Source organism: Chryseobacterium sp. FP211-J200 (assembly GCF_001643375.1).
GTDB classification, from domain to species: Bacteria; Bacteroidota; Bacteroidia; order Flavobacteriales; family Weeksellaceae; genus Epilithonimonas; species Epilithonimonas ginsengisoli.
In genome coordinates, this window is record NZ_LSHB01000014.1 from 1 (window position 1) to 57,671 (window position 57,671).

A 57,671-nucleotide genomic window follows, 5' to 3' on the forward strand; every position below is an offset into this window, starting at 1 on the left:
TATCCCGAACTCAGGTTAAAATATTAGTTCAAAAAAGCCTTATCAAAATCTGATAAGGCTTCATTTTTTATAAATCTCGAAGATTACTTGAACTCAATAGGGAATTTAACTTGTGTATTGTCCCAACCAGCGTACAAATCTGCTCCAGTTTTTGTCTGTACAAATGTGATAGAAAAGTTTTCCACTACAGAAGTCGTTTTCTCAGCCGCAACATTGAATCTCACCACATCTTTGCTTTTGTCATAAGCGTATGCGCCCCATCTGTCAACATCAGAGTTCAGAACGATGGTCCATTCTTTTTCGTTTGGAACTGCGAATAAACTATAAGTTCCAGCCGGAATTTCTTTTCCAGCAATTTTAACTGGCGTATAGAATTTGATTTCCGTATTTTCATTCGCTCCCATTCTCCAGATCTCTCCGTATTTGATGAGGTTACCAAAAACCACTCTGTTTTTTTTCTGAGGTCTTGAATAAACAACTTTAACTTTCGGCGTTTCTGATTTTGAAGAAAGAACCTGAAGTGGATAATATGTTGCATCCATCGGGCTTGCATCTGCTGGCAAATAATTCAGTTTTGTAGCATCTAATTTTGTTTGAGAAAAAGTGCTAACTCCTATTAATAAAGAAGCAGCTAAGACTAAATTTTTCATTTATTTATTTTAATTTTATTAATTGTTCAATAGCTTTGTCCAAAGTTTCCTGTTTTTTGGCGAAACAAAACCGAATGACTTTTTCATCAGTTTTATCCTTATAAAATGCTGAAAATGGAATCGTTGCAACTTTGTATTCCTTTGTCAACCAGTAGCAAAAATCCTTGTCTTGCATATCAGAAATCGAACCAAAATTGGCGGACAGAAAATAAGTGCCTTCACAATCCAACAATTCAAATGGTGTTTCAGATAAAGCACTCCTCAAATAATTCCTTTTCTCTTCGAAGAACGTTGAGATTTCAGAAAAATTTTGAATGTTTTGAAGATATTTTGCAATCGAATATTGTGCAGGTGTATTCACACAGAAAACATTGTATTGATGGACTTTCCTGAACTCATTCATTAATTCAGAAGGCGCGAGAATATAGCCAATTTTCCAACCTGTGATATGTAATAATTTTCCAAAAGAACCAACGACAAATGTTCGCTCTTTCAATTCAGAATATTTGGCTAAAGTTAAATGTGATTTGCTATCAAATGTGATATTCTCATAAACTTCATCACTCAGAATAATGATGTTGGTATCTTTGACAATCTTGATTAATTCATCAATATCGTTTTGTTTCAAGATTTTACCAGAAGGATTATTTGGATTGTTGATGACAATCATTTTGGTCTTTTCGGAAACCAGATTTTTCACTTCATTCCAATTTATTTTGTAATCTGGATAAAGCATTTTGACATTTTTCACGATTCCACCATTCAGAATAATTGCAGGTTCGTAGCAATCGTAAGCTGGCTCGAAAATAATGATTTCATCATCTTTTTCCACAAAAGCAGAAATCACGGTGAAAATTCCCTGAGTTGCGCCAGCAGTGATATTGATTTCAGAATCTGGATGATAATCAACCTGATATTGAGAACTGAACTTCCTCGAAATCTCTTCCCGAAGTTCCTTAATTCCAAACAAAGGCGCATATTGATTGTAACCTTCTTTGGCAAAATCGCCCAAGTATTTCAGAAGATTTTCGTCGGCTTGATAATCAGGAAATCCTTGCGAAAGATTGACCGCATTTTCCTGTTGCGCCAACAATGACATTTCTGTGAAAATCGTGGTTTTCACGTCCGGAAGTTTGGATGGAGATAATCTTAAAGCCATAATGATGGTAAAATTAAGTAATAATTGAGAAACTCTCTAACAATTTTCTGATGTTTTCGCAGCCACAAAAGTCACAAAGTTTTTATCAATAATATTCAAAAGTTCAAAAAAGAATAATGGAAACTTTTTTACATATATGTCCTTTGTGGTTACTGAAAAATGTGATTCTCATTTTGTAAATTTGCAAAAATAATTTTTTGAAACGTCTTATCTCCATCGTCGGAACTACAGGAATCGGAAAAACCAGATTGGCTATCGATTTGGCAAATCAACTCGGTACGGAAATTATTTCCTGCGATTCTCGTCAGTTTTATCAAGAGATGAAAATCGGAACTGCGATGCCGACCGAATCCGAATTGGCTGAAGCAAAACACCATTTTGTGGGTAATCTTAGTATCAATGATTACTATTCGATTGGTTTGTATGAGCACGAAGCGTTGGAAAAGTTGGACGAAATTTTCGCAAAGAAAGATGTCGCCATAATGGTTGGCGGAAGTGGAATGTACGAAAAAGCCGTTGTGGAAGGATTGAACGATTTACCCGAAGCTGACGATGAAAATCAGAAAAAATTAATAGATATTTTTGAAAACGAAGGCATTGAACCTTTACAAAAATTACTTGCTGAACTTGACCCTGAATATTTTTCAGTTGTTGATAAAGATAATTCAAGACGTTTATTAAGAGCAATCGACATCATTTGGCAAACTGGAAAAACCTACACCGAAAATCTTAGTTTACCAAAACCTCAGCGTAATTTTGAGACATTTAGAATTGGAATTCAGGCGCCAAGAGAAATTATTTATGAAAGAATCAACCGACGCGTTGACATTATGATGGAAAATGGTTTACAGGAAGAAGCCAAAGGATTGATTTCTGACAGAGATAAAGTGGCGCTTCAAACGGTTGGTTATTCAGAATTGTTCAAATATTTTGATGGCGAATGGGATTTGGACTTTGCGGTTTCGGAAATCAAGAAAAATTCCCGCCGATACGCCAAACGTCAAATTACCTGGAACCGGAAACTGGGAAATGTGAATTGGGTCAATTATGATAATTCTGTGGAAGAAGCATTATCTTTGCTGGAAATATTAAAAAATTAAAGGATTCAAAGATTAAAAAATTATTTTATTTTAAATAAATATATTCGGAGTTTGAGTCACTAATCTTTTAATAATTAATTTTTTAATCATTTAATTAATAATAAATATGTCAAATACACAATCCAATATGTTGGCTTTGGGAACGAAAGCACCTGATTTCGGTCTTCCAAATCCTGTGAGAAATAACGAAATCCAAAATCTGGAATCTCTAAAAGGAAAGAAAGGAACTTTGGTGGTTTTTATGTGCAATCATTGTCCGTTTGTGCTTCACATTATCGATACTTTGGAGGAATTATACGAAGATTACAAAGCTCAAGGCATCGAATTTATCGGAATTAATTCCAACGATGTGGACAGATATCCAGCTGATTCTCCCGAAATGATGGTAGAATTTGCTGAAGAAAAAGCTTTGAAATTCCCTTATCTTTACGATGAAAGTCAAGAGGTTGCAAAAGCTTTTGATGCTGCTTGTACACCAGATTTTTATTTCTTCGATGAGAATTTAAAATTAATTTACCGTGGACAAATGGATGACTCAAGACCAGGAAATCAAAAAGAAATTACAGGTGAAGATTTAGTCATTGCTTTTGAAAATCATTTGGCTGGACAGGCTCAGGAAGATTTCCAAAGACCAAGTTTAGGTTGTAATATCAAATGGAAACAAATCTAGAAGTCAGATATTAGACTTTAGTCAGATAAAATAAAAACCGTCTCGTATTAAGCGAAACGGTTTTTTAGTTTAAATTTTACTGATGTTATTTTTAATGAAATCCTTCTGAGATTCAAAGGCGATTTCATCTATTTTAATCTCTGAAATTGGAATCCAAATGCCTTCAGAGATTTCAGATTCTTCTATTTTAATTTCAAATTTTTCAGCTACTTCATATTCGTAAAACAAATCCATCGTGTTGTAACTGATGTTTTTATATGGATAAATGTTCGGTAGGCTTCCCAGATATTTTAGTTTTTGAATGTCTATTTTCAATTCTAATTCTTCCTTCAATTCTCTGGCGCAGGTTTCTTCGGCGCTTTCTTTTGGGTCACAAAAACCACCTGGTAAATCCAATTTTCCTTTTCCAGGTTCCTGATTTCTGACTGTGAAGAATAATTCGTTTTCGTGTTTGATGATGACTGCCACTGCAGCAGCCGTATTGTGATACAAAACAAAATCACAGTTGCTACAACTGAACTTGACGGTGTTATTCCATTTCAAGGTTTCGTGTCCGCATTTTGGGCAGAATTTCAAATTTTCCATAGGATAAAATTAAGGAAACAACAATCAGTTTACAAAATAAAAAACCACATAAAATCAATTTCTATGTGGCTATTGTTTAATTTAAATTTTCTTGGAAATCTAAACTGCTTTTCTATTTCTCGGATGAAACTGAATAATGACATCTCTCAATTCCTCCGTTTTCAAGTGTGTGTAAACCTGAGTCGTCGTAATGCTACTGTGACCCAACATTTCCTGAATAAATCTCAAATCTGCACCGTTCTGCAACAAATGCGTCGCAAAAGAATGACGGAAAGTGTGCGGCGAAATACTTTTGTTGATTCCAGCCTTTTGTGTCAGTTCCTTGATGATGATGAATACAATTACTCGGGACATATTTGTTCCTCTTGTATTCAGGAAAAGAATATCTTCGAATTTTTTATTGACTTTACCCGCGGCTCTTACATTTTTGATGTAATCCAAGATACATTCTGCTGTAGATTGGGCCAAAGGAACCAATCTAACCTTTTCACCTTTTCCTTCTACGATGATAAAGTTTTCCTTGAAATTGATGTTAGAGATTTTCAAATCCACCAATTCCGAGACGCGCAGTCCACAACCATAGAGAACCTCCAGAATACACTGGTTTCTTTTGCCGATGTCTGTGTGTTTTTCGATGTTTTCGATGATTCTGTCGATGTCATCGATACTCAAAGTATCAGGAAGATAAAGTCCCAGTTTCGGGCCTTCTAATAATGATGCAGGATTATCCTCTCTATAATCCTCTTCCAAAAGGAATTTGAAAAACGCCTTAATGGAAGAGATTCCTCTCGCCTGCGAGCGCTCACTTATCTTGTTCTTGGATAATTGGTAGATGTATTCCTGTAGGTTTTCGTAGCTTATCACTTGCGGAGAGATTTCTCCCAAATCAGTGATAGCAAAGCTTTCTAGCTTTTTGATGTCTCTCACGTACGCATCAAGTGTGTTGTCGGAGAAACTTTTCTCAAATTTTAGAAAATTTGAGAAGTCTGTAATTTTTTCGGACCAGTTCATATTTGTGTTTTTAAAATTGTTTCTTAGTATGTACTATTCTGTCATAAAGTGTATAGTTCTTGTTCAGTTATGTTTAAAGTTTCAATTCCTGCGTTTTTCAAAAATTCCAGTCCACTATCATCAGAATAGACTGTCATATATACTACTTTTTGAATTCCTGCCTGTAAGATCAGTTTGCTACATTCTTTACAGGGTGACATGGTGATATACAATGTTGCGCCTTTGCAGGATTGCGTGCTACTAGCTATCTTTAATATTGCATTGGCTTCTGCGTGGAGCACAAACCAATTGGTTTTCCCTTCATCGTCTTCGCAGTTGTTTTCAAAACCGGAAGGCGTTCCGTTGTACCCGTCGGAGATTATCATTCTGTCCTTCACGATAAGTGCTCCCACTTTTTTCCGCTTACAGTAAGACAGGTTTGCCCATTCGGACGCCATCTTAAGATAAGCTATATCGAATTTGTTATGATCCATTCTTTATATTTAATCGAAAGCGGGTTTTCTTTTTTCAAGAAAAGCCGACACACCTTCTTTAAAATCCCCTTGAGCAAATAATTCTCCAAAAGAATTGATTTCGCTTTCCATTCCATTTTCTTTGTCACTCGCATTGACTGCTTTTATCGCTTGGGAAATACCTTGTGGCGAATTTTTTACAATTTGCTCGGCCAATTCCTGCGTTTTTGGAAGCAATTCTTCAAGAGAAAAAACTTCATTCACCAAACCAATCAATTTGGCTTTTTCCGCAGAGATCATTTTGGCAGAGAAAATCATTTCGTTTGCAATTCCCTTTCCTACTAACTTTGGCAATCTCTGTGTTCCGCCGTAACCTGGAATCAATCCCAAAGTTACTTCTGGCAGACCTAGTTTTGCATTTTCAGAAGCGTATCTTAGATGACAAGCCATTGCCAATTCCAGTCCGCCGCCTAGGGCAAAACCATTGACTGCTGCAATGACCGGTTTGCTGAGATTTTCGATTTTATTGAAAACAAAATGTCCTCTTTTTGATAGCTCGGTTGCCTTTTCCTGACTGAAATTTGAAAATTCCTTGATGTCTGCACCTGCGACGAAGGATTTTTCCCCGCTTCCGGTTACGATGACACAGTTCACGGTTTTTTCATTTTCAAGAAAATCAAACACGTTTTCCAAATCGTTAAAAACCTGAGTGTTCAAGGCGTTTAAGCTTTCTGGTCGGTTGATTGTTACAACAGCGATTTTTCTGTCTATCGTTAATTTTATACTTTCGTAATTCATTTAAAAAGGAGATTATGTTTCAATCTCTAAACTTATTAGAGAACTAATTTAGAAATTTATGCAATATAAACAAAATATTAATGAACAATTAACATTTTAAATAATCAATTATTAACCTTTGTAAATTATAACGATGAAAACTTTTTATAAAATAGCGCAATATGCGTTCAAATTATACATATTCCTACTTGTGCTGTTTGTGATTTCTTGTGGAAGTAGAAACGCCTCCAATGGCTCTTACAGGTCAACCACGGTGTCCTATTACGCCAATAAATTCAATGGAAAGAAAACTTCGAGCGGAGAAACGTACCGGCATTCCAAAATGACGGGCGCGCACAAATCACTTTCATTCGGCACAAGGGTAGAGGTCGTGAATGTGGAGAATGACAGGTCGGTCATCATCACTGTGAATGACCGAGGGCCTTTGAAGCCGTCAAGGGAATTTGACCTTAGTCAAGGTGCTTTCAAAAAAATTGCTGACCTGAATGAAGGTGTCGTAAAAGTGAAATACAGGATTTTGAAATAATCCTTAAGATAATCGTAATCGAAACTATAAACTGATTCGATACATAATATATTTAAAATGTTTAAATTTGCAATGCTTTTGAAAAAGCCAACAAATAAAAATCTTAAAAAAATAACATCAAGACAATGAGTTACATTTCATTTATCGAAGCAAGACAAATATTAGATTCCAGAGGGAATCCAACAATTGAAGTAGATGTTTTCACAGAAAGTGGAGCAATGGGACGTGCAGCAGTACCTTCTGGTGCTTCTACAGGTGAGCACGAAGCAGTTGAACTAAGAGACGGCGCGCCGGAATATCTTGGAAAAGGTGTTTTGAAAGCGGTTGAGAACGTGAAAGAGATCATCGCTCCAGAATTAATTGGGCTTCCGGTTTTCGAACAAAATCTTATCGATGCGGTAATGATCGACCTTGATGGAACTTCTAACAAAGGGAAATTAGGCGCAAACGCAATTCTTGGTGTTTCTTTGGCTGTTGCGAAAGCGGCTGCTAACGAACTTAGAATGCCTCTTTATAAATATGTAGGTGGTGTGAACGCCAACACACTTCCTGTTCCAATGATGAATGTCATCAACGGTGGTTCTCACTCCGATGCGCCGATCGCTTTCCAGGAATTTATGGTAATGCCGGTAAAAGCAGACTCTTTCTCTCACGCATTGAGAAAAGGAACAGAGATCTTCCACAGCCTGAAATCTATTCTTCACGGAAGAGGTTTATCTACAGCTGTTGGGGACGAAGGTGGATTTGCACCAACTTTCAAAGGAACTGAAGATGCTTTGGATACTTTATTACAAGCAATCGAAAAAGCAGGTTACAAGCCAGGAGACGATATTATGGTCGCTTTGGATTGCGCGGCTTCAGAATTCTACAAAGATGGCGTTTACGATTACAGAAAATTCCAGACGCCAGATGCGCCTGTATTCTCTAGCAGCGAGCAGGTTTCTTACTTGGCTGATCTTGCAAACAAATATCCAATCATCTCTATCGAGGACGGGATGCAGGAAAATGACTGGACTGGTTGGAAAGAATTGACAGATAAGATCGGTGACAGAGTACAATTGGTTGGAGATGATTTGTTCGTAACAAACGTTGAAAGACTATCCAGAGGTATCAAAGAAAATACAGCTAACTCCATCCTTGTAAAAGTAAACCAAATTGGTTCTCTTTCCGAAACTATGGCTGCGGTACAAATGGCTCAACAAAACAGATATACAACCGTAATGTCTCACAGGTCTGGTGAAACAGAAGATTCTACAATTGCAGATCTTGCAGTGGCTCAAAACTGTGGACAGATCAAAACTGGTTCTGCATCAAGATCAGACAGAATGGCGAAGTACAATCAACTTTTGAGAATCGAAGAAGCTTTAGGTGAAACTGCGGTTTTCCCAGGTTTGGACGCTTTCAAGATCAAAAGATAATTAATTTTTAAATTAATAATAAAGGCATTTGGAGAAATCTAGATGCCTTTTTGTTTTTATGTAATTGTAAATCAATATTTTATTTTGATAAATTATTAATAAAGAATTATTTCATTTGTTCAATTATCGACATCAATAGAATCAATTAGAAGATATGACTTTTGTCAGTTGACCATTTCCGAGTAAAGTGTTATATTTAACACATAAATATTTTTATAATGTCAGATAACAAAGTTATATTAAATTACGACGGGAAAAGTTTCGAGTATCCGATCGTAGATAGTACTATCGGAGACAGAGGAATTGATATTTCCAAATTGAGAGACCAAACGGGATTGATCACTTTGGATCTTGGTTACAAAAACACAGGTGCTACCATTAGTGAAATTACTTACCTAGACGGTGATAAAGGAGAATTGTTATACAGAGGTTATCCTATCGAGCAGATCGCAGAGAAATCTAATTTTACGGAAGTAATGTACCTATTGCTTCACGGAGAATTACCTAAAACAGAGCAGTTCAATAATTTTGAAAGTAGCATCAAAAAATATAATTTTGTTGCAGATGAGCTTAAAAAACTGATCGATGTTTTCCCTCGTTCTGCGCATCCAATGGGCGTTTTGTCTTCTTTGACTTCCGCATTGACAGCTTTCAACCCGAAAGCGGTAGATGTAAAATCTAAAGAAGAATTGGACTATGCATCAGAATTGATGATCGCAAAATTCTCGCACCTTTGCGCTTGGACTTACAGAAAAACTCAAGGCTTACCAATTAACCATGGAGATAATAGTCTTAACTATGTTGAGAACTTCTACAAGATGGCATTCAGATTACCTAATGAAGAGTTCAATATGGATCCTGTAGTAGTTGCTGCTTTGGATAAATTGTTGATCCTGCACGCAGATCACGAGCAAAACTGTTCTACTTCTACTGTAAGAATGGTTGGTTCTGCTCATACAGGTTTGTTTGCTTCTATTTCTGCAGGTGTTTCTGCACTTTGGGGACCACTTCACGGAGGTGCAAACCAAGCCGTTATCGAAATGTTAGAATTGATTGAAAAAGACGGCGGTGACGTTAACAAATGGGTGGCAAAAGCAAAAGATAAAAACGACAGCTTCAGATTGATGGGCTTTGGACACAGAGTTTACAAAAACTTTGACCCAAGAGCAAAAATTATCAAAAAAGCAGCAGACGATATCTTAGGAAAATTAGGAATCCAAGATAAAGCGCTTGACATTGCAATGCAGTTGGAAAAAGTAGCTTTGGAAGACGAATACTTCATCGAAAGAAAATTATATCCAAACGTAGATTTCTATTCTGGAATCATCTACAGAGCGTTAGGAATTCCTACAGAAATGTTCACAGTAATGTTTGCATTAGGAAGATTGCCAGGATGGATCGCTCAATGGAGAGAAATGAGATTGAAAGGTGATCCGATCGGAAGACCAAGACAGATCTACCAAGGTTCTCAAGAAAGAGATTATCTTGACATCAAAAGCAGATAATATCTTTTTTAAATAAAATTAATAATCCCCGAAACATAGCTTTTGGGGATTATTTTTTGGTAACAACTGATAACCGGAAGGCAAAACAATTTAATATATTCTTAAAACAGATATTATTCCTGAATCTTCGCTTATTGCAAAGCTTTAATTATATTTGCGACACTTACATTTTTATGGCAATTGATCTTAATATTAAAAACGAAACGGGAAAACTAAAGTCTGTAGTTCTTGGGCAACCAAAATCCAACGGACCGATTCCTACACTCGCAGAAAGCTATGATGCAAAATCATACAACACGATTGAAAATAATATCTATCCGAAAGAGGAAGATATTGTCTTCGAAATGTCAGAATTTGAGAAAGTTCTGAAGAAATATGATGTTGAGGTTTTCCGTCCGAAGATCATCAAGGATTACAACCAGGTTTTTGCCCGTGATGTTGCTTTCGTGATCGAAGATAAAATGATCATTTCCAATATCATCCCAGATCGTGCAGATGAGCAGGAAGCTTACCGTCACATCATCGACAAAGTATCCTGGAGAAACGTCATCAACCTGCCGGAAAAAGCACACATTGAAGGTGGCGATGTCATCGTTTGGGACGAATTCCTATTTGTAGGAACAAGTTACAGCCCGGATTACAGAAATCTAAAAACCGCCAGAACCAACGAATATGCCATAGAAATCCTAAAAGAATATTTCCCGAAAAAGAGAATTATCGATTTGGATTTAAAGAAAAGCGACACCAAACCTTACGAAGGCATTTTACATTTGGATTGTACTTTCAACCCGATAGGTGAAGACAAATGTGTGATATACAAAAATGGATTTGTGGACGAAGATGATTACCAATTGGTTCTCGATATTTTTGGTGAAGAAAATTGCTTCAATATCAATGACGAAGAGATGTTCCAAATGTTCCCAAATGTCTTCTCAATCGCGCCAGATGTTGTGGTTTCAGACAAAGCCTTCACAAGAATGAATGACCATTTTCGTAACGAATGGGGAATTACCGTTGAAGAAATTCCGTATAGAGAAATTTCCAAAATGGGTGGATTGTTGAGATGTTCTACTTTGCCTTTGGTAAGAGAGTAATTATTTTAATCGTTTAATTATTTAATCATTTAATTTTAAAATGCAGACTACAGATACAGTTCTAATGATAGAGCCCATTGCTTTCGGATTCAACGAGCAAACGGCGGTTAACAATTATTTTCAGGTCCAGCAGGAAGGAAATGTGCAGGAAAAAGCCTTACAGGAATTCAATGCTTTTGTTGAAAAACTGAGAGCGAAAGGCATCAACGTCATCACTATAAAAGATACGATTGATCCGAAAGCACCAGATTCTATCTTCCCAAATAATTGGGTGAGTTTTCACCAAGATGGGAAAGTTGTCTTGTATCCGATGTTTGCAGAAAACCGACGTTTGGAAAGACGAGAGGATATCATCGATCACATCAAAGAACAATTTGATGTCAAAGAAGTCATCGATTATTCTAAAATTGAAAACGAGAAAAAATATCTGGAAGGAACCGGAAGTATAATTTTCGACCACGATAATAAAATCGCTTACGGGTCGGTTTCGTTGAGGTTGGATGAGGAACTTTTTAGAAAATTCTGTAGCGAGTTTGGATTTACGCCAGTCGTTTTTCATTCTTATCAAACTGCCGGAGAAGAAAGACTTCCGATTTATCATACCAACGTTATGATGTGTGTTGCAGACAAGTTTGTCGTGATCTGTCTAGATTGTATCGATGATGAAACTGAAAGACAAAACGTCATTGATTCCATCAAAAATTGCGGAAAAGAATTGATAGAAATCTCCGAAGACCAAATGCAGAATTTTGCTGGAAATATGCTTCAAGTTCAGAATAATTCAGGCGAAAAATTCTTGGTGATGAGCCAAAGTGCGTACAGATCTTTAAAACCTGAACAGGTTTCTGCTATTGAAAAATATTGCGAAATCATCTACTCCGATCTGGAAACCATAGAAACCAACGGTGGCGGAAGTGCCCGATGCATGTTGGCCGAGGTTTTCTTGCCGAAGAAATAGAATTTATCTAAATAGAAATCAAAAATCCCGGACAGTGTTGTCTGGGATTTTCTTTTTGAAAAAATTTAACGTGATATATAATGTAGTTATCTGGTGCGGTTTTTTATGTCTTTGTCTGCGCTGTCGATATCTCTTATTTTCTGAACTTTCTTGTTCCCGAAATTATAAGTGATGCTAAAGTTTATGCTTTGATTATATTGGTTTTGATTGATGTAATTGAAGTTTCCATTTTCCTGCTGGTCGGTGATCACTACTTTGTTCGTTTTCAGAATATCAAATAGTTCCAGATTGAATGTCCAGTCGTTCCAGACTTTTTTGATGCTTGTGTCAAGGCTCATCAATGATCTCAGATAACCGATCTCGATCTGCTGATTGTCTACGTACCAATAGTTGACGCCAAGGAACCAAGTTTTATTTTTGTCTAATCTTATGGTGTTATTGGTCTGAATTAATAAGCTGTTTGATTTGATCTTATTGACATAATCCGGGAAGACATCGCCTGTTATCGGATCGGTGTTCAGGAATCCGTTGTTTACATTTCTCTGGACACCAATGTTGAAATTGGTTGTCAGATATTGTTTGAAGAAGTTCTTCTGCATTCCCAACATGGCGGACATCTCTTGTCTATCTCCGAAGTTGGTACGGATGTATCTCAATTCTTTCGTCGCAACACCATCCTTCACGATCTCTCTTTGAAGCGGAACTTGCGTGATCACATCTTTCGACAATGAATGATTTACAATAAAGAAATAGGAATTCTTAAACATGTAAGTGAACTCATTCGTGTAAACCGAAGATGCTTTTACAAAAGGATTATTCTGGGTATAATTCACATAGGTCAAGATGTTTTTCACAGGATTCAGTTCCCAGAAACTTGGTCTTCTCATTCTGCTGGAGAAAGCGTAGGAGATATTGTTTTTGTCGTTGATCGCATAATTAATGCTAACGTAGGGCAACAGATTGTTGTAATTTCTTTCGATATTACTGAAATCGGAATTGTCAGATTTCCCCACACTATTGGTGATCTCATACCTGGAGCCAATTTTTCCGGAGAACTTATCAGAGAATTTCTTTTCAAACGTCAGATAGGCACCATAGATATTTTCGTCGTAGATGAAGTGGTTTGGATTGGAAGAAGGGATGGTAGAAACTAGATTTCCGTTAGCGTTATAATTGTAAATGAATGTGTCACTTTTAGTATCATTGTCCGTTTTGGTCTTATTGAAATTTCCTCCGACAGAAACTGTGAGATCATTTTTAAACTTCTTGATGTAATCACCCAGGAAAGAAAAATTGTTGATGATCTGAGGTGTGCTTTGTGTGATCTGCACCATTCGGTTTCCAATAGTCTGGATTGCGTCCGAATTATAAGTTATGTTATCCGCATTTTGGAATCTCTTATAATTAAGATAAGCGGCGTTCAAGTTCAGTTTGCTACCTAAGGTATCCGTTTTCCATTCATAGTTCAAGTTCACAGAATTGTTGTAAGAACGGGAGTTTTCCAAGTTTTTTGTGTAGTTGTAAAGAGTCTTTTTAATTCCCGCTGAATCCGATTTCACCGTATTGAAAAGATTGGATGTAGAGCCGTTGCTTTTATTTGCCCAGGAGTTGTAGGTCAAAGCCAAATTGCTATTGTCATTCAATTGATAATCAATATTTAAGTAGCCGCCAAGATTTTTATTGGGATCAGAAACTCGGCCTTCGGATTGATTGCTAGATCGGTCATTTCCATTTCTCAAAATATAATATTGCTCCTGGATATTTTGACTGGTATTGATGTTGGAACTGATTCCCAATTTGTCTTTTCTATAATTAATGGAAAGTCCAGCGTAAGAAGAGTTGTAATAACTTTGGGAATTTCCCATTCTTAGATTGCCATTCAGTCCATCGGTCATTTTTTTCTTCAGAACGATGTTGATGATCCCGTCAGAAGATTCTACCTGATATTCACTTCCGGGAAGCGTGATCACTTCGATTTTTTGAATATTTTCAGCTGGTGTATTTTTCAAAAATTGAGTTAAAGACTCAGCATCCATATTGGTTTTTCTTCCATTAATGAAAATGACCGCGTTGTTCTTTCCAATGATCTTCAAAGTTTAATCGTCGGTAGAAGAGACCAAAGGTGTTTGTTTCAAGATGTTGAAGGCTGTATTTCCTTTTGCAACTGGAGACGCTGCAACGTCATAGACAAATCGGTCACTTTCCTTTTTGAAGACTTGTTTTGTGATGGTGACAGCTTCGATATTTTTGGTCGCGGCAGAATCTGTTTTAGGCTTTTCCTGAGCGTTCAGATAGATTCCTGAGACGAGACTTAATCCTAAAAATAGTTTTGTATTGAGAGTTTTCATAATTTATTTTTTATAGTTAAGTTTCTGATTTTTATTAAGTTCTGGACTTGATGGCATCGTTCGCAGATTTCACTTCTCTTGCTTTTTTCAGCTTTTGATTTCCGAAGTTGTACGTCACATTGATGTTCAATTCTCTTCCATATTTGAAGCTTCTCACACTGTTATAACTTCCATTGGATTGTACAGTTCTGATGTCATCGATGTTAGAATTCAGGATATCATTCACTTCTACCAGGAAGGTGAAATTCCCCATGATCTTCTTGATGTTTAAGTCAAGACTTTGTTGTGTGTGGAGTTTTCCAATTTCCATTTCTCTTGATGGCATTAGCCAGTAATTAACGCCCAAATACCAATCTTTTTTCGATGAAAGTCTGACCATATTGTTGGCCTGGTAGAACATGTTCAGTGTTTTTACATTAATTGAGTAAGGTTGTAGTATTTCTGTAACACCTTCAATGGGTTGCGAGGTTGGATCTTTCGTTACACCTCCGGAGATGGTTGCATATTCAAAATTAGCTGAGTAGTTGGTTGTCCAGATGTCGCTAAACCAGGCTTTGTTCATTCCCAAGGTCAATCCCAATTGTTTGTTGTTCCCATAATTGGTTCGGATATATCTCAAGAACTTGGTCTCTTCACCAGTTTCATTATTGATCATTGTTCCTTGAAGTGGCAACTGGCTGTAAGCATTTTCCGCAAAGTTGAAACTAAAATTAGCATAGAAAGCATTTTTGTACATATAATTGATCTCCTGATTATAATTCTTGGAAGCCTGCATAAAAGGATTGTTCTGAATATAATTGGTCGGCGTAAAGTAAGTTCTGGAAGGATTCAGCTGTCCAAAACCTGGTCTTCTCACTCTGCTTGAGAAGCTGTAGCTGATATTGTGGTTATCATTGATGGCATAATTCAAAGTCGCGTAAGGTAAAAGGTTATTGTAATTTCTTTCAAAACCAATGTCAGATTTCCCTACAACATCGCCTGTGCTGATTGTAGCTTCGAACCTTGTTCCCAATTTTCCACTGAATTTTTCAGAGAATTTTCTCTCGTAAGTAGCGTAAGCACCAATGATATTTTCTTTGTAGATGAAGTGGTTGGAAAGGTTGGTGTTATTAATGAAACTCGTTCCGTCAAAATCATTTTGTCTGGTATCACTGTCGGTATTAGTGAAGTTATAGCTCGTTCCGACAGCGAAAGTGCTTTCATTTCTGAATTTCTTGATGTAATCGATATTCGCTGCGTAATTGTTAATAATTTGAGGGACAGCTTGTTGGAAAGCGCTGTATCTGCTTTCGCTAGACAAAGGAAAGGTTTCACCAAGACTTTTTTTATCTCTGTTAAACCACAAGTAGGAAATGTTTGAAGTTAATTTACTTCCCAGTGTATCGGTTTTGATTTCATAATTAAGATTGAAGTTGTGGTTTCTGGTTTGCGCATCTTCTCTGTTGATCGTTCTGTTAGAAAGTACGCCATTTTCGATATTCGTCATATCCAACACAGAACCGAAACTCTTGTTGTAACGCATATTATAACTGAATCCAAGGTTCTGATTCTTATTGATCTCATAATCGATATTGATGTTTCCGCCGTAATTTTTGTTCGGATCATCCATCGTTCCGTAAGAATCATTGCTAAAAGTAGAATCGCCGTTGGTCAATGTATACTTTTCTCTTTCTCTGTAACTTCCCATGTTGAAGTTGGAATTGAAAGACCATTTGTTCTGTCTCGCATTCACGGCTATTCCGGAAGAAGGATTGTTGTAAAAACTTTGGCTGTTGTTCATTTTCAAAGTGCCGTTGTAGCCATTCGTTTTTGACTTTTTCATCACAATGTTGATCACGCCTTCATTTGCCTCAACCTGGAACTCACTTCCGGGAACAGTTACAACTTCTATTTTCTGGATATTTTCTGAAGGTGTATTTTTCAACATTTCTGTAATTGCTTCAGCATCCATCAGTGTTCTTTTTCCATTGATGTAAAAAACAACGCTGGATTTTCCCATGATCTTGAAAACTTTTCCGTCTGTGCTGGACAACATTGGTGTCTGCTGCAAAAGATTAAAAGAGTTCGTTCCTTTTGCGATAGGAGAGTTGGCAACATCGTAAACAAAGCGGTCAGATTTTTTCTGAAAAACTTTTTTATTAAGTTTTACTTCCTCTATACTTTTTGTTTTTGTTGAATCCATTTTGGTTTGCTGAGCAGAAACCATTCCTGCGAAAAATATAGCGGCGATGAGAAAATTGGCTTTCATGATGTTTTAAGTTTGAGTAGTTTGTAATTCTTACTATTTAATATTGCAAAGATATATTATAATTTAAGTATTATGCAATACAAAGTAGTAAATAAAAAATATTTTATATTTTAAAGTGTTGATTTACAGCAATAAAAATTTCTACTCAGTTTATAGATTAGACAATTGAAACTCAATTTTCATTACATTAAAAATTAAAATAAACTAAAAAAGCCTCTGCAGTTTTTTGCAAAGGCTTAATTTTCCGACCATTGTGAGCGGAATATTTTTTATAATTAATGTAATTCTAAACTAAAACCGCATTCGGATTTTCAAATTCGTTATTCGCTTCGAAGTTTGAAAGGCTGGTCAACGTAGAAGTCGCAATTTGATGTAACGCTTCCTCAGTGAAAAAAGCCTGATGCGCCGTCACCAAAACATTCGGGAAACTCATCAGCCTCTGTATCGTATCATCTTCGATGATCGTATGGGAAAGGTCTCGGAAAAATAATTTTTCTTCCTGCTCATAAACATCGATTCCAAGATAGCCAATATGTTTGGACTTCAAACCGTCGATCACGGCTTTTGTGTCTATCAATCCACCACGACTGGTGTTGATGATCATCACATTTTCTTTCATTTTAGAAATCGATTCTTTGTCGATGAGATGATGTGTAGAATCCATCAGCGGACAATGCAACGAAATGATATCGGAATCAGAAAGTAGTTTGTCCATTGGAACATACTCGATTCCAAGGTCTTTCAATTCCTGATTTTCGGTAATGTCATAAGCCAGGATCTTTGCGCCAAATCCTTTCGCAATTTTCGCAAAAGCAGTTCCGATATTTCCAGTTCCGATCACACCGATCGTCTTTTGATAAAGGTTGAATCCCATCAATCCATTCAAGGAAAAATTCTGTTCACGAACTCTGTTGTAAGCTTTGTGCGTTTTTCTGTTCAATGTAAGGATCATCGCCATCGCATGTTCTGCGACCGCTTCCGGAGAATAGGCAGGAACTCTGGAAACTCTTATTCCCAGACGTTTCGCTGCTTCCAGATCTACATTATTGAAACCGGCACATCTCAAAGCAATATATTTCACGCCTTTTTTGGACAGCGATTCGAGAACTTCGGCATTCAAAGTGTCATTAACGAAGGCACAAACGGCGTCGGAATGTACTATGACATTCAGAATATGCGGACCAAGATGTGTTTCGAAATACTCGAGTTCAAACTTGAAATCCTGATTGACTTTGTCAAAGAATTCCTTATCGTAAGGTTTGGTGGAGAAGAAGGTGATTTTCATATGTAGATATCAATTTTTTCAATGGTCATATGCAATCGCCTGTTTAGTTAGTTCTCTGGTTACTAATTCTGCTAAAGGCGATTTCATTCCTTAAAGTTAAGAAAATCAGTTGCAAAAAGAAATTTTTACAGGTTGATTTTCATCATTCACCCCGATTTTTCCGGAGCAGTTTTGTCTCTACCCAGATCGTAGCAAAAGGGAAAAAAGCGGACATCAAAGCGAAAATCGATTCCTCATCATCCCAATCATATATTTTTCTGACCGCAGGCAAAAAGATGAGGTAAAGCGTAAAAAATAATCCATGGATGCTCCCAACAGTACTGATGTAAATAATTGCAAAGAGGTCTTCTGGCTCATGGCGGATCCAGACCATGGCTGTAAATAGGAAAAACCAGGAAATAGCTTCTGCAACGCAGATCTGCTTGAACCATTTGATGATCTTTTCTTCCGGATATTTTGAGTAATATTTTTCTACGATGTTCATAATAGATGTGGTGGTAAAGAGAAAGTTGCTTTCTACAAGATCTCACAAAGATAATCAAAACAGAATTGCAGATCAGGGAGCGGCACAAGTCAAATTACACATCGTTAGAATTAATTTGCTTTGCAGTTTCTTTTTTTAATAATAAGTGATGGATCTCTCCCAAGTAATTCTTTGGTCGATCTTCATTTCACCACTGAACCTATTTTTTGCAAAAACTGTTTCTTTCTTGTAGATCCAGTTGTTTTGGGAATCATATTTATACTCGTAAACCGTGTATTCTCCATCATCATAAACCGATTTTTCGAGGTCGCCTTTGTCATTGTATTGGTGGCGAACATAACTTTTTACCGAGCCGTCTTTATTCAAAGATTTCTCCTCCGTCATCCATCCCAGATCATTGTAGACATACGAGGTAGATCTGTTGCTCGTCGTATTCTGTCTTACGTTTACAATGGTTTGTTTCTTCAGAAGTTCATTCTTTTTATTGAAGATCAGCAACTCGTTTTCTTCGCTGTCTTGGAAATTTTTTTCTTGTTTCAGAACATAATATTCATTGTTGGTTTGAGAACAGTTGAAGGTGCTTTTTGTATGCGATGTTTTATCTTTTTCGTTGTTGAGCTTTAATTCTGAAAGTCCCATTTCGTTATACAAAAATTGGTAGCTTCCCAAAGGCGATTCCGAATCCGAGAAATAAAATTTTATAGATTCCAACAGGTTTTTGGAATTGTAAAAAAATAGATTTTTGTCTTTCAGCTTCAGGTTGTTTTTGGATTGGTTTCCCATGTTCTCGTACACAGCAGACTGCAATGATCCCTGTTCAGAAAATGTGAGATCTTTGATGTTTCCTCTGGAAAGTGATGATTCATAACCAACCAGAGTATCTCTTTTTTCTATGATTTTCACGCTTTTTACTTTGCCCTTCAGTAGCCAACCTTTGCTGGTGATCCCTTCTCCTCTTTTATCTGATGCGAGAATCATTGCGACATCTTTACAGGCACATTTTTTCGCATCAGGATTTAGGCTGAGATTTTCTATTTTTTTTTCTGGTTCTCTATAAACTTTATCTTCAGTTGGCGCAGGAACTGGAGGTGACATGTATTCAATATCTTTTTCTACTGAGATTTCTTCAGTTTTTATAGGGATTGTTTTTTCAATTGTTGGTGGCGGAGGCGTTTGTTTCTTTTTCTTTTGTGCAATGACAAAGATGTTGCAGAAGAGAAATGGGATTATTAGAATGTAGTTTTTCATCAGTATTTTTTAGGGTTTAATTTTTTTTCTGATCTAATGATATTTTCTAAGGTCTTTTGATACTCGATGTCATAGTGGTCGAGTCCGTTTTCACCCTCGCCTTCTTTTATGACGTAACCAAAATCCTTAACTTTATTTCCCTCGATCTTATAAAAGCTTGTCCAGTTTCTGCCAGACATTACCACGCAATCGATGAGGTTATATTTTTCAAGATAGTGTGGGTTTTTGATCTCATTGAAGCCTTCGATCTTTCTCAGTTTCTGATTTTTAAAATCGACAATAAAAAGATTGTAAGTCAAATTGCTTCTGACATCCGAAATGTTCTCTACCAAAATATCTTTGATCCCGTCACCATTGAAGTCTATGAATTCAATGTTTTTGAACTGACTGAATAATTTTTCTTGATGAAGGATTTTCTCTTTTCCATTAATTTTTTTTGAGAATGTAAAAACAACATTGGTTTTTGTCTCATCCCAACTCTCATCTTTTGGATCAAATTCCAAAGAAACAGAATAACCTTTTTTATTAAAGATTGAATCACAGTTTATTTTCTTCACTTCTTTGTTTTGAGCAAAAACTAAGATTGGAAAAAATAAAATTAGAATAATGTGGTTTATCATAAGTTAAGGAAAAGTAATTGTAATGGATTGTAAGCTTTTAACTGCCAATCCTTTGTAAGTGTTTGGCTTCCAATTGTATTTGATGATTTTATTTTTTATGGCTGATAAAATTTGTTTTTCAAATTCTAAATTGCTTTTAATTTTAAAATCTGATTCCAAATCTATATTTTCTGCTTTTCCATCTTTGTCAATTGTGAAAAAAGCGTAAACTTTAGAAGAAATTTCATTACTTTTAATATAATTCTTTGGTAACTTAAACCTTTTCCAAAAATCGATTTCAAAATTATTTTCAGAAAATTTAATACGTTCAATTCTATAATCAAATATTTTATCAGGATTATTTTTAATAAAGAGATTTAGAGCTTCATCAATTTTTTCTTCAAAAAAATGCTCGCCGAACCTATTTTCTGCTGACTTAGTCATAAAACTCTTGTAGCATTGGTTTGAGCTGTAAAAACCAGCAATGTCACTTTCCATCCAACTGCCTCCAAAACTTATCCCAAAAGGTTTTAAAATTTCTGAAAATTCTTTTTCTTGAAGAAAATTGTCACCATAAGGTGCGGGTGTATTGATATAGTAAATGGTTTTTGTCTTAGAATCTTCTAATGCTTTCTCTTTATCAGCATTACATTTTTTCTCAAAATTTTTGCTAATCTCTTCCAATCTCTTTTTCTGCAAAGAGTCTAGTTGGGAATGGAGAAAAAAAGAATTAAAAACTAAAAATAATGCAGATAATTTTTTCATAGATTATTTATAAAATGAAGAACCATCCAAATAATCAAATACTTCCGGTGGCAGCATTGGCCTTACATTTTTGCCTTCCTTTATCATATTTCGGATTTCTGTGGCCGACAGTTCTATGATGGGCGCATTGATTTGATGGATATTTTCGTGTTTCAAGTAATCACCTTTTTTTTCTTCTTCAGAAATTCTAGGATAGACGATAATCTGATAATTTTCCAGGAGCAATTCATAATTTTTCCACTTATGAAGGCTTCCCAAATTGTCTTCGCCCATGATCAATGAAAATGAAAAATCCGTATATTTTTCTTTCAGATACGTCAAAGTATCAATCGTGTAACTCGGCACAGGTAAAGAAAATTCCACATTCGAAGCGCGCATTTTTGGGTAATTTTTGATGGCGAGCTGAACCATATCCAAACGGTTGTGGTCCTTAAGCAAAGTTTTTTTGTCTTTGAAGGGATTTTGCGGGCTTACTACAAACCACAATTCCTCCATATCAGAATTTTCTAAAATGTAATTCCCTAATATCAAATGCCCGATATGAATCGGGTTGAATGAGCCAAAAAAAAGGCCAATCTTCTTACGGTTTTCCAAAATTATAACAGGTTTTGAATCTCAAATTTAAGTCAATTAGTTTAATTATACATCAACAGATTTGTTCTAAAAGAGCACATGAAAACGCCCGATGCAATATGTATCGGACGTTTTAATATTTTTAGTTCCTCATTTTCTTAATCTCGAAAATTCACATCTCTGATGTTCAAGAAATGGGAAACGTTTCCTTTCCAATGATTTTCCTCTATTGTAAATGCGAGATCGAAAGTTTTGGTTTTGAAATCTTCGGCAAATTGTCCAAAGCGGAATCCTACACATTCCACATTTCTGCCAGTTGTCGGCTGTAAAATGTTGAACTTGAGATGCGTGCTTTCTTTTCCCATCAACCTGACATAGCCATTGACTTTCACATTTTTGAGAACCAAGATCGGCTTCATGTTTTGAGGTCCAAATGGAGCTAGTTTTCTATGGAAATTGATGAACTCACGGTTCAGATCTTCTGGATTCACAACACTGTCAACATAGATTGTTGGTTCTTTCTGATGTTCCTGAATATTATCTTTAACGTAATCTTCAAATCTGATTTTAAATTCCTCAAACTTTTCCTTCTCCATAGAGAGTCCTGCTGCAGCCTGATGTCCACCAAATTTCATAAACAGGTCAGAACAGAATTCCAATGCTTTGTGAATGTCAAAATCAGAAACAGATCTTGCAGACGCTACCATTTCGCCGTTATTTCCTTCGGTAAAGACCAAGGTTGGTTTGAAGTAATTTTCTATCAATCTGGAAGCCACAATTCCAATCACACCTTTGTTCCAAATTGGGTCGTAGACAATCGTGGAATAGCGCTGGGTCTTATGCATCTCCAAAGCCTGATTCATCGCGGATTGTGTGATGTTGATGTCCATCTCACGGCGTTCATCATTCAGGTTGATGATGTTTTCAACCATTTGCTGAGCCTGTTTCAGGTTGTCCGAGATCATTAGTTCAACCGAAGCTTTAGCATGAGAGATCCTTCCCGCCGCATTGATCTTCGGAGCAATGTCAAACACGATATTCGAGATTTCAAAGTGTGCCAATTTCTCTTCAGGAATCAATAATCTCAATCCGAATTTCCTTGTTTTTCTAAGGAATTTCAAACCTTGCATTGCCAAAACACGATTCTCACCAGTCATCGCAACAATGTCTGAAGCAATACTGATTGCAAGCAGATCTGTCAATTCAAACAGTTCACTTTCGGGAATTTTATAGATCGTATTAAGTCCCTGACAAAGTTTGAAACCAACGCCACAACCACTCAATTCCTTGTAGGGATATCGGCAGTCTTTTCTTTTCGGATCCAGAACGGCAATTGCTTTCGGAAGTTCTTCGCCTGGTAAATGGTGATCGCAAATAATGAAATCCACACCTACAGAATTGGCGTAATCTATTTTGTCCACAGATTTGATCCCGCAATCCAAAGCGATGATCAATGAAAATCCGTTGTCTTTTGCGAAGTCGATTCCTTCGTCGGAAATTCCGTAACCTTCGACATTTCTGTCCGGAATATAAAAATCAAGGTATTTTTTGTCGACGATCTTGCTTAGGTACAAGTACATCAAAGCCACCGAAGTGGTTCCGTCGACATCATAATCGCCGTAAACCAATATTTTTTCACCATTTTCTATGGACGTTGCAATGCGTTCAACCGCTCTTTGCATGTCGGCCATCAGGAAAGGATTGTGGATGTCTGTGCCGTTTGGTTTGAAGAATTCGCGGGCTTTCTGATAATTATCGATGCCACGCATGACCAAGATCTTGGACTCTAAAGTTCCAAAACCAATAGAAGAAATTAATCCATCAACAATTTCTTCGTCCGGCTCGGGTTTATAGATCCATTTTTGACTCATAGCTACAAAAGTAATGAAAAATTATCGATAAGAAATTAAAAAAGCCACCAATTTGATTGATAGCTTGTATTGGAAATCAAAAATTTAGTGCTTAATTTTTGATGAATTTTTTGGTCTCAATTCCAGATCTTGTTTCGATTGAAATAATATAATTGCCTTTCGGTAACGCGGAAATGTCGATTTTCGAAAGGTTGTCAGATTTAATTAATGAACCTTTGATGTCGTATATTTTAATGGATTTAATTTCCGCGTCAGATTTGATATTAATGAAATCATAACTTGGATTAGGGAAAATACTGATCTGGGTTTTATTAATGTCATTCACAGCCAATTGGTCCATATCCTTAATAATGATATTATCGATAATAAAACCGCTGCCGTCATTATCAAATTCAAAATTTAAGTCGTTCGCCCTCAATACTTTATCGCTTAATGCGGAAGTGTGAACCAGTTGATTGTCAAGATAATATTTAACGTTTTTTTCTATGACGTGGTCTATTTCAATTCGTAAATTATACCATCTGTCAGGAATCCAATTTCCAAGATCCAAGAAATTAACATCGCTGTCCGCATAAAATTTACCGCTAATTAGAAAATTGAATCCGCCAGCCCAAGAATAATTTCCATTATTGTTATAGTACAGAGACAACATGTAATATTCTGAACTGTTCAATTTCTCCAGCTTAACATCCGCAGAAACCGAAAGCCTGTTGTATTCTGGGATTTTTTTGAAGAGGTAAGTCATATTTCCTGTGTAGTCGTTCGTGCTTGTCACTTCCACAGAATTATTGCCATCGGTCGCTTTTCCTGTAACGACTTTAAAGTTATTATTTGGAACATTGTCTGTTTTTACCGTCCATTCTTTTTGTCCGACAACTGTTCCAAGATTATAGCCTTCGGAAGTTTCAAATGAAATTTTTTGTTGTTGTGCAAAGATTGAAATTGATAGAAAAGCAGTGGCTAAAGAGAATAAAAATTTTGTCATAGATCATATAAAAGGGAAGCGAATATAGAAAATATATGACAAATGAAATCATTTAAAGTCTTCATTATTAGTCAAAAAAAATCAGCCTCCTAAAAATATGAGGCTGATCTGCAGCTTAAAAACGAATTGATTAATTCTTGATGAATTTTTTATTGGTCTTTCCTTTAGGTGTCTGAACTTCAATAAGGTAAGTTCCTTTTGGGAGTTGGGAAACGTCTATTGCTGGATTGTTGCTTTTAGGATTATATGTTTTTATTAATTTTCCGTCCAAGCCGTAGATAGAAAGTTGATTGACAATTTCTTTATTTGATGTTTGAACTTTTAATTCAGCTTGCACAGGATTCGGATAAACCTGGATTGAGACTGTTTTTTGAACGTCGTTAACGCCCAATTCTCCCAGCGAAAGTTTCCAAAGTTCCACGCCATTGTCGTCATATTCTGCTTTGAAATATAATTCGTCATTTAATTCTGTAAAGAAAGGCAGGAAATATAAAGGGCTAGGTTCAGTCGCGTTTGCTGGTGCCAATTTTATGGTTCCACTTTCTGAGCCGTCGGTCATCCACAATTCGCTGCCGTTACTTCCATCGATGGCCACAAAGAAAAGTTTGTCTTTGAAGGTGGCGAAGAAATTTGGCGCAGAGTAACCAGTTGGATTGATGTCTTTCAGCATATACGTTCCATCAGGAGTTCCGTCGCTCACCCAAAGTTCTTCGGAATGAACGCCATCTGTCGCCTGGAAATAAACTTTGTCGTTATAGACCGTTAAAGCTCCGGGGAAAGAATCTACACCTCCCGGATTAATGTCTTTCACGAGAACGGTTCCAGCTTCTGTGCCGTCTGTGGTCCAAAGTTCAGCACCGTGCACACCATCAGTTGCACGGAAGCATAGTCTGCCATTGATCTCGACAAACTCATTGATGCTGGAACCATCGGTTGGATTGATATCTTTCAAAAGCACAGTTCCAGTTTCGGTTCCGTCTGTTACCCACAATTCATCACCGTTTTCGTCATCCGCTCTGAAGAAAAGTTTGTCATTGAAGACTTTAAACCTTCTTGGCGAAGAGTCCGAACCAACGAAAATGTCTTTTACCATGTAAGTTCCGGCTTCTGTGCCGTCTGTGGTCCAAAGTTCCCAACCGTCCGTTCCATTGCTGGCTTGGAAGTATATTTTTCCTTTGTATTCTGTAAATTCATATGAATAGGAACTTTCTCCTCCTGGCGCAATGTCTTTCACCATGTATGTTCCTGCTTCTGTGCCGTCCGTTATCCAAACTTCCTCACCGTGAGTCCCATCATTGGCAACAAAAATTGCTCTGTTTCCAGATGGTTTAAAATTCAAAGCAACGGAACTTTCTTCGCCGGGATATATGTCTTTTAGTAGTTTTGTTCCTGTTTCGGTTCCGTCGGTCACCCATAATTCGATTCCAGTAATTCCGTCAAAAGCACGGAACACCAATTTGCCACCAGCTTCTGTGAGTTCAACAATACCTGAATTTCCTGTTGGATTAATATCTTTCACGAGTTTGGTGCCTGCGCTGGTGCCGTCTGTTGCCCAAAGTTCATTTTCGTGGATGCCATCATCTGCAGAGAAGTAGAGTTTATTTCCAAAGGTCTTTAATTGTGAAATGGATGAGCCTTCTGAGCCAGGATTTAAGTCCTTCAAAATATTGATGTTAATATTTTGTGATATTACGAATAATGGTGAGGCAGTTGCGATTAATGAGGCAAAAATTCTCTTCATTTACTTTTAATTTAATTTAAAGTCTCAATTTATGAATTTTTAATAAAATTTATTAGTGTTTGAATGTAATATTAATGTTAAATAAAAAAACCTTCCGAGAAATCTCGAAAGGTCCTATTTTATTTGTCTATTAACTCAAAGCCTATTTGGTGTGATTCATCATATTTGTGTCAATATTGACACCAATTCCTTGCGCTACTCTCATTCCTAGTTCGATGTTCGCTCGGAAGAAATGACAAAGCTGACGGTTGATAATCTCATCACGTTTCGGTCCGTCTACACCGCCAAGATGTCCAACAATGTTATTTACCAAAGCTGTTCTCGCTTCTTGGTCTAAAGCTTTAGTGTAGAATAATCCTGGTTGCGTGTAATGATCGTCATCATTTTGGTTTCTGTCGAAGTGGGCCACTCGGGAATTGTCCAAGTCATATTCCAGATTTTTGTACGATTCCGTTGGTTCCACATCGCTGAAGCTGTTTGGGAAATAATTCGGTTCATCACCATAATTAACATCGCTTGCCATAGAACCACTTCTCTGGAAATTGTTAACTGCAAATGGACATCTGTTAACTTCAAGCTGATGAGAATTAACGCCCAATCTATATCGGTGCGCATCAGCGTAAGAGAATAATCTGCCTTGCAACATTTTGTCCGGAGAAAAACTAATTCCGTCAACCAAATGACTTGGCGCAAAAGCAGCTTGTTCTACGTGAACGAAGTAGTTTCTTGGCACTTCATTCAGTTCCATAACACCAACTTCTTGTAACGGAAATTCATCCTGGAACCAAACTTTCGTTACATCAAACGGATTCCAACGCCATTCTTTCGCTTGCTCTTCTGTCATCGTTTGGATATACAGTTTCCATTTTGGAAATTCTCCTTTTTCTATAGCATTTACCAGATCTTCCTGAGAAAAGTCCGGGTTTTCGCCTTTCATTTTTGTGGCCTCGTCATCTGTAAAGTTTTTGATGCCTTGCTGCGTTTTGAAATGGAATTTCACCCAAGTTCTTTCATTGTTTTCATTAATTAAAGAAAAAGTGTGGCTTCCAAATCCGTGCATGTGACGATATCCGTGTGGCGTTCCTCTATCAGACATTAATATTAAAACTTGATGAAGCGATTCTGGATTTAAAGACCAAAAGTCCCAAACCATCGTTTTACTTTTCAAATTGGTTTTTGGAACACGCTTTTGAGTATGAATGAAATCTGGAAATTTCTTAGCGTCTTTAATAAAGAAAACCGGCGTGTTGTTTCCAACCAGATCCCAGTTTCCATCTTCTGTATAAAATTTCAAGGCGAAACCTCTCGGGTCTCTTTCTGTATCGGCACTTCCCATTTCTCCACCAACTGTAGAGAATCTCGCAAACATTTTGCACGAGTTTCCAACTTGGGAGAAAAGTTTTGCTCTTGTCAGATGGCTGATATCGTGGGTCACTGTAAAAGTTCCGTAAGCACCAGAGCCTTTGGCGTGGACAATTCTTTCCGGGATCCTTTCTCTTACGAAGTGTGCAAGGTTCTCCTGAAGGATAAAATCCTGTAAAAGAACCGGGCCGCGTGGGCCAACGGTTTGCGAATCCTGATGCTCATAATAAGGAGCTCCCACAGAATTGGTGAGTTTTTTCTTGTTTTCCATATTTCAGATTTTATTGATTTATGATATTTTAATGCTAAATTCGATAAAAAAACCTATTCATGAAACAAATTAATAAGTATATTTGTCATAGATAAAATAAATTACAAGTCGTGAATATCCAACAGTTAGAATATTTGATTGCAGTAGATAAATATAAACATTTTGGCAAAGCTGCACAAGCCTGTTTTATTACACAGCCTACACTTAGTGCAATGATCCAAAAGTTTGAAGATGAGCTGGATGTCAAGATTTTTGACAGGACCACACATCCGATCAGAACGACTGACGCAGGTGCAGAACTCATCAAGGAAGCTCAAAAAATCATCGACGCGGTGATGGAACTCAAAAGCAAGGCCAACTTTCTCAATAATATTTTGGCAGGTAAACTGAATCTGGGAATCATTCCTACAGTTTCGACTTATATTCTGCCAAACGAGATCTTTGCTTTTTTGAATAAAAACCCTCAGATCGAGCTTAATATCAAGGAGATGACGACCGAGAGTATCATCAAGTCTTTGAAGTCTGGAGAGTTGGACGCGGGGATTATTTCAACGCCATATTCAGCGGCGGACGAGTTTTATCAGGACTTCTTATTCAATGAAGAATTGATGTTGTATTCTGGGACTGAATCTGGTCAAAAGAAAGACTGTTTCGTAGTTCCGGAAGATATTGATGTCAATAAAGTTTGGCTTTTGGAAGAAGGAAATTGCCTTAGAACTCAATTCGAAAATATCTGTCATCTGAAAGAAAATTCTTTGAAGCCTAAAAACTTGGAATTCTTAGCATCCAATGTCAATACATTGATTCAAATGGTTGATAAAGTTGGTGGGATTACAATTTTATCAGAAATTGGTGTTCAACAATTGTCCGACCAGCAAAAGCAGAAAGTCTCAAGATTTATCAAGCCTTTCCCATATAGAGAGATCAGTTTGATCTATTACAAACCGACTTATAAACAGAAAATTATTGATGAATTGATTTCCGAGATCCGTACATCTATGGAGCAGAAACTTAATTTTTACAAAGACCAGGAAAATTACGTCAGTATAAAACCTGAATAAATTCATACGGGGTTAATAGGAATTGATTTTGAAATCTAAAAATTAGTTTGTAAATTTGCCATCGATTTTTGAATAAACGGAGGAGAACTTTGACTGATTGCAACCTCAATAAAAAATGCTAAAACAGATTATTTCTCTTTTAGTTCCTTTTTTAAACAATCATTGTTTTACCTCAAAAATTTAATATAAAAAGGAATAATTTATGTCTTATTTATTTACGTCCGAATCAGTTTCTGAAGGACATCCTGATAAAGTAGCCGATCAGATTTCTGATGCGCTTATCGACCATTTTTTGGCTTATGACAAAAACTCAAAAGTAGCTTGCGAAACACTTGTGACCACAGGTCAGGTGGTTTTGGCTGGTGAGGTGAAGTCTGATGCATATCTAGATGTTCAGCATATTGCAAGAGACGTGATCAATAAAATTGGCTACACAAAAAGCGAATATATGTTCAATGGTGATTCTTGCGGTGTGATCTCTGCGATCCACGAGCAGTCGCCAGATATCAACCAAGGTGTGGATAGAACTTTGGACGAAACTGATTTCGAAACCAGAGCAAACGCTCAAGGTGCTGGTGATCAGGGAATGATGTTTGGTTATGCGACCAACGAAACTGAGAATTATATGCCGTTGGCCTTGGATATTGCTCATCAGATCTTGAAAGAGTTAGCAGACCTAAGAAGAGAAGGTTCAGCGATTCCTTACCTTCGTCCAGATGCAAAATCTCAGGTGACAATTGAATATTCTGATGACCACAAACCAGTAAGAATCGACAGCATCGTCGTTTCCACACAACACGATGATTTCGGAAGTGAAGAAGCGATGTTAGCGAAAATCAAAAAAGATATCATCGAGATTCTAATCCCGAAGATCAAAGCTAAACAAAAACCAGAGATCCAACAATTATTCAATAACGAGATCAAATATCATATCAACCCGACTGGAAAATTTGTAATCGGTGGTCCTCACGGAGATACAGGTTTGACGGGAAGAAAGATCATTGTGGATACTTACGGTGGAAAAGGTGCTCACGGAGGTGGTGCTTTTTCAGGAAAAGATCCAAGTAAAGTGGACAGAAGTGCAGCTTACGCGACGAGACACATTGCAAAAAACCTAGTAGCAGCTGGTGTTGCAGATGAGGTTTTGGTGCAGGTTTCTTACGCGATCGGTGTTGCAGAACCTTGTGGACTGTACATCAATACTTACGGAACTTCCAAATTGAACATCAACGATGGCGAATTAGCGAAAAAGGTTCAACAATTGTTTGACCTAAGACCTTACGCTGTTGAGAAAAACCTTAAGCTAAGAAATCCGATCTATATCGAGACTGCAGCGTACGGACACATGGGGAAAGAATATTACGTAGCTGATAAAACTTTCAACAAAGGCCTTAAAAACGAGATCACTTTGAAAGACCTGGAATTTTTCACATGGGAAAAACTGGATAGAGTAGAAGATATCAAAAAAGAATTCGGACTTTAATCTGATTCTTGTATAAAAAGTAAAACTGCTTTGTCTTTTGATGAAGCAGTTTTTTTATTTCTAGATATTCTTTCAACAAACATCTGTTTTGTTATTTTTGTCGTAAATAAGATCAAGTCAAAATGAAATCAAAAATATTCATCCTTTTTATACTATTTGCGTTTTGTGGTTTTGCCAAGTCACAATTGACGATGCATAAGTTCATCACAGCGGGTTACGTCTATCAGAATCAAAGTTTTGGGGAAATAGGAGGGAAGTTGCTTTTCCTCAGCAATGATGATGTCCTTTTCCGAGTTGGAGCATCTGCATTGATGGGTTCTGCAAACAATGAGTTTGCGATCATGCCAAAGGTAAACGCTGATTTCCTGTTGAATTTTCAAAAAAATGTGGATTTCTATCACGCTCATTATTTTGTTTTAGGAGCAGAAGCTACCAATAAATATATTGCTCCGAAGGTAGGCTTCAGTCTTTTTGGGATTTTGGACCTGACAGGTGGCTACGGATTTTCGCTCGATAAAGACGGAATTAACGGAAAAGAGCTAAAAGGACTCAATATCAATTTCACAATAAATATCCCATTAGTTCTGCTTAATTGATTTAACTTTTAAAATATATTTGAATCAAATTAAATAAATTCGAAAGTTTAACAATTCATTAACGTTTTGTTTTGACTTTTTTATTACTTTTACAGACCTAAAAAATGCGTATAGACTAAATCTACTTCATTAAATTAAAAACAACCGAGTCAGGAAAATTAGTTACCCTTGTAACTGACGATTTGCTGGGTTTTATATTAAAGAAGTAATTATTATGAAAACGCAAACTGATAGCCAATTAATCCTACAATATCAGAATGGTGAAGAACATTCACTTTCTCTTCTGATCAACAGGCACAAAAAAGATCTTTTCAGCTTTATCTACTACAAATTGATGGATGAAGACCTGGCAAATGACATCTTCCAAGATACCTTTATCAAGGTCATTGTAACGCTGAAAGAAGGCCGTTATAAGGAAGAGAACAAATTCATCCTTTGGGCAAAGCGTATTGCGCACAATTTGATCATCGACCATTACCGTATCCAGTCAAAAAACATCAAGATCTCCGAAACGTCTTATGAAAATGAAGAGTTTTCTATCTTCGATATCATCAAAGAACCGGAAAGCAACATCGAAGACCGATTGATAGATAAGCAAATAAACGACGATCTTTTGAGAATGCTCGTAATGCTTCCGGAGAACCAGCAGGAGGTCATCAAACTTAGATTTTTCGACGGTCTCAGCTTCAAAGAGATTGCAGACCATACAGATACGAGTATCAACACAACGCTTGGCAGAGTGAGATATGCACTCATCAACCTTAGAAAGATAATGGACGAACATAAAATTATTTTGACAAAATAATAATTTATTAATAATAAAGATTTTCTTTTGGCGTTATTGTTGTAAAAGTCAGCCTATGAAAAAAAACGACACTTTAACAACCAAAGCATTGACGCCGAAAAAAGAAATAATCGATTTTCTGATGAACTATTCCAAGAATATTCATCCGATAAAAACTAAGAACAGAAAAACCATTTTAGTTTCAAAGAACTAAGCATTTTAGATTTTTAAATAATTGATTTTTATGATTGAACTTTCCTACGTGGATCAAAAATGATTAGATTTGTGCCTTATGAAAAACATAAGGCACATTTTTTTTGATCTCGACAATACACTTTGGGATCACCGCAAGAACGCATATTTGACCATCAAGGAATTATTCTCTCAAAAGAAGATATCTGAACTATATAACATCGATTTTGAGTTGTTTCACGATGCTTATCACGAGATCAATGAGAAACTTTGGGAACAGATGCGTGATGGCGAGATCGATAAGGAACATCTAAGAAAATACAGATTTTATAACACCTTTCTAAGATTCGAAGTCGATGATCAGGATCTTGCGGATTATTTCGAGCATCATTTCCTTGATGAGATCCTGAAATATAATGAGCTCGTTCCTGGTGCGGCTGATCTTCTGGATTACCTCCAAGCCAAAGAATACAAAATGCACATCATCTCCAATGGTTTTCAGGAAGTGACGGAGAGAAAATGTGTGCTTTCCGGAATAGCTGATTATTTTGAAACCATTACGAGTGCAGATTCTGTAGGTGTGAGAAAACCGAGACCTGAGATCTTCCAATATTCTCTAGACCTAGCAAAAGCGGAGAAAGCTGAAAGTGTCCTGATTGGCGACGATTGGATTGCAGATGTAAAAGGTGCACAAAGATTCGGGATCGATGTGATTTTCTTCGATGTTTACGATGATGATCCTAAAGAAGAAGATTTGAAGGTTATCAAATATTTGTCAGAAGTAAAAGAATATTTATAAAAAAAGAAAGCCTTTCAATTTGAAAGGCTTTTTTTATGTTGAAATTTTTTTAGAATTAGATTCCCAAACTTTCTCTTACTCTTGTAATGGTTTCTGTAGCGATCTTTCTTGTTTTCTGTGCACCTTCCTGAAGTTTCGCTTCAAGCTCTGAAAGGTTGTTCATATAGTAATCGAAAGTTTCTCTTTCCTTAGCAAATCTCGTCAGAATCAAATCTAACAATTCTTTTTTCGCGTGACCGTAACCATAATTTCCGGCCAAGTATTTTGCTCTCAATTCTTCCGTTTGTTCCGGCGTTGCTACCAAAGCATAGATGGCGAAAACTTTATCGGTTTCTGGGTCTTTTGGGTCTTCCAAAGGCGTAGAATCTGTTTCGATGGACATTACCTGCTTTTTCAATTCTTTTTCTGGCAAGAAAATGTTGATGATGTTTCCTCTCGATTTTGACATTTTGTGCCCGTCGGTTCCGGGAACATATTTTGTGTCCTGTTGTAATTCAGCTTGAGGCAAAACCAAAACTTCACCCATTTGATTATTGAACCTTGAAGCAACATCTCGTGCAATCTCCAAATGCTGCAACTGGTCTTTCCCAACCGGAACGATTTCCGCATCATAAAGCAAAATATCTGCTGCCATCAAAATCGGATAGGTGAAAAGTCCAGCGTTGACATCCTGCAATCTGTCTGCTTTATCTTTGAAAGAATGCGCCAATGTCAATCTTTGGTAAGGAAAAAAGCACGACAAATGCCAAGATAATTCACACGTTTCAGGAATATCGCTTTGTCTGTAGAAATACGTTTTTTCTGTGTCTAGTCCGCAGGCAAGCCAAGCCGCAGCAATCTCGTAGGTGTTTTCTTTAAGTTCAACCGCATTTTTGATCTGCGTTAAAGAATGTAGGTTTGCGATGAACAAAAATGATTCGTTCTCTGGTTTTTTGGACAATTCGATAGCGGGAATGATCGCTCCCAAAAGATTTCCCAAATGTGGTGTTCCGGTGGCTTGTATTCCGGTAAGGATTCTAGACATTTTAATTATAGATTTAAAATTTAATTTGTAAAAATAAGAAAGATAAAAAGCTTTGGCAATTTTTTTAATCTCTAATAGCAGGTTTTCATTATATTAGTGAAAATATTTTTCACAAATGGAGAACAACGATTATCTGTCGCCAAAGATCTTTAGGTCGATCAAAAGTTTATGGATCCTGTTGGCTATTTTCATAGCAATTGATTTTACAACCAATTTTTTCTATCCGGAAAACAAAGGTTCTTTCCTGGCCAGTATTTTTGATTTCTTGTCAGATGCATTGGCTTGCTTGTTATTTAGTTGGTATTTCGTTGTCAATAAGCGTTGGAAATCGCTTCTGATTGTACTTCCGCTTCTTGTTGTGTGTTTCTTTTTTATGAAAGACCTTCGCGACACGCTAGACTATTACTTACCATTTGAAAAACTGATCGATTCGGATACGCTTAGGAAATATACATATATCATCGTAGAGTTGGTAGCGGTTTTCATTCTCGCCAAAAGATATATGGTCGAGGAAAATGTTGCTGGCAAATGGTCTTTGTTAAAATTATTTCTGTTGAATCTGTGCTTTTTCTCTTTGTACAATACAGATCTGGGAATGGTAGAGCAGATGATCTCGTCGGCTTCATTCAACTCAAAAACGGCCGAGCTCATCGTCACTTTTATCTATTACGCCTTATCATCTATTCGAAGTATTGCATTTTTGGGTGCATTCCTATTTTTGATCGCTTGTTTGGCAAAACGAGAAAATGTCTACAACTTCACTTCAAATATCTTACAGTTTGCCAATCGTTATTATGGTGTAACGGTTTTGATATCAATTAGTTGTTTGATATTTTCATTCTTTTATCTTTTGGAAAATGCAGTTTCACTCGAACTGGATTTTTTTGGTAAAGAGCTGACAATTTTTGGTTGGATCAATAACATTTCGGTGATTGCTTTCTTCGTGATCTGCTCCAGATTTGTGGGACAATTTCTGAAAGAAAGAAGCATTCTGAAACAAAAATATTACGGTGTAGTAGGCAGTTCGGTTTGGATCCCGGTGATCAATATCATTTCTTTATTGATGATAAAATTCGATGACAAGATCAAATTTCTGTCACCTGCAAACGTGGAGAAAGCCAAAAAGATACATTTGGCAATTGCATCCCTTCTCATTCTGTTCTTCTATAGGAAAGATATTCTGGATAATGATAAAAGGCTGGAAGGCCTCTTGCTGAGCGCGATTTACATTGCAGCATTCTGGCTCGTGGCCTATCTCAAAAAGTACAATTGGGTTTTCCCTGCGGTTTTGGCTTTGATAGTAACGTTCGTCAAAGTTTATCCTTTTTATCAGGGACTTTACGCAACAGAATTTATCTTCAAAGATTATGTTTTGGATCTGGTAAAGCACACGTTTTCCATTGCAATGATCCTAACAACCATTGTTTTTTATGGCATTTATTACATCGCTTTTCAAACTTTGAAGAAAGATTAAGTTTTATCTTTTTCGGATGATCACAGCAACTTTTGTGAACATGCTGTCTGCATCTTCGTCGTTGCTGTTTGCCTTGTAGTCCAAAGTGTATTTGCCGTCTTTTGTAATTGGGATCTTGATGACCTCCTGTTCAAAGCTCCAATCGGACTTTGTTGGTTCTACATTTTTTTCTGTAGGCGCTTCGCTGTCTATTGTACGCTCATCGGTGTACTGATCATCTTCTTGTTCCTCTTCTTTTCGGATCTCATAAGTAGATTTGATGATCTTGTCATTGCCTGCAAACATGGGAACTGTTTGGTTTTCAATCGTTTTTCCATCAAGGCTAAGATTATATCTCAAATCAAAAATCGGAACATCGTCGTTCTTAAGAAAAGAAGCATCCATTTTGCCCCATATCACGAGTTCGTCGCCCGCTTTGAGGTCCAAATTCTCGACAGTGTTGACCAATTGACCATCAACAGGTGTTTCTTCTGTGACCGTTTTGCCAACAGGATTGCAGGAAACAATGACTGTTGCGGAGAAAAGTATAGTGGAGATTAATTTCATCATTAGATTTTTAAGTGTTTGCTGAAGTAATCATTCATCAACGCAGTAACGTCATTGCCTTCTTCGTTCGTTGGACTGATAAGGTAAAACTGACCTTTTTCGTTTTTGATAGAACTGATAATGTAATTAGTCGTGGTGTTGGAGCTGTAGCCAACCCTTGTAACACTTACCAAAATGCTGTTGTCACTGATCTTTTTGATGAATTTGAATTCGTCATCGCTATCATAGATCTGGCTGAAATAGCCCGAGTACATTCTGTTCTCAAAATCTAGGTCGTCGAAAACCCCGGAATACTGGGATGTGGCAAGGAAGCCAACCTGGTCAAAGGTGTTTTTGCTGTGGTCCTCATCACGATACAGGTAGAATTGTATTTTATCTTTGTTGATGTTCACGCTGTCATTATTCTTCAAAAAATACTTAAGTTCCTTTTGCAGAGATGTGTAGTAAACATTGTAATTTTTTAATTCAAGTTCGGAAAGGCTCGGTTTTACTTTGTCCCAAGTCAAGTTTTCGGTGGCTGTTTCTTTGCCAAAAGCTAAGAGATTTTGTGCTTTTTTATAAATCGAGAACAATGCGGCGTATTGCATCTTTGGATCATTGTATTTTGGAACTTCAGCTGTATAAAGGTAATACGTTGATTTTGTAGGATTGTATTGCCTGTAATACATTAGTTTGCGACCGAATCCATCCACATACAGCAACGCGTTTTTGTCTTCGAGGAGAATTTTTTCAGGTTCATTGAATTTCTTAATATCAGAAACCGGGAAGATATTGGGATCTGTAGATTTTCCAACCAACAATAATTCATCCGAATCACCATCAGAAAAAGCATTTTGGATGCTGATGACTGCTTCTGGTTCCGAGTCTTCATTTTCTGAGGTCGAGTTGGGGTCTGTGAGAGCAATCTTGCTGGAAAAAGAATAGTCTTTGAGGAAATTGCCGACAGGAAGCATGACATCAATCGCGGTTGCAGAATCCAGCTCGTAAGATACTTTCTTCAGGATGGGTTGTTTTCTCGCCTCACTATCTCGGATAGAATCGATTTGTGATTGTGGAATTCCCAGAACAAGGCTTTCGTATTCATCACTGTTTTCGATGTCAGCATCTTGAGCTTCGTCTTTGCACGAGAAAATAAATAGAGAAATTAATAAAATCAGGTAGGTTTTTTTCATCATCGATTTATTAACTCTAAAAATAACAAAATTATTCTATTAAAATCCGCATCCTTTCAGATTTCACATAGATATCTGATAATTAGTTTTGAAATGTTGATTTTTGATCTTTTCCACCTCTATTTTTTGAGTTCAATTTTATAATTAAAAGTAAGAACCTTGAGATGCCAGAGCGTCAAATTTTGCTCGGCGGAAATGTGGTCGTTGTCTGGTCCAATGGCCAATCGGTCTCGGAAAGAACTGATGAATTGCGACCAATATTCGCCCTTCGAATCTTGCAGTAAAAAATAAAATCCTGCGTCGCCAAATTTTTCTCCCGAAGAATCTAAAATCAATCTGCCATTTTCTCCAACACTTGGATTCATAATGACTGTCGCATTCCCATTCGGAAGAGGAAAGACAGCTTTCACACAGGTTTTTCCGGAAGGCAAAGTGCAGATACCATAAACGCCAGAATAGATGACCTGCCCGCTCGATTCAATCGATCGGAACCAAAATGTATATTTGATCTCATTCGATTTTTGGTCGACCAGATTGATGATCTCGCTCTTTAATGATTCTGAGTCAGCAATATTTTTGGTCGGAATATTCAATTGATTGATTCTGTTGCTGAATAATTTGGTTATTAAGATCCCGAAAAATTTAAAGAAAGGATTCCATTTTACAGCAAATTTCAAATCGTATTTTTCTGTACTTTCGTAAAAATCAATGACGTTTTTGGAAAGATCTGAGAACTCCGTTTCGGATAAGTTCAACTTTGCCATGGAGGGAATAATGCCTTTTGCTTTCGAATCTTTTTCTATGATCAAGTCCTCTTTTCTCGCAAATTGATGGATAAAATCTTCTCCAATGGCGTCCAAATTCCCGAAAGGTCCTATCAACCAAGGGAAATCTTCGGGTTTGATCTTTCTTCCACGCAGAATCACCCATTGCTGAGTGACCCAATCCTGAAATTTCTGCATTGGATAAGCAAATCTCATCTTATTGGTTTTTTAGGTCCGGAATAATGTTGCGTCGTCCATTCCATTCTCCAAATTCTGAAATGGGTTTGAAACGCAAGGTTGTGAATTCGAAATGAAAATCTTTTCGGTCTCTTTCTTTCATTGCGTCAGCATGTCTTTCTGGTTTTGGAACTTTGCTGTGTCCGTGGACCATGTCCGTCATTTCCTTTTGCGTTTTCCAAATTGAAAAGGTAGAAACAGTATTTGGGAATTTGATGGAAGCTAATGATAAAGTTGTTGCAGGATGGTCACGAACCAATTTTTCCACAGGTCTTCCCCAATGGATAAATCTGGGGATTTCTAAAAACTTCATTCTGGCAATAGTTACTGCAACGACCGGAGAATCGGGGTTTTCAAATTCTGTTGTTTCAGCTGGAATTTCGAACTTGTTGAATTTCCCCCATTTTCTCATAAAAGTTAATCTCGTGTGCCAACCTTTCGCAAGGATTTTACCAAAATGATTTTCATCCAAGAAATGATCAATTGCTTCTTCGTTTTCCCATTGAGCAAATACGGCAACTTGTCTGATCAGCATTCGCGAAGGCGAAAAAATTGGAGAACCCAAAGTCATCGCTGTCATTACTTCTGAATGTATCAAACCTGGAATTTTATTTTGCTTCGGAGGAAACAAAAGGAATTTGAACGCATCAAAATAATTTGTTTTTACTAAATGATAACTGAATACGCTCATTTTTTCAGCTTTGCTTTAAAATTTAATATCAGAAGAAAAATTCCATGAATAAACTAGGTCATAAATTACTCGATCAAGATCTTCTCCCCACCAAACTTCGGTTCCACGCCAAAAAAGAAATCCCAAAACACTTTTACTCTAGCCAGTTTTTCACGGGCATTAGTTTTAAAACCTGCTTCTTTGTCCACATCTTTTGCATTGTAGCCATACGCGGTGATGCCGTTTTGATGCGCAAGATAGATGGCGCGCTCGTTGTGAAAACGCTGAGAAATCACTATAAACGATTTCTGTCCAAAAATCTCTTTAGCCCGAACCACAGAGTCTAAAGTCCTGAAACCAGCGAAGTCTTCATAGATCTTATCGGCTGGAACGCCCAACCTGATGAGCGCCTTCTTCATATCTTCAGGTTCGTTGTAGTTTTTTCTGGAGTTGTCACCGCTCGCAATGATATTTTGGATTCTGCCTGCGTGGTAGAGTTCTGCCGCAGCTTTTATACGATTGACGAAATACGGATTTGGTTTTCCATTCGCCAAGATTCTGCTCGTTCCTAAGAGAAGTCCAACTTTCTCATTAGGAAGATTTCCAATGTCCGAAGTCACGTTGTCTTCTGCTTCATAATCAATCGTGTAGTTTGCGTACAAAACAAAAAGAACTGATAATCCGAAGAAAATCAGTCCTGTAAATAATATTTTTTTGAATAGTTTCATCTGTTAAAAATCCAATCCGTTCGGGAAAGCTTTCTTCCTGAAAATATAAAGAAACAGCGCACCAACGGTAATAGAACTGTCTGCAACGTTGAAAATATATTTGAAGAACTCGATCTTGTTACCTCCAAAAAGCGGAACCCAGTCTGGCCAGGTCATATCTACCAATGGGAAGTGCAACATATCCACCACGCAACCTTTCATCAGGTCGGAGTAGCCGTGTCCAATTTGTGTCAGTTTTGAAACGCCTCCATAATCAATCCATCTTTCTGAAGCAACGTCATAGAAAGTTCCACTGTCGAAGATCACGCCATAGAAGATCCCATCAAATACATTTCCGATAGCGCCTGCAAAGATCATGGCCATTGGAATGATGAGATAGTTGGAAGCACCTTCTTTTAGCCATTTTTTAAATAAAACGACCATTCCGATGGCAAGGATTACTCTCAGGAGAATCAAGGCATATTTTCCCCAAAGTCCACCAAAATGTAACCCGTAGGCCATTCCCGGATTTTCAACAAAAGTCAATTTAAACCAGCTAAGACCAAGAACATTCACGCTCTCTCCAAGATAGAAATGGGTTTTGATATATATTTTTGAGAACTGGTCGATGAAAAGGATCAACAGTGTAATGGCAATTATCTTCTTCATTACAATCCTTTTGGTTTAGAAGGTTTGAATATTTTCTTTTCTTTTCTATCGGTAATCTTTTGAACGGTCTTCTTGTTGTGGAAATTATTTTTCGTGTGAAATTTCTCGAATTCGATGTTCATATCTTTCAGTACACTTTTCAGTGCCGTCAATTCCATTGCGTTTTTTGGATGTACAATTATGGATTCCATGTTGTATTTTTTATAGTTTAAAATCGGGATGATGTTAATTTTCCGTGGAGAAAAATTATTTGCAAATGTAATTCAATTTACTTATTTCTTGGACAATTCGTCCAGCCTTTTCCGTTCTTTTTCGGTAAGGTCGTCCAAGCCATTCTTTCCGATTTTGCTCAGAAGTTGGTCAATCTCATCTTGTCGTTCTTTGCGTTTCGCATTGAACTCGTCATCGATGGTGTAATATTTTTGTTCCGGTTGGAAAATATTTTTGACCGACTTATTATTAAACATAAAAAATCCGATCAAAATAACCACTAATAAAATAATAATGACTGCCATCCTTATAAAAAAAATACAAAGCAAAAGTGCCGAAACACCTTATGCTTTGTATTAGAATTTATTACATTATACTTTGTACTTAATACTTTTTACAACAGTTTATCGCTGCATATTTTTAGCTTCAATGCTCAATGTTGCGTGAGGCACCGCTCTCAATCTATCTTTCGGGATCAGTTTTCCAGTCACTCTGCAGATTCCGTAAGTTTTGTTTTGAATACGAATCAATGCGTGTTTCAAATCACGTACAAATTTTTCCTGTCTTCCAGCTAAAATAGAATTTTGCTCTTTGCTCAAGGTTTCTGCGCCTTCTTCAAAAGCTTTGAAAGTAGGCGAAGTGTCGTCTGTTCCATTGTTTTGGTCATTGATAAAACTTTCCTTGATCAAAACAAGGTCGTATTCTGCTTTGTCTATTTTACCTTGTATCAATTCTTTGAATTCCTGAAGGTCTGCGTCACTATATCGTAATTTTTCGTCGGCCATTTCTATAGTTATTAATTGTTCACTATTTTATTTTTTGGCTTTTTCAATTTATAGCAGCCACGCTATTTTTGGATTGACAAGTATAGAAATAAAATTTAAAAAATATTGATAAAGCAGAGTCAATTCACAATTTCTTAACAATAACAAAAAATCGTTTATTTTTTCTCAATTTTTACCCTGAATTTTTCTTCATCTATCTCTATTTCGTCAAAATTTGAGAGTGAATTTACAAATTCTATTTTATCTGACAATACTTCTTCAGAAATATATGCATCATTGTTAATAAGTTCTGTCTGGAACGGCGAATTCTCTTCCAATTGGATTGATATTCTGTCTGTTAAATCAAAATCCTTTTCTTTCCTAAGATTTTGAATCCTGTTGATGAACTCTCTTGCAACACCTTCTGCTCTCAATTCATCCGTCAGCTTCAAATCTAATGCCACAGTTGTCTTACCTTCGCTTGCAACTGTCCATCCTGGGATGTCTTTTGTGAAAATCTCCACATCTTCAGTGGTGATTTCGTATCCGGAAACGGTTGCTTTTCCTTCTTTTTCTAAGGTTGCAATTTGCTCAGAAGTGAAGTTGGAAATCTCTCCAGCCACAGTTTTCATATCTTTTCCTAATCTCGCCCCGAGGGTTTTGAAATTCGGTTTGATCTGTTTTACAATAAGATGCGACGCTTCTTCCGAATTGATGAGTTGCAATTCCTTCACATTTACTTCTTGTTTAATTAATTCTGAGACGGCCAAAATCTGTTCCTCGGTTTTCTTATCCAAAACCGGAATCATCACTTTTTGAAGTGGCTGACGAACTTTCACATTTTCTTTCTTTCTTAATGAAAAAACCATTGATGTAATTTGTTGCGCCAAATGCGTTTTCTCAACCAAATCCTGGTCAATCAAACTTTCATCCACAACTGGGAAGTCTGTCAGGTGAACAGAGTTTACCACATCTTTTCCAGTGACTTTATTCAAATCCTGGAACAATTGGTCCATAAAGAATGGCGCAATTGGTGCAGAAAGTTTCGCTACAGTTTCCAAGCAAATATATAAAGTTTGGTAAGCCGAAATTTTGTCATCAGAATAATCGCCTTTCCAGAAACGTCTTCTGCAAAGTCTTACGTACCAGTTGCTTAAGTTGTCATTAACGAAATTATTAATGGCTCTCGAAGCTTTTGTCGGCTCGTAATCTTCGTAGAAAGATTTCACGTCTTTTATTAATAAATTTAATTCAGACAAAATCCAACGGTCAATTTCCGGACGGTTTTGTATGTTGCTTTCCAAATATTTGAAACCGTCGACATTCGCATATAAAGCGAAGAAAGAGTAGGTGTTGTAAAGCGTTCCGAAGAATTTTCTTCTTACTTCATCAATGCCTTCGATATCGAATTTTAGATTCTCCCAAGGATTCGCATTGGAAATCATATACCAACGCGTCGCATCGGGTCCATAAACCGAAAGCGTTTCGAATGGGTCAACGGCGTTTCCAAGACGTTTGGACATTTTCTGTCCGTTTTTGTCCAGAACCAAACCGTTTGAAACCACATTTTTATAAGCTACAGAATCGAAAACGGTTGTCGCAATCGCGTGCAAAGTATAAAACCAACCACGAGTCTGGTCAACGCCTTCTGCGATGAAATCTGCCGGGAAAGCTTTGTTGTTGTCAACTTGCTCTTTGTTTTCAAACGGATAATGCAATTGTGCGTAAGGCATCGCTCCGGAATCAAACCAAACGTCAATCAAATCGCTTTCACGCTTCATCGGTTTTCCTGATTCCGAAACCAAAGTGATTTGATCAACGATATTTTTATGAAGGTCAATCAAAGCGTAATTTTCCTCCGACATATTTCCAATTTCAAAACCTTTGAAAGGATTTTCTTTCTGGAAACCAACTTCGATGGATTTTTCAATCGCGTTATACAATTCTTCTACAGAACCGATTAACACTTCTTCTTTTTTGTCTTCAGTTCTCCAAATCGGCAACGGAATTCCCCAATACCTGGAGCGGGAAAGATTCCAATCGTTGGCATTTTTCAACCAGTTTCCGAAACGGCCTTCACCGGTAGATTTTGGTTTCCAGTTGATGGTTTCATTCAAATCGAACATTCTGTCTTTCACATCAGTCACTTTGATGAACCAAGAATCAAGCGGATAATACAACAAAGGCTCATCAGTTCTCCAACTGTGCGGGTAACTGTGAACATATTTTTCAACCTTGAAGGCTTTATTTTCTTTTCTTAATTTTAATGCAATTCTCTCATCAACAGAAAGATAGGCTTTCAAATCAGAGATAATCGATTTTAAATTTTCTTTTTGAATATTGAATTCTACAGCTTTTTCATCATCACTCAGATATTCTCCTTTCACGTATTCTTTAGCAAAACCATAGGTGTCATCATTTACAATAGCTAAGAATCGCCCTTGCATATCAACCAAAGGAACCGGATTTCCATTGTCATCCAACACCAACATTGGCGGAACTTCAGGCGTTGCTTCTTTCGCAACTTTCGCATCATCAGCACCAAAAGTCGGCGCGGTATGCACGATTCCTGTTCCGTCTTCGGTGGTTACAAAATCTCCAGAAATCACTCGGAAAGCGTTTTCTGGATTTTGGTAAGGTTTTGCGTAATCTAAAAGTTGTTCGTATTGAATTCCAACCAAATCAGCGCCTTTGAATTCGGCTAAGATTTTATATGGAATAACTTTCGTTTCAGAAGTGTAATTGGCGAAATCTTCATCGGTTCCTTCCGCATATTTCTTCGCAAATTGTTTTCCAACCAAAGCTTTCGCCAAAATAATATTGATCGGCTCAAACGTATATTGATTGAATGTCTTAACCAAAACATAATCGATTTTTGGTCCAACCGTCAAAGCGGTGTTAGAAGGCAAGGTCCAAGGTGTCGTAGTCCAGGCAAGAAAATAAACATCAGATTTTGGTTGCTGATTGTCAAATTCTTCCCAATGTAAAGCTCCGCCGCAACTATTTCCGGCTGCTTCAGAACTATCTATTGTTGAATCAGAATAAGCAATTGCTGATAGTTTTTTCCAAGTTTCGCTTGCATTTTCGGGCGCTTGTTTTATTTTGAATTGCGCTACAACCGTTGTGTCAGAAACATCGCGGTAAGCACCTGGCTGATTCACTTCGTGGGAAGATAAACCTGTTCCGGCTTTCGGAGAATAGGGTTGGATTGTGTAACCTTTGTACAGCAAACCTTTGTCATAAATCTGTTTCAAAAGCCACCAAACCGATTCCATATACTTTGGCTTGTAGGTGATGTACGGATTTTCCATATCCACCCAGTAGCCGATTTTCTCGGTCATATCGTTCCAAACATCGGTGTAGCGCATCACGGCGTTTTTACAAGCTTCGTTGTATTCTTCGATGCTGATTTTCTTGCCGATATCTTCTTTGGTAATTCCCAATTCTTTCTCAACGCCCAATTCCACAGGAAGTCCGTGCGTGTCCCAACCCGCTTTTCTGAAAACTTGTTTCCCGGATTGCGTTTGGAAACGACAGAAAATATCCTTAATCGCCCTCGCCATCACGTGGTGAATTCCCGGCATTCCATTGGCGGAAGGCGGTCCTTCATAAAAAACAAATTCCGGTTGTCCTTCGCGGATTTCTACGGATTTTTTGAAAGTATCGTTGGTTTTCCAAAATTCTGCGATGTTTTTTGCAGTTTCGGTTAGGCTAAGATTTTTATATTCTGTGAACTTACTCATTTTCAATGGATCAAATCTGTTTCTGATAGATTAAGTTTGCGAATTTAGTGATTTTTGTCGATTTTTAAAGTATATTTTGCGCAGTTTCTAAATGTTAAAAACTTCAAATTCAGAATCATAAAATTGGTTTATGTTTTTATAAATTTGTCACATAAAATTATCATCCTTGGAACTATACCCAACCATTGAAAAATCCGATTTAAAATCAATCAAAACCTTTCAGGAAAGCAAATTGAAAGAGCTTTTGGTTTACTTAAAATCCAATTCGCCGTTTTATCAGAAATTATTTATTGACAATAAAATTGATATTAATGAAATGAAAACGCTTGAAGATTTAACTAAAATTCCGACGACTTCCAAGAATGATATTCAAGCAAACAATCAGGATTTTTTCTGTGTTCCTCAAACTGAAATTGTGGATTACAGCACGACTTCCGGAACTTTGGGCGACCCAGTGACTTTCGGATTGTCGGACAAGGATTTGGAAAGATTGGCTTACAACGAAGCGATTTCTTTTGCCTGCGCTGGAATCCAAAAAGGTGATGTTGTTCAGATGATTACGACCATCGATAAAAGATTTATGGCCGGATTGGCTTATTTTCTTGGCTTGAGAAAAATGGGTGCGAGCGTTGTGCGAATGGGACCTGGGATTCCGGAATTGCAATGGGATTCGATTTTCAGGTACAAGCCGAAATATCTGATTACCGTTCCCTCTTTCCTTTTGAAAATGATAGATTACGCAGAAAAACACGGAATCGATTATAAAAATTCCAGCGTTTACGGTGCGGTTTGTATTGGTGAAGGTCTTAAAAATCAAGATTTTACCGATAATATTTTGTCTCAAAAAATCAAAGAAAGATGGAATATTCAATTGTTTTCGACCTACGCTTCTACAGAAATGAGCACGGCTTTTACGGAATGTGAATTTCAAATTGGTGGTCATCATCATCCGGAACTCATCATTACAGAAATCCTTGACGACAATGAAAATCCTGTAAAAGAAGGCGAAAGTGGTGAATTGACGATTACAACTTTAGGCGTTGAAGCGATTCCATTATTAAGATTTAAAACCGGAGATTTGGTGAAAGCACATTATGAATCTTGTAAATGTGGTAGAAACACAATGCGTCTTGGTCCTGTTCTCGGCAGAAAACAGCAAATGATAAAGTACAAGGGAACAACACTTTATCCGCCGGCAATGAACGATATTATGAATGATTTCGGGAATGTTTCCTGTTATCAGATTGTCATCAAATCAGACGAAATTGGATTAGATGAAATTATCATTAAACTAAGTACAGACAACGAAACCGAAAATTTTGTGGACGAAGTGCGAGACCATTTCCGAGCAAAACTTAGGGTCAGCCCGAAAATCGAAGTTTTGGATTTTGAAGTTTTGTCTAAAACTGTTTTTAATCCAACTAGCCGGAAACCAATTAATTTTATAGATTTACGAAATTAAAATTTTACTCAATTAATAACTATGAAAAAACTATTATTACTTGTCGTTCTTATGTTTGCGACATTTACTTTTGCCCAGAACCAATTGAATTTTGAATCTGGAACTTTTGATTTTTTGAAAGACCAATCTGAGGTCGATGTTCAACTGAAATTTGATAACGTCCTATTTCAGGCGGAAAATTATACAGAAGCTCAATATTTAGAAAAGAGAAAAACTGAAACTTTGGCCAAGAAAGACGCTGCAGCTTGGCAAAAATGGTCAGAATCCTGGCAAGCTTTTAAGGATTCAGAATATCTTAATTATTTCTTGAAAGGCGTCAATGGCTGGTCCAAACAAGTGGTTTTCAAAAAAGATATAAAGTCAAAATATACCTTGATCATTGATACGAAATGGGTCTATGCGGGCTGGCACGCAGGTTTGGTGGCTCAGGAAGGAAAGTTGACATCTGATTTGATTTTTGTAGAAACAGACAATCCTTCAAAAGTGGTGATGAAAATCCAAGGCGATGCTATTCTTGGCAAAAAGACGAATAAAGATTTCACGATGGAATATGGTAGAATTGCCGCAGCTTATGAAGTGACCGGGAAATTGATTGGTAAGGCTTTGAAAAAAGTTGTTAAATAAAAACTAAAAAGGTCTGAATTTTCAGACCTTTTTTTATTGTTGTTCCAATTTTTCTAATTTGATGAAGTCCGCAAGATTCTTAACAGCGGAATCGTGGATCCTCACGAATGGGTTTTTCTTATCCCAAACATATCCAGCGAGAACTGCGCAGATTTTCCTTTTCACGTCAGGGTTTTCCGGCTGGTGGAAAAATAATTCCTGAAGATTTCCGGTGTACCATTCTTTCACATAGGTTGTGAAAACATTCACGCCGTATAAGATATAATCTGAGTATTCCTTCTGCCAATCGATGGTTTCGCCTTTTAGTTGTCTTAAGGCTAATTTTGCGGCCAACATGCCAGATTCTGTGGCAAATGCCATTCCTGAAGAGAAAACCGGATCAAGAAATTCCGAAGCATTTCCTGTCAAAGCAAATCCGTGTCCAAATAATTTTTTGACAGAACAAGAATAATCTTTCAAATGTCTCGGTTCAAAAAGAAAATCAACTTCACCAAAACGTTTCACATAATAATCGGAAAGTGAAATGGCTTTTCTCAAAGCTTCGGTCGTATCACCGTTTTCGGATAATTTATCAATATAATCGGTTGGTCCAACGATTCCGATGCTGGTATTTCCGTCAGAAAATGGGATGACCCAAAGCCAGACTTCGGTTTCAATAATATCAAATGAGATCAAAGTTCCTTCCACACCTTCTTCTCTGTTAATGTCTTTCACATGAGCGAAAATTGCAGAATGCGGAGATAATTTCGAAGGTTTTTCTAAGTCTAAAAGTCGTGGCAAAACACGTCCATAACCACTGGAATCGATGACGAATTTTGCATGGATTTCCTTCGTTTTTCCATCTTTGTTTTTGACGGTCGTAATGGAATCCGTTCCATTGAACTCAATCCCAACCACTTCGGTTTCAAATTCCAGATCGACGCCTTTATTAATGACTTCTTGAGCCAAAGTATTGTCAAAATCAGCTCTCGGAACCTGCCACGTCCAATCCCAACCTTCCCCAAATTTGTCGCTGAAATCGAAAATGCAAACTTCGTCTCCTCGCATAAAACGGGCGCCAAGTTTCTTTTCGAAGCCCATCTTATCTAGCGCAGGAAACAATCCGGCCTCGTCAAAATGGTCCATTACTCTTGGAATGAGACTTTCGCCAACCACGAGTCTTGGAAATAGCGTTTTTTCAACAACTTTCACATTGATGTTGTTCTTTTTCAGAAAAGCAGAGGAAACGCAACCCGAAGGTCCGGCCCCAATTACCAAAACATCAACAATTTCTTTGTCCATTTGTTTAATAAAACTTTTATCTTTGCGCAAAATTAATGACAAATATTTAATTATATTACAATTTTATCTTTTATTACGATAATTAATGAAAATTAGCAACCATTTAGATATAAGGGATTTCCAGAGGATAATCATTGAAAATGAAAATATAGAATTGGACGATACACTTCTACAAAGAGTGAATGCCAGTTTCCAATTTCTGAAAGAATTTTCTAAAAATAAAGTGATCTATGGTGTCAATACAGGTTTCGGACCAATGGCACAATTCAAGATCAATGATCAGGACACGCATCAGCTTCAATATAATTTGATCAGAAGTCATTCTTCTGGCATCGGGAATCCATTGCCTGCAGATGAGGTAAAGGCTTGTATGTTGGCAAGGCTTAACACTTTGTCACTTGGTCGTTCTGGTGTTCACGATTCTGTCGTTAATTTGCTTAAGGAATTGATAAACAGAAATATTACACCATTGATTTTCGAACACGGCGGCGTTGGTGCAAGTGGCGATCTGGTGCAATTAGCACACTTGGCTTTGGTTCTAATTGGCGAAGGTGAAGTTTTCTACAAAGACGAAAGAAGATCAACAAAAGAAGTTTTTGAAACTGAAGGATTGCATCCGATCAATGTTGAGATCCGTGAAGGTCTTGCCTTGATGAACGGAACTTCCGTGATGTCAGGGATTGGAATCGTCAATTCATACAAAGCCAATCAATTAACCGAGATTTCCATCAAATTATCTTGCGCCATCAACGAACTTGTTCAGGCGTACGATGACCATTTTTCAGAATCACTTAATGCAACCAAAAAACATTTGGGACAACAGAAAGTGGCGGAGAAAATGCGCTCCTATTTGTCTGATAGTAAATTAATTAGAAAAAGAGAAGACCATCTTTATACAAGTTTCGCAGAGCAGGACAAAGTTTTCAAGGAAAAGGTTCAGGAGTATTATTCTTTGAGATGTGTTCCGCAAATTTTAGGACCAGTTCTCGACACTTTGGAATATACGGAAGAAGTGCTTGAAAATGAGATCAATTCCGCGAACGATAATCCAATCATCAATGTTGAGGATCAGCACGTTTATCACGGAGGCAATTTCCACGGCGATTATATTTCGCTCGAAATGGACAAGCTGAAAATAGTTGTGACGAAACTGACAATGTTAGCCGAAAGACAACTGAATTATTTGTTAAATGCTAAGATCAACGAAATTTTCCCACCATTTGTGAATTTGGGTAAATTAGGTTTCAATTTTGGAATGCAAGGTGTACAGTTTACAGCGACTTCTACAACAGCAGAAAGTCAGATGTTGTCCAATCCAATGTACGTTCACAGTATTCCGAATAATAATGACAATCAGGATATTGTAAGTATGGGAACCAATGCGGCGGTGATCTGCAGAAAGGTCATTGAAAACGCTTTCGAAGTTTTAGCGATTGAAGCAATTACAATCGTTCAGGCAGTTGAGTATCTTGGTTTTCAGGATAAGATCTCATCATCAACCAAAGAACTTTATACAGAGATCAGAAAGATCATTCCGGCCTTTTCAGAAGATATGGTGATGTATCCGTATTTGGAAGGTGTTAAGCAATATCTGAAGAATTATAAATATTAATGACTAACTCCTAAAGTTTGGAGTCTGTTCTTAATTAAATCTAAAAACTACAACCAATGAAATGTGCAATCATAACAGGAGGATCCAGAGGAATTGGTAGAGCGATCTGTCTGAAACTGGCAGAAGAAAAAAACTATCACATTCTTATCAATTATACGTCGAACGAAGACGCCGCAAAAGAAACTTTAGCCAAAGTGGAGGCATTGGGTTCTACAGGAGAAATTCTTAAATTTGATGTAGGAAACGCCGAAGAAACCTTGAAGGTTCTTGGCGATTGGCAGGAGAAGAATCCAGAATCTTTGGTAGAAGTGATCGTCAACAACGCTGGAATCACTAGAGACGGACTTTTTATGTGGATGAAATCCGAGGACTGGAACTCTGTGATCAACACAAGTTTGAATGGTTTTTTCAACGTGACCAATTTCTTCATTCAGAAATTGTTGAGAAATAAATACGGTAGGATCATCAATATGGTTTCTGTTTCGGGGGTGAAAGGTACCGCTGGACAAACCAACTATTCTGCAGCGAAAGGTGCTGTAGTTGGCGCGACAAAAGCTTTGGCTCAGGAAGTTGCGAAAAGAAATATTACGGTCAATGCCGTGGCGCCAGGATTTATCAGAACCGATATGACCCAGGATTTTGATGAGAAAGAACTGAAAGCAATGATTCCCGCCAATCGTTTTGGTGAAGCAGAAGAAGTAGCTGATCTGGTTGCATTTTTAGCATCAAGAAAATCGTCGTACATCACAGGTGAGGTGATCAACATCAACGGAGGAATTTATTCATAATTAATGTAACAATCTACCAATATATCAGTTTACCAATTTTTAAAAATTGTTACATTGTTTAAACTGATACATTGTTAAATTATATAAAATGAACAACAGAGTCGTCATTACCGGAATGGGAATTTATTCCTGCATTGGGATTTCTTTGGAAGAAGTTAAAGAATCGCTCTATCAGGGAAGATCCGGAATTGTTTTGGATGAGGAAAGAAAGGAATTTGGCTACAGGTCAGGTTTGACCGGTCGTGTACCGAAGCCAGATCTGAAGAGCCTTCTCAGCAGAAGACAGCGCATCAGCATGGGCGAAGAAAGCGAATATGCTTATCTGGCAACGATTGACGCTTTGAAACAAGCTGGCATTGAACAAGAATTTCTTGATGAGAATGAAGTCGGTATTTTATACGGTAATGACAGCGTTTCTCAGGCAGTTGTAGAAGCGATTGACACTGTGAGAGAAAAGCACGACACCACATTGATGGGTTCCGGCGCCATCTTCAAATCAATGAATTCCACTGTGACAATGAACCTTTCAACGATTTTCAAACTAAGAGGAATTAATTTAACGATCAGTGCAGCTTGCGCCAGTGGTTCTCATTCTTTGGGATTAGCTTATTTGCTGATTAAGAACGGAATGCAAGACATTGTTGTTTGTGGAGGTGCGCAGGAAACCAACAAATTTTCAATGGCAAGTTTCGACGGATTAGGCGTTTTTTCTGTTCGTGAAGATGAACCAGCGAAAGCCTCAAGACCTTTTGATTCTGGAAGAGACGGACTCATTCCAAGCGGCGGCGCAGCAACCTTGATTGTTGAAAGTCTGGAATCTGCACAAAGAAGAGGTGCCAATATTTTAGCAGAAATTGTCGGCTACGGATTTTCTTCCAATGGCGGACACATTTCTACTCCGAATGTTGACGGGCCAGCTCTAGCAATGGAAAGATCTCTGAAACAAGCTGATCTAATGTCTAAAGACATCGATTATATCAATGCCCACGCAACTTCCACACCACTAGGCGATGCGAATGAAGCAAAAGCGATACACGAAATTTTCGGAAACGAAATCCCTGTAAGCTCTACCAAATCAATGACTGGTCACGAGTGTTGGATGGCGGGCGCAAGCGAAGTGGTCTATTCGATTCTGATGATGCAGAATGATTTCATCGCACCAAACATCAATCTGGAAAATCCTGACGAGGACGCAAAAAAGATAAATCTCATCACCGAAACAAAAAATCAAAAAATTGACGTATTTTTGTCGAATTCTTTCGGATTCGGAGGAACCAATTCTGCATTGATTGTTAAAAAATTTGTTTAAATAAAGTTATGGAAAAAGAAAAAATTATTACGATTGCTAATGATTTTCTTGTCAATGAGTTTGAGGTGGACCGCGATGATATCGCCAATGACGCCAACTTCAAGACCACACTAGGCTTGGACAGCTTGGATTATATCGATATGGTCGTGGTTATCGAATCTAATTTCGGGGTAAAATTAGGCGAAGCAGACTTCAAAAAAGTCATCACGTTTGAAGATTTCTATAATACGATAGAACAAAAAATTTCAGAAAAAACAGCCTAGTTTACGGTTCTATTTGTCTAATTTCTAGAATCTAAAGTCTAACATCTGAACTATGAACAAATGGAAAGGCAAATCCAAAGGAACGATATTGGGCTACCAGATTTTCGTCTGGTGTATCAAGAATATCGGAATCCGAAGCTCCTATTTTGTCCTCTATTTTGTTGCAACTTACTACTTCATTTTCGAGAAGAAAAGCAACCAATATATTTCTTATTATTTCAAAAAACGACTGAATTACAGTGCTTTGAAAACCAAAATTTCCGTTTTCAAAAGCTACTTCGTTTTCGGTAAAGTTTTGATTGATAAAACCGCCATTTCTGTAGGATTAAGAAATCGATTCACGTACGAATTCGACGGCATTGAGAATATCAAAAACCTTCTCGCCGAGAAAAAAGGTGGCGTGCTCATCAGCGCACATATCGGAAATTTCGAAATTGCCGAACATTTTTTTGCCGACATCGACTTTGATGCTCAGATTAATTTAGTCACGACAGACCAGGAATTGACGGCAATCAGGGAATATATGGAAAGCATTTCCGTCAAGAAAAGCAACATCAAATTCATTTTTGTGAAGGAGGATATGTCGCACATTTTCAGAATCAACGAAGCTTTGTCCAAGAACGAACTCATTTGTTTCACAGGCGACAGATATTTCGAAGGTTCAAAATTTCTAAAAGCCGACTTGCTCGGAAAAACCGCCAAATTTCCTGCTGGACCTTTCCTCATTGCCTCCAGATTGCGCGTTCCCGTGGTTTATGTTTACGTAATGAAGGAAAAAAATCTCCATTATCATCTCTACGCAAGAGTCGCTCAAAACATCAAAAACCGGGATTCACAAGGTTTGCTCGACTCCTACGTCCAAAATCTGGAATCGATGCTCAAAAAATATCCACTCCAATGGTTCAATTACTTCGACTTTTGGGACGATATTGATTGATTTTCAATATATTTATGGCAGCTATTTCCGCCTTCCGTTCCCAATCTTTTTGCCACCGCTTTTCCAGCCACAAAAAAGGATTTCCACTCAAGTCGGGCTGCAGATTCAACATAACTTAACATTTCAAATTAAAAACCCAATTTTGTCATTCCGTAGGAATCTAAATATAGCAGTCACCAATGAATAACAAAAAATAAATTCGTTGAATATACTTTAAATCTAATATCTAAAGTCTAACATCTCACTTCTAAAATAATTGAAAAAACAATACGACATACTCGTCATCGGAAGCGGAATTGGAGGACTTGTTTCTGCCTTGGTTTTGGCGAAAGAAGGTCTTAAAGTATGCGTATTGGAAAAGAATAATCAGTACGGCGGAAATCTTCAAACCTTTTCGCGTGACAAACTCATTTTCGATACAGGTGTTCATTATCTAGGCGGACTGTCCGAAGGTCAGAATCTTCACCAATATTTCAAATACCTCGACATCATCCAAGATTTGAATCTTGAAAAAATGAACGAAATCGGATTCGACAAAATTACTTTCGACAATGATGAAATCGAATATCCACATTCCCAGGGTTATGACAATTTTGTCAATCAATTAGCTAAGATTTTTCCTGAAGAGCGAGAGAATTTAATTAGTTACATTAATGAAATTCAGAATGTTTGCAACCAGTTTCCAAGATACAATCTCGTAGGCGAAGGAAAATATAATGAGGATATTCTTTACATCAACGCCAAGGATTTTATAGCATCAATCACATCAAACAAGAAATTACAAACCGTTTTAGCAGGTTCCAATTTTCTTTATGCGGGTTCGGATAAAACACCATTGTATGTTCATGCTTTGACCGTCAATTCTTATATTCAAAGTGCTTATAAATGTACAAACGGCGGAAGTCAAATTTCAAAATTATTGATTAAACAATTGAGAAATCACGGCGCAGAAGTCTACAAACATTCCGAAGTTTCAGAGATGATTTTTGATGAAGAAGAAATTTTGATATCCGTAAAAACCAAGGACGGAAAAGAATATTTTGCCAAGAAATTCATTTCTAATATTGAGATAAAAACAACTTTGGATTTGATTGGCAGAGAACATTTCAAGAAATCTTTCACCAAAAGAATTGATGAATTGGAACCGATAAGTTCCTGTTTCAGCGTTTACATCGTTTTGAAACCAAAGACTTTCAAATATTTTAATTTCAATTATTACCATTACAAGAACGAAGAAAATATTTGGAATCAGTCCAATTATTCGGAAGAGAATTGGCCAGAATCTTATATGCTTTCGGCAACGGTTTCGAGGCAAAATCCGGAGTTCGCAGAAAGCTTGACCATTTTGACCTATATGAATTATGATGAGGTCAAACAATGGGAAAAGACATTCAATACGGTTGCAGAAGAACACGAACGAGGAAATACTTATGAAAATTTCAAAAGTGAAAAAGCTGAAAAACTAATTTTAGAAGTTGAAAATAAATTCCCTGAATTGCGTTCTCAAATCAAAGCTGTTCACACTTCCTCGCCACTTTCTTATCGCGATTACATCGGCGGTTACAAGGGAAATATGTATGGCTACACAAAAGATTCTTCCAATCCGATGAAAACGATTTTTTCGCCAAAAACAAAAGTCAGCAACCTTTTCCTGACTGGTCAAAGCGTAAATATGCACGGGATTTTGGGATGTACAATTGGCGCTTTCAACACCTGCTCGGAGATTTTGGGAAAGGAATTGATTGATGAAAGATTGACTCAAGTTTTAAATCAAACCGATGAAAAATAGAATTCTACTTTATCTGTTTTTTATTTTAAATGTCATTTCTTGTGGCGTTTCAAAATCCATCCATCACGTTCCGGAAATCGGCCAATATTCTCTTGAGATTCCAAAAATTAATAAGGTAAACGACTCAACTTTTAGTTTTAAACAAAATTATCTGACCAAAAATAAACAGCAACTTTGGGAACTTTACATCCAAGGAAATCCTTTGCAGTTGGGCTATAATAATGGTGCGTTGACTCAAAGTCTGATGCAGAATCAGGAAGCGATTTTCTTTTCCAAGGTCGAAGGTTTTGTGCCTTCAAAATTCAAACAAAAATTGTTGAATGGTTTTTTGAAATGGTACAATCGCAAAATGTATTTGAATATTCGTGAAGATTATCAAACCGAAATCTATGGTTTGTCCCAATATTCATCGGACAAATATAATTTTATCGCACCAAAATATCTCAGAAGTTTATACTTGCACGGCGCGCACGATATTGGCCACGCAATGCAGGATTTGGCGATGGTTGGCTGTTCGTCTTTGGCTGTTTGGAACGAAAATACGGATGACGGCGAATTGCTCATTGGAAGAAATTTTGATTTTTATGTTGGCGATGAGTTTGCGAAAAATAAGTTGGTCGAATTTGTAGAACCGGAAAACGGAATTCCATATATGTCGGTCAGTTGGCCCGGAATGATTGGTGTAGTTTCCGGAATGAATAAGGAAGGAATTACGGTCACAATCAACGCTGGAAAATCCAAAATTCCGATGACCGCAAAAACACCGATTTCGCTTGTGACGAGAGAAATTCTACAATTTGCTAAAAATATTGATGAAGCGATTGCGATTGCAAAAAAGCGAAAAGTCTTTGTCTCAGAATCGATTTTGGTGGGAAGTTCGAATGATAAAAATGCTGTGATTATCGAGGTTTCGCCAGATGATTTTGGTGTTTATAAAGTTCAGAATTCGAGTCAGTTGGTTTGTACGAATCATTTTCAGTCAGAAGCTTACAAAGATGATGAGCGAAATCTGAAGCAGATTGCGGAAAGCCATTCGGAATATCGGTATGAGAAACTTCAGGAATTGTTGGAAGAAAATCCAAAGTTGAATCCTGAAAAAATGGCTTCGATTCTAAGAGATAGATCTGGTTTGAAAGGAGAAAAAATCGGTTACGGAAATGAGAAAGCTTTGAATCAACTTTTGGCGCATCACGCGGTGATTTTTTCGCCGGAGAAACGTTTGGTTTGGGTGTCGTCAAATCCTTATCAGTTGGGCGAATTTGTCTGTTATGATTTGAATAAAATCTTCTCTGATGAACGATTGAAAACAGGAGGATTTGCGACTTCAAATTTGAATATTGCGAAAGATTCTTTTGTGGACTCTCAGGAATTCAAAAATTATGAAGAATTTAAAAAATTGAGTTCTCAGTTTGATGCAAATAAAATATTGTCTGATGAATTTATAAATCATTATCAAACTTTAAATCCCGATTTTTGGTTTGTTTATTATCAGGCTGGGAAATATTATTTCAATCAAAAAGATTATCAGAAGGCTAAAATTGAATTTGAAAAAGCTTTGAAGAAGCAGATTACAACGGTTCCCGACAAAGGGAATGTTGAGAAATATTTGAAGAAGACTTTGAGAAAGTTGAAGTGAGGATAAATCGTCAAATGATTGGGAAGCGTTCAACTTTGCGAAGCGCAACCGACTTGAACGGAGCTCATTTTTTGTGGCTGGAAAAGCTTAGGCAAAAATAGCGGGAGTGGAAGGCGGATAAGTTGCCCAAATCATTCTAACCATTTTCAGGATTGACTTTGTTCAGGAAAAGATAAAAACCAACACCCAAAATTGTGGAGACCGAAGTTGCCAAAATCAGACTGCCGATAATGTATTGAAGCAGGTGATTTTTGACCAATTCGAAGTTGATCTCGTGATTCATAAAATTGGTTTCTCCATCCACGAAAGGCGCACCAATAAAGAGAGAACCCGCAATAATGAGCGGAATGAACGGCGGAAAACTAATGTTGGAAGAGACAAATGCCAGTACTTTGTTGAGCTTGAAAATCACGGCCAAAGATATCGTCAAAGCTGTCTGAAAACCCCAAACCGGCGACAATCCGATGAAAGCGCCCAATGCAATGGAAAACGCCTTGGTGCGGTTGCTTCCGTCGCTTTCCAAAACGTCTTCTTTGATGAATCTCTTGAAACTTTTCTTCCTGAAATTAACGATGAAATTTCGAGGTTTGATGTAAGCTAAAGTGATGATAACCAAGATGGTATTGAGAATGCTGATTCGCGTAAAATCCTTGAAAGGCCGGAAATGAGACACTCTTTCCGCTGGGTCGTAAAGAACTTTCACCGGAACATTTTTGACGGGAATATTTTTCCACGCAGTTCGTACGATAATCTCGATTTCGAACTCGAATTTCGGTGTGAAATATTTCTTCGGAATTTTGTTCAACGGATAAAGTCTGTAACCGGATTGCGTGTCCTGAAGCTTGATTCCGGTCTCAAACCAAAACCAGAAATTGGAAAAATTGTTCCCAAAACTGCTTTTCTTTGGAATGCCGTCTTGCGACATATTTCGGTTTCCGATCAGGAGAACGTCTTTGTTCTCCGCAAGTAAAGCTTCCACGAAAACGGGAATGTCATCAGGATAATGTTGACCGTCGGAATCTATAGTGATGGCGAAATCAAATCCAAGTTCCAACGCTTTTCTGAAACCGATTTTCAACGCATTTCCTTTGCCTTTGTTTCTGGGTAAATTGATGATTGAAATTTGGCGATAATCGCTCAAAATGGACGAAGTAGAATCCGTGGAACCGTCGTTTACAACGATGATACTTTGGGTGTAATCCAGAATGCCGTCGATGACCCGCTGAAGTGTTTTTTCGTTGTTGTAAGTAGGAATTAAAACGCAAATTTTCCTTTCGAAGATGGCGCTTCGTACTTCGTGGATGGTCATTTATTTGAAAGAAGCTTTTTCCGCAGCGGTGATTGTTTTGGATTGTGCCGCAAATTGTTT

General features: G+C 37.3%; 56 protein-coding genes (1 of these 56 running past the window's edge). 23 read left to right on the forward strand and 33 right to left on the reverse strand.

Annotation, left to right across the window (positions count from 1 at the left end):
• Positions 1-83: 83 nt before the first annotated feature.
• Together AXA65_RS05705 and AXA65_RS05710 are read right to left on the reverse strand one after the other, a co-directional pair.
• Positions 84-650, reverse strand: a complete 567-nt coding sequence (locus AXA65_RS05705; RefSeq protein WP_063969163.1) for a DUF2911 domain-containing protein — start codon at positions 648-650, stop codon at positions 84-86.
• A 4-nt stretch (positions 651-654) separates the two neighbouring features.
• The gene (locus tag AXA65_RS05710) at positions 655-1,809 is read right to left on the reverse strand and encodes a methionine aminotransferase (protein WP_063969164.1); all 1,155 of its coding nucleotides are present in this window, start codon (positions 1,807-1,809) and stop codon (positions 655-657) included.
• Between the two features lie 197 nt (positions 1,810-2,006).
• Between AXA65_RS05710 and miaA the strand changes: the two genes are divergently transcribed.
• Together miaA and AXA65_RS05720 are read left to right on the forward strand one after the other, a co-directional pair.
• Complete coding sequence (gene miaA / locus AXA65_RS05715) at positions 2,007-2,909, forward strand: tRNA (adenosine(37)-N6)-dimethylallyltransferase MiaA (protein WP_063969165.1); 903 nt, start codon at positions 2,007-2,009, stop codon at positions 2,907-2,909.
• Between the two features lie 106 nt (positions 2,910-3,015).
• On the forward strand, positions 3,016-3,579 hold the full coding sequence (locus tag AXA65_RS05720; RefSeq protein WP_063969166.1) for a thioredoxin family protein: 564 nt from the start codon (positions 3,016-3,018) through the stop codon (positions 3,577-3,579).
• A gap of 69 nt (positions 3,580-3,648) precedes the next feature.
• Here the strand turns inward: AXA65_RS05720 and AXA65_RS05725 are convergent, their stop codons facing one another.
• The 4 genes from AXA65_RS05725 to AXA65_RS05740 form a co-directional block, all read right to left on the reverse strand.
• Positions 3,649-4,164, reverse strand: a complete 516-nt coding sequence (locus tag AXA65_RS05725; protein WP_063969167.1) for an NUDIX hydrolase — start codon at positions 4,162-4,164, stop codon at positions 3,649-3,651.
• Between the two features lie 99 nt (positions 4,165-4,263).
• The gene (xerD, locus tag AXA65_RS05730; protein WP_063969168.1) at positions 4,264-5,175 is read right to left on the reverse strand and encodes a site-specific tyrosine recombinase XerD; all 912 of its coding nucleotides are present in this window, start codon (positions 5,173-5,175) and stop codon (positions 4,264-4,266) included.
• A gap of 41 nt (positions 5,176-5,216) precedes the next feature.
• Entirely contained in the window at positions 5,217-5,648 is a 432-nt protein-coding gene (locus AXA65_RS05735) for a deoxycytidylate deaminase (RefSeq protein ID WP_063969169.1), read from the reverse strand.
• A 9-nt stretch (positions 5,649-5,657) separates the two neighbouring features.
• Positions 5,658-6,425 (reverse strand): enoyl-CoA hydratase/isomerase family protein, encoded by a 768-nt coding sequence (locus AXA65_RS05740; RefSeq protein ID WP_063969170.1) that lies wholly within the window; start codon positions 6,423-6,425, stop codon positions 5,658-5,660.
• A gap of 133 nt (positions 6,426-6,558) precedes the next feature.
• Here AXA65_RS05740 and AXA65_RS05745 point away from each other — a divergent pair, with 133 nt between their 5' ends.
• The 5 genes from AXA65_RS05745 (at position 6,559) to ctlX (ending at position 11,926) form a co-directional block, all read left to right on the forward strand.
• Positions 6,559-6,951, forward strand: a complete 393-nt coding sequence (locus AXA65_RS05745) for a septal ring lytic transglycosylase RlpA family protein (protein WP_063969171.1) — start codon at positions 6,559-6,561, stop codon at positions 6,949-6,951.
• Positions 6,952-7,076: 125 nt separating this feature from the next.
• Positions 7,077-8,369 carry a phosphopyruvate hydratase gene (gene eno, locus AXA65_RS05750; protein WP_063969172.1) on the forward strand — a complete coding sequence of 431 codons (1,293 nt, stop codon included), beginning with the start codon at positions 7,077-7,079 and terminating at the stop codon, positions 8,367-8,369.
• A gap of 218 nt (positions 8,370-8,587) precedes the next feature.
• Entirely contained in the window at positions 8,588-9,874 is a 1,287-nt protein-coding gene (locus AXA65_RS05755; RefSeq protein ID WP_063969173.1) for a citrate synthase, read from the forward strand.
• Positions 9,875-10,053: 179 nt separating this feature from the next.
• Complete coding sequence (locus AXA65_RS05760) at positions 10,054-10,968, forward strand: dimethylarginine dimethylaminohydrolase family protein (protein ID WP_063969254.1); 915 nt, start codon at positions 10,054-10,056, stop codon at positions 10,966-10,968.
• Between the two features lie 40 nt (positions 10,969-11,008).
• Positions 11,009-11,926: a citrulline utilization hydrolase CtlX gene (gene ctlX / locus AXA65_RS05765; RefSeq protein ID WP_063969174.1), complete on the forward strand. Its 918-nt coding sequence runs from the start codon at positions 11,009-11,011 to the stop codon at positions 11,924-11,926.
• Between the two features lie 86 nt (positions 11,927-12,012).
• On the opposite strand, the gene AXA65_RS05770 is transcribed toward ctlX, so the two are convergent.
• The 13 genes from AXA65_RS05770 to AXA65_RS05825 all read right to left on the reverse strand — a co-directional run bounded on the left by AXA65_RS05770 (position 12,013) and on the right by AXA65_RS05825 (position 27,706).
• Positions 12,013-14,019: a TonB-dependent receptor domain-containing protein gene (locus AXA65_RS05770; protein ID WP_228391630.1), complete on the reverse strand. Its 2,007-nt coding sequence runs from the start codon at positions 14,017-14,019 to the stop codon at positions 12,013-12,015.
• 3 nt (positions 14,020-14,022) lie between these two features.
• Complete coding sequence (locus AXA65_RS20110) at positions 14,023-14,274, reverse strand: hypothetical protein (RefSeq protein ID WP_228391631.1); 252 nt, start codon at positions 14,272-14,274, stop codon at positions 14,023-14,025.
• A 34-nt stretch (positions 14,275-14,308) separates the two neighbouring features.
• Entirely contained in the window at positions 14,309-16,522 is a 2,214-nt protein-coding gene (locus AXA65_RS05775) for an outer membrane beta-barrel family protein (RefSeq protein ID WP_063969175.1), read from the reverse strand.
• A 286-nt stretch (positions 16,523-16,808) separates the two neighbouring features.
• On the reverse strand, positions 16,809-17,807 hold the full coding sequence (locus AXA65_RS05780) for a 2-hydroxyacid dehydrogenase (protein ID WP_063969176.1): 999 nt from the start codon (positions 17,805-17,807) through the stop codon (positions 16,809-16,811).
• Between the two features lie 142 nt (positions 17,808-17,949).
• The gene (locus AXA65_RS05785; RefSeq protein ID WP_063969177.1) at positions 17,950-18,291 is read right to left on the reverse strand and encodes a DUF3817 domain-containing protein; all 342 of its coding nucleotides are present in this window, start codon (positions 18,289-18,291) and stop codon (positions 17,950-17,952) included.
• A 135-nt stretch (positions 18,292-18,426) separates the two neighbouring features.
• Complete coding sequence (locus AXA65_RS05790) at positions 18,427-19,539, reverse strand: hypothetical protein (RefSeq protein WP_063969178.1); 1,113 nt, start codon at positions 19,537-19,539, stop codon at positions 18,427-18,429.
• Positions 19,539-20,096: an XAC2610-related protein gene (locus tag AXA65_RS05795; protein WP_131797775.1), complete on the reverse strand. Its 558-nt coding sequence runs from the start codon at positions 20,094-20,096 to the stop codon at positions 19,539-19,541. The genes AXA65_RS05790 and AXA65_RS05795 overlap by 1 nt, the downstream gene beginning before the upstream one ends.
• A 66-nt stretch (positions 20,097-20,162) precedes the next feature.
• Positions 20,163-20,903 (reverse strand): energy transducer TonB, encoded by a 741-nt coding sequence (locus AXA65_RS05800; protein WP_063969180.1) that lies wholly within the window; start codon positions 20,901-20,903, stop codon positions 20,163-20,165.
• Positions 20,904-20,906: 3 nt separating this feature from the next.
• Positions 20,907-21,497: a nicotinate (nicotinamide) nucleotide adenylyltransferase gene (nadD, locus tag AXA65_RS05805; protein ID WP_063969181.1), complete on the reverse strand. Its 591-nt coding sequence runs from the start codon at positions 21,495-21,497 to the stop codon at positions 20,907-20,909.
• 137 nt (positions 21,498-21,634) lie between these two features.
• Positions 21,635-23,347: a single-stranded-DNA-specific exonuclease RecJ gene (gene recJ, locus AXA65_RS05810; RefSeq protein ID WP_063969182.1), complete on the reverse strand. Its 1,713-nt coding sequence runs from the start codon at positions 23,345-23,347 to the stop codon at positions 21,635-21,637.
• Positions 23,348-23,438: 91 nt separating this feature from the next.
• Positions 23,439-24,332 (reverse strand): T9SS type A sorting domain-containing protein, encoded by an 894-nt coding sequence (locus AXA65_RS05815; RefSeq protein ID WP_063969183.1) that lies wholly within the window; start codon positions 24,330-24,332, stop codon positions 23,439-23,441.
• A gap of 130 nt (positions 24,333-24,462) precedes the next feature.
• Positions 24,463-26,073 (reverse strand): ELWxxDGT repeat protein, encoded by a 1,611-nt coding sequence (locus AXA65_RS05820; protein WP_063969184.1) that lies wholly within the window; start codon positions 26,071-26,073, stop codon positions 24,463-24,465.
• Between the two features lie 142 nt (positions 26,074-26,215).
• Entirely contained in the window at positions 26,216-27,706 is a 1,491-nt protein-coding gene (locus tag AXA65_RS05825) for a catalase (protein WP_063969185.1), read from the reverse strand.
• A 110-nt stretch (positions 27,707-27,816) separates the two neighbouring features.
• Here AXA65_RS05825 and AXA65_RS05830 point away from each other — a divergent pair, with 110 nt between their 5' ends.
• From AXA65_RS05830 to AXA65_RS05850, 6 genes are all read left to right on the forward strand, one after another.
• Positions 27,817-28,767, forward strand: a complete 951-nt coding sequence (locus AXA65_RS05830; RefSeq protein WP_063969186.1) for a hydrogen peroxide-inducible genes activator — start codon at positions 27,817-27,819, stop codon at positions 28,765-28,767.
• 202 nt (positions 28,768-28,969) lie between these two features.
• Positions 28,970-30,250: a methionine adenosyltransferase gene (metK, locus tag AXA65_RS05835; RefSeq protein WP_063969187.1), complete on the forward strand. Its 1,281-nt coding sequence runs from the start codon at positions 28,970-28,972 to the stop codon at positions 30,248-30,250.
• A 122-nt stretch (positions 30,251-30,372) separates the two neighbouring features.
• Positions 30,373-30,846, forward strand: coding sequence for a hypothetical protein (locus AXA65_RS05840; protein WP_063969188.1), 474 nt, complete (start codon positions 30,373-30,375; stop codon positions 30,844-30,846).
• A 214-nt stretch (positions 30,847-31,060) separates the two neighbouring features.
• Complete coding sequence (locus tag AXA65_RS05845; RefSeq protein WP_063969189.1) at positions 31,061-31,651, forward strand: RNA polymerase sigma factor; 591 nt, start codon at positions 31,061-31,063, stop codon at positions 31,649-31,651.
• A gap of 55 nt (positions 31,652-31,706) precedes the next feature.
• Positions 31,707-31,844 (forward strand): hypothetical protein, encoded by a 138-nt coding sequence (locus tag AXA65_RS19825; protein WP_165596565.1) that lies wholly within the window; start codon positions 31,707-31,709, stop codon positions 31,842-31,844.
• A 78-nt stretch (positions 31,845-31,922) separates the two neighbouring features.
• Positions 31,923-32,621, forward strand: coding sequence for a YjjG family noncanonical pyrimidine nucleotidase (locus AXA65_RS05850; protein WP_063969190.1), 699 nt, complete (start codon positions 31,923-31,925; stop codon positions 32,619-32,621).
• 55 nt (positions 32,622-32,676) lie between these two features.
• On the opposite strand, the gene trpS is transcribed toward AXA65_RS05850, so the two are convergent.
• Positions 32,677-33,645: a tryptophan--tRNA ligase gene (trpS, locus tag AXA65_RS05855; RefSeq protein ID WP_063969191.1), complete on the reverse strand. Its 969-nt coding sequence runs from the start codon at positions 33,643-33,645 to the stop codon at positions 32,677-32,679.
• A 115-nt stretch (positions 33,646-33,760) separates the two neighbouring features.
• On the opposite strand from trpS, the gene AXA65_RS05860 reads away from it, so the two are divergent.
• Positions 33,761-35,119, forward strand: coding sequence for a hypothetical protein (locus AXA65_RS05860; protein WP_063969192.1), 1,359 nt, complete (start codon positions 33,761-33,763; stop codon positions 35,117-35,119).
• Between the two features lie 3 nt (positions 35,120-35,122).
• Here AXA65_RS05860 and AXA65_RS05865 read toward each other — a convergent pair whose 3' ends face one another.
• The 10 genes from AXA65_RS05865 to ileS form a co-directional block, all read right to left on the reverse strand.
• The gene (locus AXA65_RS05865) at positions 35,123-35,668 is read right to left on the reverse strand and encodes a hypothetical protein (RefSeq protein ID WP_063969193.1); all 546 of its coding nucleotides are present in this window, start codon (positions 35,666-35,668) and stop codon (positions 35,123-35,125) included.
• On the reverse strand, positions 35,668-36,840 hold the full coding sequence (locus tag AXA65_RS05870; protein WP_063969194.1) for a hypothetical protein: 1,173 nt from the start codon (positions 36,838-36,840) through the stop codon (positions 35,668-35,670). Before AXA65_RS05870 ends, AXA65_RS05865 begins: the two co-directional genes overlap by 1 nt.
• Positions 36,841-36,956: 116 nt before the next feature.
• Positions 36,957-37,817, reverse strand: a complete 861-nt coding sequence (locus AXA65_RS05875) for a hypothetical protein (RefSeq protein WP_063969195.1) — start codon at positions 37,815-37,817, stop codon at positions 36,957-36,959.
• Between the two features lies 1 nt (position 37,818).
• Positions 37,819-38,529 (reverse strand): hypothetical protein, encoded by a 711-nt coding sequence (locus AXA65_RS05880; protein WP_063969196.1) that lies wholly within the window; start codon positions 38,527-38,529, stop codon positions 37,819-37,821.
• 65 nt (positions 38,530-38,594) lie between these two features.
• On the reverse strand, positions 38,595-39,236 hold the full coding sequence (locus tag AXA65_RS05885) for a vancomycin high temperature exclusion protein (protein WP_063969197.1): 642 nt from the start codon (positions 39,234-39,236) through the stop codon (positions 38,595-38,597).
• A gap of 3 nt (positions 39,237-39,239) precedes the next feature.
• The gene (locus AXA65_RS05890; protein WP_063969198.1) at positions 39,240-39,884 is read right to left on the reverse strand and encodes a lipoprotein signal peptidase; all 645 of its coding nucleotides are present in this window, start codon (positions 39,882-39,884) and stop codon (positions 39,240-39,242) included.
• The gene (locus AXA65_RS05895) at positions 39,884-40,075 is read right to left on the reverse strand and encodes a DUF2683 family protein (RefSeq protein ID WP_063969199.1); all 192 of its coding nucleotides are present in this window, start codon (positions 40,073-40,075) and stop codon (positions 39,884-39,886) included. Before AXA65_RS05895 ends, AXA65_RS05890 begins: the two co-directional genes overlap by 1 nt.
• Positions 40,076-40,156: 81 nt before the next feature.
• Positions 40,157-40,399 (reverse strand): DUF6576 domain-containing protein, encoded by a 243-nt coding sequence (locus AXA65_RS05900; protein WP_063969200.1) that lies wholly within the window; start codon positions 40,397-40,399, stop codon positions 40,157-40,159.
• 99 nt (positions 40,400-40,498) lie between these two features.
• Positions 40,499-40,879, reverse strand: a complete 381-nt coding sequence (locus AXA65_RS05905; RefSeq protein ID WP_063969201.1) for a TraR/DksA family transcriptional regulator — start codon at positions 40,877-40,879, stop codon at positions 40,499-40,501.
• Between the two features lie 155 nt (positions 40,880-41,034).
• On the reverse strand, positions 41,035-44,601 hold the full coding sequence (ileS, locus tag AXA65_RS05910) for an isoleucine--tRNA ligase (RefSeq protein WP_063969202.1): 3,567 nt from the start codon (positions 44,599-44,601) through the stop codon (positions 41,035-41,037).
• A 166-nt stretch (positions 44,602-44,767) separates the two neighbouring features.
• Here ileS and AXA65_RS05915 point away from each other — a divergent pair, with 166 nt between their 5' ends.
• Both AXA65_RS05915 and AXA65_RS05920 read left to right on the forward strand, forming a co-directional pair.
• The gene (locus tag AXA65_RS05915; RefSeq protein ID WP_063969203.1) at positions 44,768-46,063 is read left to right on the forward strand and encodes a phenylacetate--CoA ligase family protein; all 1,296 of its coding nucleotides are present in this window, start codon (positions 44,768-44,770) and stop codon (positions 46,061-46,063) included.
• 21 nt (positions 46,064-46,084) lie between these two features.
• Positions 46,085-46,687: a hypothetical protein gene (locus tag AXA65_RS05920; RefSeq protein ID WP_063969204.1), complete on the forward strand. Its 603-nt coding sequence runs from the start codon at positions 46,085-46,087 to the stop codon at positions 46,685-46,687.
• Between the two features lie 33 nt (positions 46,688-46,720).
• Here the strand turns inward: AXA65_RS05920 and AXA65_RS05925 are convergent, their stop codons facing one another.
• Positions 46,721-47,968: an NAD(P)/FAD-dependent oxidoreductase gene (locus AXA65_RS05925; protein WP_063969205.1), complete on the reverse strand. Its 1,248-nt coding sequence runs from the start codon at positions 47,966-47,968 to the stop codon at positions 46,721-46,723.
• Positions 47,969-48,053: 85 nt separating this feature from the next.
• Here AXA65_RS05925 and hutH point away from each other — a divergent pair, with 85 nt between their 5' ends.
• The 7 genes from hutH (at position 48,054) to AXA65_RS05960 (ending at position 56,302) form a co-directional block, all read left to right on the forward strand.
• Complete coding sequence (gene hutH, locus AXA65_RS05930) at positions 48,054-49,580, forward strand: histidine ammonia-lyase (protein ID WP_063969206.1); 1,527 nt, start codon at positions 48,054-48,056, stop codon at positions 49,578-49,580.
• 56 nt (positions 49,581-49,636) lie between these two features.
• Positions 49,637-50,368 carry a 3-oxoacyl-ACP reductase FabG gene (gene fabG, locus AXA65_RS05935; protein ID WP_063969207.1) on the forward strand — a complete coding sequence of 244 codons (732 nt, stop codon included), beginning with the start codon at positions 49,637-49,639 and terminating at the stop codon, positions 50,366-50,368.
• 88 nt (positions 50,369-50,456) lie between these two features.
• On the forward strand, positions 50,457-51,677 hold the full coding sequence (locus AXA65_RS05940) for a beta-ketoacyl-[acyl-carrier-protein] synthase family protein (RefSeq protein ID WP_063969208.1): 1,221 nt from the start codon (positions 50,457-50,459) through the stop codon (positions 51,675-51,677).
• Between the two features lie 8 nt (positions 51,678-51,685).
• On the forward strand, positions 51,686-51,940 hold the full coding sequence (locus tag AXA65_RS05945; RefSeq protein ID WP_063969209.1) for an acyl carrier protein: 255 nt from the start codon (positions 51,686-51,688) through the stop codon (positions 51,938-51,940).
• A gap of 52 nt (positions 51,941-51,992) precedes the next feature.
• Positions 51,993-52,877: a lipid A biosynthesis acyltransferase gene (locus AXA65_RS05950; protein WP_063969210.1), complete on the forward strand. Its 885-nt coding sequence runs from the start codon at positions 51,993-51,995 to the stop codon at positions 52,875-52,877.
• Positions 52,878-53,133: 256 nt separating this feature from the next.
• Entirely contained in the window at positions 53,134-54,666 is a 1,533-nt protein-coding gene (locus AXA65_RS05955) for a phytoene desaturase family protein (RefSeq protein ID WP_063969211.1), read from the forward strand.
• Entirely contained in the window at positions 54,656-56,302 is a 1,647-nt protein-coding gene (locus tag AXA65_RS05960; RefSeq protein WP_063969212.1) for a C45 family autoproteolytic acyltransferase/hydolase, read from the forward strand. The genes AXA65_RS05955 and AXA65_RS05960 overlap by 11 nt, the downstream gene beginning before the upstream one ends.
• Positions 56,303-56,438: 136 nt before the next feature.
• Here AXA65_RS05960 and AXA65_RS05965 read toward each other — a convergent pair whose 3' ends face one another.
• Both AXA65_RS05965 and AXA65_RS05970 read right to left on the reverse strand, forming a co-directional pair.
• On the reverse strand, positions 56,439-57,611 hold the full coding sequence (locus tag AXA65_RS05965; protein WP_063969213.1) for a DUF2062 domain-containing protein: 1,173 nt from the start codon (positions 57,609-57,611) through the stop codon (positions 56,439-56,441).
• Positions 57,612-57,671 carry the 3' portion of a hypothetical protein gene (locus tag AXA65_RS05970; protein ID WP_063969214.1) on the reverse strand. The gene runs 423 nt beyond the window's last position, so only the last 60 of its 483 coding nucleotides appear in the window; its start codon lies beyond the right edge, outside the window — the gene reads right to left on this strand; it ends in the stop codon at positions 57,612-57,614.

Excerpts from the sequence above, each read along its gene's own strand:
- AXA65_RS05820 (WP_063969184.1), bottom strand. The coding sequence starts at position 26,073 with ATGAAGAGAATTTTTGCCTCATTAATCGCAACTGCCTCACCATTATTC.
- AXA65_RS05825 (WP_063969185.1), bottom strand. The coding sequence starts at position 27,706 with ATGGAAAACAAGAAAAAACTCACCAATTCTGTGGGAGCTCCTTATTAT.
- AXA65_RS05860 (WP_063969192.1), top strand. The coding sequence starts at position 33,761 with ATGGAGAACAACGATTATCTGTCGCCAAAGATCTTTAGGTCGATCAAA.
- AXA65_RS05940 (WP_063969208.1), top strand. The coding sequence starts at position 50,457 with ATGAACAACAGAGTCGTCATTACCGGAATGGGAATTTATTCCTGCATT.
- AXA65_RS05965 (WP_063969213.1), bottom strand. The coding sequence starts at position 57,611 with ATGACCATCCACGAAGTACGAAGCGCCATCTTCGAAAGGAAAATTTGC.
- AXA65_RS05900 (WP_063969200.1), bottom strand. The coding sequence starts at position 40,399 with ATGGCAGTCATTATTATTTTATTAGTGGTTATTTTGATCGGATTTTTT.
- AXA65_RS05925 (WP_063969205.1), bottom strand. The coding sequence starts at position 47,968 with ATGGACAAAGAAATTGTTGATGTTTTGGTAATTGGGGCCGGACCTTCG.
- AXA65_RS19825 (WP_165596565.1), top strand. The coding sequence starts at position 31,707 with ATGAAAAAAAACGACACTTTAACAACCAAAGCATTGACGCCGAAAAAA.
- ileS (WP_063969202.1), bottom strand. The coding sequence starts at position 44,601 with ATGAGTAAGTTCACAGAATATAAAAATCTTAGCCTAACCGAAACTGCA.
- AXA65_RS05950 (WP_063969210.1), top strand. The coding sequence starts at position 51,993 with ATGAACAAATGGAAAGGCAAATCCAAAGGAACGATATTGGGCTACCAG.
- AXA65_RS05845 (WP_063969189.1), top strand. The coding sequence starts at position 31,061 with ATGAAAACGCAAACTGATAGCCAATTAATCCTACAATATCAGAATGGT.
- AXA65_RS05850 (WP_063969190.1), top strand. The coding sequence starts at position 31,923 with ATGAAAAACATAAGGCACATTTTTTTTGATCTCGACAATACACTTTGG.
- AXA65_RS05945 (WP_063969209.1), top strand. The coding sequence starts at position 51,686 with ATGGAAAAAGAAAAAATTATTACGATTGCTAATGATTTTCTTGTCAAT.
- xerD (WP_063969168.1), bottom strand. The coding sequence starts at position 5,175 with ATGAACTGGTCCGAAAAAATTACAGACTTCTCAAATTTTCTAAAATTT.
- eno (WP_063969172.1), top strand. The coding sequence starts at position 7,077 with ATGAGTTACATTTCATTTATCGAAGCAAGACAAATATTAGATTCCAGA.
- AXA65_RS05960 (WP_063969212.1), top strand. The coding sequence starts at position 54,656 with ATGAAAAATAGAATTCTACTTTATCTGTTTTTTATTTTAAATGTCATT.
- AXA65_RS05775 (WP_063969175.1), bottom strand. The coding sequence starts at position 16,522 with ATGAAAGCCAATTTTCTCATCGCCGCTATATTTTTCGCAGGAATGGTT.
- AXA65_RS05865 (WP_063969193.1), bottom strand. The coding sequence starts at position 35,668 with ATGATGAAATTAATCTCCACTATACTTTTCTCCGCAACAGTCATTGTT.
- AXA65_RS05890 (WP_063969198.1), bottom strand. The coding sequence starts at position 39,884 with ATGAAGAAGATAATTGCCATTACACTGTTGATCCTTTTCATCGACCAG.
- AXA65_RS05880 (WP_063969196.1), bottom strand. The coding sequence starts at position 38,529 with ATGAGCGTATTCAGTTATCATTTAGTAAAAACAAATTATTTTGATGCG.
- AXA65_RS05755 (WP_063969173.1), top strand. The coding sequence starts at position 8,588 with ATGTCAGATAACAAAGTTATATTAAATTACGACGGGAAAAGTTTCGAG.
- AXA65_RS05740 (WP_063969170.1), bottom strand. The coding sequence starts at position 6,425 with ATGAATTACGAAAGTATAAAATTAACGATAGACAGAAAAATCGCTGTT.
- AXA65_RS05815 (WP_063969183.1), bottom strand. The coding sequence starts at position 24,332 with ATGACAAAATTTTTATTCTCTTTAGCCACTGCTTTTCTATCAATTTCA.
- AXA65_RS05905 (WP_063969201.1), bottom strand. The coding sequence starts at position 40,879 with ATGGCCGACGAAAAATTACGATATAGTGACGCAGACCTTCAGGAATTC.
- ctlX (WP_063969174.1), top strand. The coding sequence starts at position 11,009 with ATGCAGACTACAGATACAGTTCTAATGATAGAGCCCATTGCTTTCGGA.
- recJ (WP_063969182.1), bottom strand. The coding sequence starts at position 23,347 with ATGAGTCAAAAATGGATCTATAAACCCGAGCCGGACGAAGAAATTGTT.
- AXA65_RS05840 (WP_063969188.1), top strand. The coding sequence starts at position 30,373 with ATGAAATCAAAAATATTCATCCTTTTTATACTATTTGCGTTTTGTGGT.
- AXA65_RS05785 (WP_063969177.1), bottom strand. The coding sequence starts at position 18,291 with ATGAACATCGTAGAAAAATATTACTCAAAATATCCGGAAGAAAAGATC.
- AXA65_RS05875 (WP_063969195.1), bottom strand. The coding sequence starts at position 37,817 with ATGAGATTTGCTTATCCAATGCAGAAATTTCAGGATTGGGTCACTCAG.
- AXA65_RS05885 (WP_063969197.1), bottom strand. The coding sequence starts at position 39,236 with ATGAAACTATTCAAAAAAATATTATTTACAGGACTGATTTTCTTCGGA.
- AXA65_RS05705 (WP_063969163.1), bottom strand. The coding sequence starts at position 650 with ATGAAAAATTTAGTCTTAGCTGCTTCTTTATTAATAGGAGTTAGCACT.
- trpS (WP_063969191.1), bottom strand. The coding sequence starts at position 33,645 with ATGTCTAGAATCCTTACCGGAATACAAGCCACCGGAACACCACATTTG.
- AXA65_RS05895 (WP_063969199.1), bottom strand. The coding sequence starts at position 40,075 with ATGGAATCCATAATTGTACATCCAAAAAACGCAATGGAATTGACGGCA.
- AXA65_RS05710 (WP_063969164.1), bottom strand. The coding sequence starts at position 1,809 with ATGGCTTTAAGATTATCTCCATCCAAACTTCCGGACGTGAAAACCACG.
- fabG (WP_063969207.1), top strand. The coding sequence starts at position 49,637 with ATGAAATGTGCAATCATAACAGGAGGATCCAGAGGAATTGGTAGAGCG.
- AXA65_RS05725 (WP_063969167.1), bottom strand. The coding sequence starts at position 4,164 with ATGGAAAATTTGAAATTCTGCCCAAAATGCGGACACGAAACCTTGAAA.
- AXA65_RS05790 (WP_063969178.1), bottom strand. The coding sequence starts at position 19,539 with ATGAAAAACTACATTCTAATAATCCCATTTCTCTTCTGCAACATCTTT.
- AXA65_RS05920 (WP_063969204.1), top strand. The coding sequence starts at position 46,085 with ATGAAAAAACTATTATTACTTGTCGTTCTTATGTTTGCGACATTTACT.
- AXA65_RS05735 (WP_063969169.1), bottom strand. The coding sequence starts at position 5,648 with ATGGATCATAACAAATTCGATATAGCTTATCTTAAGATGGCGTCCGAA.
- AXA65_RS05780 (WP_063969176.1), bottom strand. The coding sequence starts at position 17,807 with ATGAAAATCACCTTCTTCTCCACCAAACCTTACGATAAGGAATTCTTT.
- AXA65_RS05870 (WP_063969194.1), bottom strand. The coding sequence starts at position 36,840 with ATGATGAAAAAAACCTACCTGATTTTATTAATTTCTCTATTTATTTTC.
- hutH (WP_063969206.1), top strand. The coding sequence starts at position 48,054 with ATGAAAATTAGCAACCATTTAGATATAAGGGATTTCCAGAGGATAATC.
- AXA65_RS05800 (WP_063969180.1), bottom strand. The coding sequence starts at position 20,903 with ATGAAAAAATTATCTGCATTATTTTTAGTTTTTAATTCTTTTTTTCTC.
- AXA65_RS20110 (WP_228391631.1), bottom strand. The coding sequence starts at position 14,274 with ATGAAAACTCTCAATACAAAACTATTTTTAGGATTAAGTCTCGTCTCA.
- metK (WP_063969187.1), top strand. The coding sequence starts at position 28,970 with ATGTCTTATTTATTTACGTCCGAATCAGTTTCTGAAGGACATCCTGAT.
- AXA65_RS05745 (WP_063969171.1), top strand. The coding sequence starts at position 6,559 with ATGAAAACTTTTTATAAAATAGCGCAATATGCGTTCAAATTATACATA.
- AXA65_RS05720 (WP_063969166.1), top strand. The coding sequence starts at position 3,016 with ATGTCAAATACACAATCCAATATGTTGGCTTTGGGAACGAAAGCACCT.